This window comes from Sphingomonas benefaciens, from assembly GCF_052907485.1.
Genome location: NZ_JBREIC010000004.1, coordinates 224,403 through 280,911, shown reverse-complemented (window position 1 = coordinate 280,911; position 56,509 = coordinate 224,403). Strand labels below are relative to the sequence as shown.

Annotated in this window: 51 protein-coding genes and 2 pseudogenes (2 of these 53 only partly in view); 24 read left to right on the top strand and 29 right to left on the bottom strand. The window is 68.5% G+C overall.

The window, feature by feature from the left end; all coding sequences use genetic code 11:
* A protein-coding gene (locus tag ACU5AX_RS14730) for a TonB-dependent receptor (RefSeq protein ID WP_446691555.1) crosses the window boundary here: on the bottom strand, positions 1-1,133 show its 5' end (the start). The gene continues 1,726 nt to the left of window position 1, outside the view; 1,133 of the gene's 2,859 nt are visible here — the first part of the coding sequence; the start codon lies at positions 1,131-1,133; the stop codon falls past the left edge of the window.
* 463 nt (positions 1,134-1,596) lie between these two features.
* Between ACU5AX_RS14730 and ACU5AX_RS14725 the strand changes: the two genes are divergently transcribed.
* The 6 genes and pseudogenes from ACU5AX_RS14725 to ACU5AX_RS14700 all read left to right on the top strand — a co-directional run bounded on the left by ACU5AX_RS14725 (position 1,597) and on the right by ACU5AX_RS14700 (position 6,886).
* Positions 1,597-2,751: a glycoside hydrolase 5 family protein gene (locus tag ACU5AX_RS14725; RefSeq protein WP_446691633.1), complete on the top strand. Its 1,155-nt coding sequence runs from the start codon at positions 1,597-1,599 to the stop codon at positions 2,749-2,751.
* A gap of 10 nt (positions 2,752-2,761) precedes the next feature.
* The gene (locus ACU5AX_RS14720; protein WP_446691554.1) at positions 2,762-3,859 is read left to right on the top strand and encodes a sialidase family protein; all 1,098 of its coding nucleotides are present in this window, start codon (positions 2,762-2,764) and stop codon (positions 3,857-3,859) included.
* Positions 3,856-4,896, top strand: coding sequence for an arabinan endo-1,5-alpha-L-arabinosidase (locus tag ACU5AX_RS14715; RefSeq protein WP_446691553.1), 1,041 nt, complete (start codon positions 3,856-3,858; stop codon positions 4,894-4,896). Before ACU5AX_RS14720 ends, ACU5AX_RS14715 begins: the two co-directional genes overlap by 4 nt.
* Positions 4,893-5,906: pseudogene (locus tag ACU5AX_RS14710) on the top strand (glycoside hydrolase family 43 protein); the annotation flags it as partial. The gene ACU5AX_RS14715 and the pseudogene ACU5AX_RS14710, both read left to right, overlap by 4 nt.
* Positions 5,907-6,100: 194 nt before the next feature.
* Positions 6,101-6,313, top strand: a pseudogene (locus tag ACU5AX_RS14705) (hypothetical protein); the annotation flags it as partial.
* A complete protein-coding gene (locus ACU5AX_RS14700; protein ID WP_446691632.1) occupies positions 6,314-6,886 on the top strand; it encodes a glycoside hydrolase family 127 protein in 573 nt (190 codons plus the stop codon).
* Positions 6,887-6,902: 16 nt separating this feature from the next.
* Here ACU5AX_RS14700 and ACU5AX_RS14695 read toward each other — a convergent pair whose 3' ends face one another.
* From ACU5AX_RS14695 to ACU5AX_RS14685, 3 genes are all read right to left on the bottom strand, one after another.
* On the bottom strand, positions 6,903-7,649 hold the full coding sequence (locus tag ACU5AX_RS14695; RefSeq protein WP_446691552.1) for a BPL-N domain-containing protein: 747 nt from the start codon (positions 7,647-7,649) through the stop codon (positions 6,903-6,905).
* A gap of 142 nt (positions 7,650-7,791) precedes the next feature.
* A complete protein-coding gene (locus tag ACU5AX_RS14690; RefSeq protein WP_446691551.1) occupies positions 7,792-9,156 on the bottom strand; it encodes an MFS transporter in 1,365 nt (454 codons plus the stop codon).
* Entirely contained in the window at positions 9,153-9,731 is a 579-nt protein-coding gene (locus ACU5AX_RS14685; RefSeq protein ID WP_446691550.1) for a DNA-3-methyladenine glycosylase I, read from the bottom strand. Before ACU5AX_RS14685 ends, ACU5AX_RS14690 begins: the two co-directional genes overlap by 4 nt.
* A gap of 103 nt (positions 9,732-9,834) precedes the next feature.
* Here ACU5AX_RS14685 and ACU5AX_RS14680 point away from each other — a divergent pair, with 103 nt between their 5' ends.
* Positions 9,835-10,866 (top strand): glycoside hydrolase family 43 protein, encoded by a 1,032-nt coding sequence (locus tag ACU5AX_RS14680; protein ID WP_446691549.1) that lies wholly within the window; start codon positions 9,835-9,837, stop codon positions 10,864-10,866.
* 9 nt (positions 10,867-10,875) lie between these two features.
* Here the strand turns inward: ACU5AX_RS14680 and ACU5AX_RS14675 are convergent, their stop codons facing one another.
* Complete coding sequence (locus ACU5AX_RS14675; RefSeq protein ID WP_446691548.1) at positions 10,876-11,529, bottom strand: FKBP-type peptidyl-prolyl cis-trans isomerase; 654 nt, start codon at positions 11,527-11,529, stop codon at positions 10,876-10,878.
* 16 nt (positions 11,530-11,545) lie between these two features.
* Complete coding sequence (locus tag ACU5AX_RS14670; protein ID WP_446691547.1) at positions 11,546-12,025, bottom strand: YaiI/YqxD family protein; 480 nt, start codon at positions 12,023-12,025, stop codon at positions 11,546-11,548.
* Positions 12,026-12,106: 81 nt separating this feature from the next.
* Between ACU5AX_RS14670 and ACU5AX_RS14665 the strand changes: the two genes are divergently transcribed.
* Together ACU5AX_RS14665 and ACU5AX_RS14660 are read left to right on the top strand one after the other, a co-directional pair.
* Entirely contained in the window at positions 12,107-12,304 is a 198-nt protein-coding gene (locus ACU5AX_RS14665; protein WP_446691546.1) for a hypothetical protein, read from the top strand.
* On the top strand, positions 12,301-12,951 hold the full coding sequence (locus ACU5AX_RS14660; protein WP_446691545.1) for a UPF0149 family protein: 651 nt from the start codon (positions 12,301-12,303) through the stop codon (positions 12,949-12,951). The genes ACU5AX_RS14665 and ACU5AX_RS14660 overlap by 4 nt, the downstream gene beginning before the upstream one ends.
* Positions 12,952-12,967: 16 nt before the next feature.
* On the opposite strand, the gene ACU5AX_RS14655 is transcribed toward ACU5AX_RS14660, so the two are convergent.
* The 3 genes from ACU5AX_RS14655 to ACU5AX_RS14645 form a co-directional block, all read right to left on the bottom strand.
* Positions 12,968-13,672: a RibD family protein gene (locus ACU5AX_RS14655; protein ID WP_446691544.1), complete on the bottom strand. Its 705-nt coding sequence runs from the start codon at positions 13,670-13,672 to the stop codon at positions 12,968-12,970.
* 258 nt (positions 13,673-13,930) lie between these two features.
* Complete coding sequence (locus ACU5AX_RS14650; RefSeq protein ID WP_446691543.1) at positions 13,931-14,239, bottom strand: PilZ domain-containing protein; 309 nt, start codon at positions 14,237-14,239, stop codon at positions 13,931-13,933.
* Positions 14,240-14,246: 7 nt separating this feature from the next.
* Positions 14,247-16,223 carry a FecR domain-containing protein gene (locus tag ACU5AX_RS14645; protein ID WP_446691542.1) on the bottom strand — a complete coding sequence of 659 codons (1,977 nt, stop codon included), beginning with the start codon at positions 16,221-16,223 and terminating at the stop codon, positions 14,247-14,249.
* A 273-nt stretch (positions 16,224-16,496) separates the two neighbouring features.
* Here ACU5AX_RS14645 and ACU5AX_RS14640 point away from each other — a divergent pair, with 273 nt between their 5' ends.
* Both ACU5AX_RS14640 and ACU5AX_RS14635 read left to right on the top strand, forming a co-directional pair.
* Positions 16,497-16,934 (top strand): hypothetical protein, encoded by a 438-nt coding sequence (locus ACU5AX_RS14640; protein WP_446691541.1) that lies wholly within the window; start codon positions 16,497-16,499, stop codon positions 16,932-16,934.
* 1,711 nt (positions 16,935-18,645) lie between these two features.
* Positions 18,646-20,049, top strand: a complete 1,404-nt coding sequence (locus tag ACU5AX_RS14635) for an MATE family efflux transporter (RefSeq protein WP_446691540.1) — start codon at positions 18,646-18,648, stop codon at positions 20,047-20,049.
* Positions 20,050-20,082: 33 nt separating this feature from the next.
* On the opposite strand, the gene ACU5AX_RS14630 is transcribed toward ACU5AX_RS14635, so the two are convergent.
* The 5 genes from ACU5AX_RS14630 to ACU5AX_RS14610 form a co-directional block, all read right to left on the bottom strand.
* The gene (locus ACU5AX_RS14630) at positions 20,083-20,961 is read right to left on the bottom strand and encodes a polysaccharide deacetylase family protein (RefSeq protein WP_446691539.1); all 879 of its coding nucleotides are present in this window, start codon (positions 20,959-20,961) and stop codon (positions 20,083-20,085) included.
* Between the two features lie 47 nt (positions 20,962-21,008).
* Complete coding sequence (gene kynU, locus ACU5AX_RS14625; protein WP_446691538.1) at positions 21,009-22,223, bottom strand: kynureninase; 1,215 nt, start codon at positions 22,221-22,223, stop codon at positions 21,009-21,011.
* Complete coding sequence (locus ACU5AX_RS14620; protein ID WP_446691537.1) at positions 22,220-23,050, bottom strand: alpha/beta hydrolase; 831 nt, start codon at positions 23,048-23,050, stop codon at positions 22,220-22,222. The genes kynU and ACU5AX_RS14620 overlap by 4 nt, the downstream gene beginning before the upstream one ends.
* A 63-nt stretch (positions 23,051-23,113) precedes the next feature.
* Positions 23,114-23,731: a ParB-like protein gene (locus tag ACU5AX_RS14615; RefSeq protein WP_446691536.1), complete on the bottom strand. Its 618-nt coding sequence runs from the start codon at positions 23,729-23,731 to the stop codon at positions 23,114-23,116.
* On the bottom strand, positions 23,724-24,191 hold the full coding sequence (locus ACU5AX_RS14610) for a DUF2721 domain-containing protein (RefSeq protein ID WP_198354662.1): 468 nt from the start codon (positions 24,189-24,191) through the stop codon (positions 23,724-23,726). The genes ACU5AX_RS14615 and ACU5AX_RS14610 overlap by 8 nt, the downstream gene beginning before the upstream one ends.
* Positions 24,192-24,385: 194 nt before the next feature.
* On the opposite strand from ACU5AX_RS14610, the gene ACU5AX_RS14605 reads away from it, so the two are divergent.
* From ACU5AX_RS14605 to ACU5AX_RS14595, 3 genes are all read left to right on the top strand, one after another.
* The gene (locus tag ACU5AX_RS14605) at positions 24,386-24,988 is read left to right on the top strand and encodes an alpha-ketoglutarate-dependent dioxygenase AlkB (RefSeq protein WP_446691535.1); all 603 of its coding nucleotides are present in this window, start codon (positions 24,386-24,388) and stop codon (positions 24,986-24,988) included.
* Complete coding sequence (locus ACU5AX_RS14600) at positions 24,985-25,815, top strand: exonuclease domain-containing protein (protein ID WP_446691534.1); 831 nt, start codon at positions 24,985-24,987, stop codon at positions 25,813-25,815. The genes ACU5AX_RS14605 and ACU5AX_RS14600 overlap by 4 nt, the downstream gene beginning before the upstream one ends.
* Positions 25,816-25,946: 131 nt before the next feature.
* The gene (locus tag ACU5AX_RS14595; RefSeq protein WP_446691533.1) at positions 25,947-26,546 is read left to right on the top strand and encodes a TMEM175 family protein; all 600 of its coding nucleotides are present in this window, start codon (positions 25,947-25,949) and stop codon (positions 26,544-26,546) included.
* 7 nt (positions 26,547-26,553) lie between these two features.
* Here the strand turns inward: ACU5AX_RS14595 and ACU5AX_RS14590 are convergent, their stop codons facing one another.
* Together ACU5AX_RS14590 and ACU5AX_RS14585 are read right to left on the bottom strand one after the other, a co-directional pair.
* Entirely contained in the window at positions 26,554-29,049 is a 2,496-nt protein-coding gene (locus ACU5AX_RS14590) for an ABC transporter permease (RefSeq protein ID WP_446691532.1), read from the bottom strand.
* Positions 29,046-29,720 carry an ABC transporter ATP-binding protein gene (locus tag ACU5AX_RS14585; protein WP_446691531.1) on the bottom strand — a complete coding sequence of 225 codons (675 nt, stop codon included), beginning with the start codon at positions 29,718-29,720 and terminating at the stop codon, positions 29,046-29,048. Before ACU5AX_RS14585 ends, ACU5AX_RS14590 begins: the two co-directional genes overlap by 4 nt.
* Positions 29,721-29,744: 24 nt before the next feature.
* Between ACU5AX_RS14585 and ACU5AX_RS14580 the strand changes: the two genes are divergently transcribed.
* Complete coding sequence (locus ACU5AX_RS14580) at positions 29,745-30,482, top strand: arylesterase (protein ID WP_446691530.1); 738 nt, start codon at positions 29,745-29,747, stop codon at positions 30,480-30,482.
* Here ACU5AX_RS14580 and ACU5AX_RS14575 read toward each other — a convergent pair.
* The 6 genes from ACU5AX_RS14575 to ACU5AX_RS14550 form a co-directional block, all read right to left on the bottom strand.
* The gene (locus ACU5AX_RS14575; protein ID WP_446691529.1) at positions 30,479-33,076 is read right to left on the bottom strand and encodes an ATP-binding protein; all 2,598 of its coding nucleotides are present in this window, start codon (positions 33,074-33,076) and stop codon (positions 30,479-30,481) included. The two genes, ACU5AX_RS14580 and ACU5AX_RS14575, sit on opposite strands and share 4 nt — an antisense overlap.
* Positions 33,077-33,167: 91 nt before the next feature.
* A complete protein-coding gene (locus ACU5AX_RS14570) occupies positions 33,168-33,449 on the bottom strand; it encodes a DUF427 domain-containing protein (RefSeq protein ID WP_446691631.1) in 282 nt (93 codons plus the stop codon).
* A gap of 45 nt (positions 33,450-33,494) precedes the next feature.
* Positions 33,495-34,367, bottom strand: coding sequence for an SDR family oxidoreductase (locus ACU5AX_RS14565; RefSeq protein WP_446691528.1), 873 nt, complete (start codon positions 34,365-34,367; stop codon positions 33,495-33,497).
* A 143-nt stretch (positions 34,368-34,510) separates the two neighbouring features.
* On the bottom strand, positions 34,511-35,059 hold the full coding sequence (locus tag ACU5AX_RS14560) for a fasciclin domain-containing protein (RefSeq protein ID WP_198354669.1): 549 nt from the start codon (positions 35,057-35,059) through the stop codon (positions 34,511-34,513).
* An 81-nt stretch (positions 35,060-35,140) separates the two neighbouring features.
* Positions 35,141-35,824 (bottom strand): anti-sigma factor, encoded by a 684-nt coding sequence (locus ACU5AX_RS14555; protein WP_446691527.1) that lies wholly within the window; start codon positions 35,822-35,824, stop codon positions 35,141-35,143.
* A complete protein-coding gene (locus ACU5AX_RS14550; RefSeq protein WP_446691630.1) occupies positions 35,811-36,389 on the bottom strand; it encodes a sigma-70 family RNA polymerase sigma factor in 579 nt (192 codons plus the stop codon). Before ACU5AX_RS14550 ends, ACU5AX_RS14555 begins: the two co-directional genes overlap by 14 nt.
* 171 nt (positions 36,390-36,560) lie before the next feature.
* Between ACU5AX_RS14550 and ACU5AX_RS14545 the strand changes: the two genes are divergently transcribed.
* From ACU5AX_RS14545 to ACU5AX_RS14530, 4 genes are all read left to right on the top strand, one after another.
* Complete coding sequence (locus tag ACU5AX_RS14545) at positions 36,561-37,517, top strand: ferritin-like domain-containing protein (protein WP_446691526.1); 957 nt, start codon at positions 36,561-36,563, stop codon at positions 37,515-37,517.
* A gap of 28 nt (positions 37,518-37,545) precedes the next feature.
* Positions 37,546-38,529, top strand: a complete 984-nt coding sequence (locus ACU5AX_RS14540) for a ferritin-like domain-containing protein (protein ID WP_446691525.1) — start codon at positions 37,546-37,548, stop codon at positions 38,527-38,529.
* 38 nt (positions 38,530-38,567) lie between these two features.
* Positions 38,568-39,419 (top strand): outer membrane protein, encoded by an 852-nt coding sequence (locus ACU5AX_RS14535; RefSeq protein ID WP_446691524.1) that lies wholly within the window; start codon positions 38,568-38,570, stop codon positions 39,417-39,419.
* Between the two features lie 283 nt (positions 39,420-39,702).
* On the top strand, positions 39,703-41,451 hold the full coding sequence (locus tag ACU5AX_RS14530; RefSeq protein ID WP_446691523.1) for a pectate lyase-like domain-containing protein: 1,749 nt from the start codon (positions 39,703-39,705) through the stop codon (positions 41,449-41,451).
* Between the two features lie 15 nt (positions 41,452-41,466).
* Here ACU5AX_RS14530 and ACU5AX_RS14525 read toward each other — a convergent pair whose 3' ends face one another.
* The 6 genes from ACU5AX_RS14525 to ACU5AX_RS14500 form a co-directional block, all read right to left on the bottom strand.
* Positions 41,467-42,138: a DUF6445 family protein gene (locus tag ACU5AX_RS14525; protein WP_446691522.1), complete on the bottom strand. Its 672-nt coding sequence runs from the start codon at positions 42,136-42,138 to the stop codon at positions 41,467-41,469.
* A complete protein-coding gene (locus ACU5AX_RS14520; protein ID WP_198354675.1) occupies positions 42,135-43,187 on the bottom strand; it encodes a LacI family DNA-binding transcriptional regulator in 1,053 nt (350 codons plus the stop codon). Before ACU5AX_RS14520 ends, ACU5AX_RS14525 begins: the two co-directional genes overlap by 4 nt.
* A complete protein-coding gene (locus ACU5AX_RS14515; protein WP_446691521.1) occupies positions 43,187-44,680 on the bottom strand; it encodes a tryptophan halogenase family protein in 1,494 nt (497 codons plus the stop codon). Before ACU5AX_RS14515 ends, ACU5AX_RS14520 begins: the two co-directional genes overlap by 1 nt.
* Positions 44,677-45,708: a cupin-like domain-containing protein gene (locus ACU5AX_RS14510; protein ID WP_446691520.1), complete on the bottom strand. Its 1,032-nt coding sequence runs from the start codon at positions 45,706-45,708 to the stop codon at positions 44,677-44,679. Before ACU5AX_RS14510 ends, ACU5AX_RS14515 begins: the two co-directional genes overlap by 4 nt.
* Positions 45,701-46,423, bottom strand: coding sequence for a SapC family protein (locus ACU5AX_RS14505; protein ID WP_446691519.1), 723 nt, complete (start codon positions 46,421-46,423; stop codon positions 45,701-45,703). Before ACU5AX_RS14505 ends, ACU5AX_RS14510 begins: the two co-directional genes overlap by 8 nt.
* A gap of 111 nt (positions 46,424-46,534) precedes the next feature.
* Positions 46,535-49,579: a TonB-dependent receptor gene (locus ACU5AX_RS14500; protein WP_446691518.1), complete on the bottom strand. Its 3,045-nt coding sequence runs from the start codon at positions 49,577-49,579 to the stop codon at positions 46,535-46,537.
* 193 nt (positions 49,580-49,772) lie between these two features.
* Between ACU5AX_RS14500 and ACU5AX_RS14495 the strand changes: the two genes are divergently transcribed.
* Together ACU5AX_RS14495 and ACU5AX_RS14490 are read left to right on the top strand one after the other, a co-directional pair.
* The gene (locus tag ACU5AX_RS14495; RefSeq protein WP_446691517.1) at positions 49,773-52,040 is read left to right on the top strand and encodes a beta-glucosidase; all 2,268 of its coding nucleotides are present in this window, start codon (positions 49,773-49,775) and stop codon (positions 52,038-52,040) included.
* Positions 52,041-52,160: 120 nt separating this feature from the next.
* On the top strand, positions 52,161-53,306 hold the full coding sequence (locus ACU5AX_RS14490; protein WP_446691516.1) for an MFS transporter: 1,146 nt from the start codon (positions 52,161-52,163) through the stop codon (positions 53,304-53,306).
* A gap of 21 nt (positions 53,307-53,327) precedes the next feature.
* Here ACU5AX_RS14490 and ACU5AX_RS14485 read toward each other — a convergent pair whose 3' ends face one another.
* Positions 53,328-54,797, bottom strand: coding sequence for an aminotransferase class I/II-fold pyridoxal phosphate-dependent enzyme (locus ACU5AX_RS14485; RefSeq protein WP_446691515.1), 1,470 nt, complete (start codon positions 54,795-54,797; stop codon positions 53,328-53,330).
* Positions 54,798-55,001: 204 nt separating this feature from the next.
* Here ACU5AX_RS14485 and gntA point away from each other — a divergent pair, with 204 nt between their 5' ends.
* The 3 genes in view from gntA to ACU5AX_RS14470 are tightly spaced (at most 42 nt apart) and all read left to right on the top strand, a layout consistent with a single transcriptional unit that may run on beyond the window.
* Positions 55,002-55,700, top strand: a complete 699-nt coding sequence (gntA, locus tag ACU5AX_RS14480; protein ID WP_446691514.1) for a guanitoxin biosynthesis heme-dependent pre-guanitoxin N-hydroxylase GntA — start codon at positions 55,002-55,004, stop codon at positions 55,698-55,700.
* A gap of 5 nt (positions 55,701-55,705) precedes the next feature.
* Positions 55,706-56,320 (top strand): DUF1989 domain-containing protein, encoded by a 615-nt coding sequence (locus ACU5AX_RS14475; protein WP_446691513.1) that lies wholly within the window; start codon positions 55,706-55,708, stop codon positions 56,318-56,320.
* A 42-nt stretch (positions 56,321-56,362) separates the two neighbouring features.
* On the top strand, positions 56,363-56,509 hold the beginning of the coding sequence (locus ACU5AX_RS14470) for a VIT1/CCC1 transporter family protein (RefSeq protein ID WP_446691512.1). Its footprint extends 597 nt past the window's final position; only the first 147 of its 744 coding nucleotides appear in the window; its start codon is at positions 56,363-56,365; the stop codon falls past the right edge of the window.

The following is a 56,509-nucleotide window of genomic DNA, read 5'->3' as shown; positions in this document are numbered from 1 at the left end:
TCGGTCTTGCCGTTGAACGATCCGGTATAGCCGTCCGGGCGCACCGCGCCGGTGACCGTCGCCTGGGCGATCTTGTTGGTGCCGGGGATGGTGGTGATGTTCGACAGCGTGATGCCGCCGAAGTTCGGGATGAACATCCAGCGGTTATAGTCCTTCGACCGGAAGCCCTGGTACAGGCCGTCGAGGTAGATCTCGAGATCCGGCGTCGGCTTCCACTGGAAGGCGGCATTGGCCGACGGGCGGTAGCGCGCGCCATAGCCGAGGAAATTGCCCTGGGCGTCCGGGAAGCGCAGCCCGGCGGTCTGGCCCGGCGCGTTGTTGGCGTCGGTGGTCGCGATCACCACCGACTGTTCGCGCGACGAATCCATGAAGTTGATGCCGACGTACGAGGCGTTGAGCAGCAGGCCCATCTCGCCGATGCCGGTGTTCCAGCGGTCGCTGATCAGCAGGTTGCCGTTGGGCACAATGCGTTCGGATTGCTGCGACAGCACGCCGTTGAGCGAGCCGGACAGCTCGAAGCCGTTGAAGTCGAAGGGCTTGCGACCGCGCACGTTGATCTCGCCGGCGATGCCGCCCTCGATCTGGTTGGCGGTGCCCGACTTGTAGACCTCGAGCGCGGCGACGGTGCCGGCGGGGAAGTCCTGGATCTGGACGTAGCGGCCTTCGGCGGTGAAGATCTGGCGGCCGTTATAGGTGGTGGTGAGATCGGGTAGCCCGCGCACCGTAACGCCGGCCGACTCGCCGCCGCCCCGCGTCACGGCGACGCCGGCAACACGCTGGAGCGCGGACGAGGCAAAGGTGTCCGGCAGCTTGCCGATATCCTGCGCGACGACCGCATCGACGATGCCGTCGGAGGTGCGCTTGATCGCCTGCGCCGATTCAAGACTGCGGCGCAGACCGGTGACGACGACGTCGCCCTCGCCGTCGACTGGTGTCTCCTGCACCGACGAAGCGGCGGCCGGGTTGGCGCTCTGATCGGATGCGACCTCCGGCTTCGGCAGGTCCTGGGCATCGTCCTTGGTTTGCGACGCCGCTTTGGTGGCGGTCGTCCCGCTGTCCTGCGCGGCGGCAGGCACAGTGACCAGCAGCGCGGTGATGGCCACCGACGCGCGCAACAACCCCTTGGTGTTCATATCCCCTCCTTGTCCCGCCATCCGGTTGGTTCCGAAGGTCGGTCAGTGGTCCGTACCGTACCTAATCGTATCTGCCAACGGCTAATTGTCTGATTAGTTTTAGGAAGCGTGTGTCAGACCCTTGTCTTCCCAGCGTCATGCCGCGAAGATGGCGCCGCCCCGCAGAATGGGCACGCGACCGCATCGCGGACGATTGAGGGAGGATCATATGAGGCATCTGCTACGTGCCAGAACCGCGTTTCGTACACCGTCTACGCGTGGCGCGACTGGTGAGGGGACCGCGCGCGCCTTGCAGAAATTGGCTGGCGCGATGGCGCATCTGCTCCGCCAAATCAACGTATCGAGCCGCCAAAAATCATTCGTTATCTTGCCTGACAAGGCGGAGAGGCGGGCAGGCGTCGCCGGCGCGAACCGTGCTGATCAACGACGTGAACGGGTAACGACGAAGTCGCTTTTCCCCCTTCTGATCGCGTGCGCGGCTGTCCTGACAGCCTCGCCCGCCGCCGCGCGTGAGCGGTGGAGCGAGGCGCAGGCCAGCGGCTGGTATGCGCGCCAGCCCTGGCTGGTCGGAGCCAATTACGCGCCTGCCAGTGCGATCAACCAACTCGAGATGTGGCAGGCCGCAACCTGGGATCCGCGCCGCATCGACAGCGAGCTGGCCTTGGCACAGGGCATCGGCATGAACACGATGCGTGTGTTCCTGCACGACCAGCTGTGGGCGCAGGATCCGGAGGGTTTCAAGCGGCGGATCGACGAATTCCTAGCCATCGCGCATCGCCACGGCATCCGCCCGCTGTTCGTGCTGTTCGACAGCTGTTGGGACCCGGATCCCAAGCTGGGGCCGCAACATCCGCCGATCCCCGGCGTGCACAATTCCGGCTGGGTACAGGGTCCAGGCCTGCCCGGTCTGCGCGATCGCGCCGGCTGGCCAAAGTACAAGGCCTATGTCCAGGGGGTGATGGGGGCCTTCAAAGCCGACGACCGCATCCTCGGCTGGGATTTGTGGAACGAGCCCGACAATCCGGCCGATCAGTACAAGGGGCAGGAGGGCAAGGAGCCGCTGGTGCGTGCCATGCTGGCGCAGGTGTTCGACTGGGCACGCGCCGCCGATCCAAGCCAGCCGGTCACGTCCGGCGTGTGGTGGCACGATGACTGGTCGCCCACCGGAGGTAAGCTGACGCCGATGGAGAAGCTGCAGCTCGGCCAGTCCGACGTCATCACCTTCCACGATTACAGCTGGCCAGAAACGTTCGAGCGGCGCGCACGCCAGCTGATCCCCTATGGCCGGCCGGTGATCTGCACCGAATATATGGCGCGCGGCAACGGATCGACCTTCGACACCATCCTGCCGATCGGCAAACGGCTGAACGTCGGCATGATCAACTGGGGGTTCGTCGACGGCAAGACGCAGACGCGGCTGCCGTGGGACAGCTGGAAGAAGCCCTATACGATGGATGAGCCGACGATCTGGTTCCACGAGGTGTTCCGGGCCGATGGCACGCCCTATCGTCAGGCGGAGACCGACCTGATCCGGCGGATGAGCGCCGCGCCGAAGGGGGTGGTGCCCCCGCCGCCGGCCGAGATGCCCGTGGTGCCGGCACGGCGCGTGCGGCGCTGATCGTATGGCGATGTGGCCGGCATCCTGGCTGACGACGGCTGCCGTCACGTTCGGCCTGCCGGTCGCCGCCACCGCGGCGACGCCATCCGCCGACACGGCGAACGGCCCAAGCGTGATCCCCGGCGCGACGCTGTATCCACGCGCGTTCGTTGTGCGGCACAATGCGCGGCTGAAAGGGCAATTGGTGCTGGCGACGCTGGCCGGCATCATCGCCAGCAGCGACGAGGGGCGCAGCTGGACGCCGGTCGGCGCGATCCCCGCGCCGCCGGGAACGACGGAACGCTGCTGCGGCGTCCTGTACGAGTTGCCGCACCGCGTCGGCGATCTCGCGGCGGGCAGCTTCCTCTATGCGGCGACCTACCATCTCGGCCCGCGCACGACGATCCGCGTCTATCGGAGCGAAGACGGAGTGCATTGGCGGCCGCATAGCGAAGTCGCGGCGGGCGGGCCGATCGGCACAGGCGTGTGGGAGCCGCAATTCGACGTCGCACGCGACGGTGCTCTGGTCGTCTTCTGGTCGGACGAGACCGATCCATGCTGCAGCCAGCGGCTGCGTCGCGCGCGCAGCTATGACGGGCTCGACTGGCGCGATGTCGGTGATCTCGTCCGCGGGCATCGGCAGGCGGACCGGCCCGGCATGGCGACGACCGCGCGGCTGGCCGACGGGCGGACCGCGATGACTTATGAGATCTGCGGCCCCGATCGCTGCGCCGTTCATATCCGCTACTCGCGGAACGGCTGGGACTATGGCGACCCCGGCGATCCGGGCTCCCGCATCCAGACCGCTGCTGGAGAGTATCTCGCGCATGCACCGACCGTCGCGGTCAGCGGCGACCGGCTGCTGGTCGTCGGCCAGATGGTCTATCAAGCGGACGGCAGCGTCTCGCCGCTGAACGGCCGGGTCGTGCTGGAACGGCGTGGCACCGGCGGCGCGTGGCGGCCGATCGCGGCGCCGGTACCAGTGCCCGATGCATATGACAATTACTGTCCGAACTATGCCAGCATGCTCATACCCCGCGACGATGGTCGGACGCTGATGATGATCGCCTCCGCCTACGACGCGCAGCATCGGTGCCGGGCCTATTTCGGGAAGGGGGTGCTGCGATGACCGTCGCGCGCCGCATTGCGCATGTCGCCATCGTCATCGGTGGTGGCGTCGCGCTCGCCGCCCTCGCGCAGACGCCGTCGCTGCCACTGACCGGGGACGTCGCGCCGGTGCACGATCCGGTGATCATTCACGCCAACGACGGCTATCACGTCTTTTCCACCGGGATCGGCGCGGAGGGGCAGGGGTTGCTGTCGGCCCGCCATTCCCGCGACCGACTCCACTGGGAGCGGGAACGGCCGCCGTTCACCGCGTTGCCCGCCTGGACGAGCCGGGCGATCCCGGGCGCGAAGAACATGTGGGCGCCGGACATCAGCTATGTCGATGGCCAATACCGCCTCTATTACGCGGTTTCGACCTTCGGCTCGAACCGGTCGGCGATTGGCCTCGCCACCGGCCGCAGCCTCGACCCGGCATCGCCCGATTTCGGCTGGCATGATGAAGGCATGGTGCTGATGTCGACGCCGACGGACGATTACAACGCGATCGATCCGGCCTTCCTCGCCGATGCGAAGGGGCGGCAATGGCTGTCGCTCGGCAGTTTCTGGACCGGGCTGAAGCTGTTCCGGCTCAATCCGCGCACCGGCAAGCTGCTCGATCCCGGCGCCAGGCCGATCGCCATCGCACGCCGGCCGGTCCCGGCCGGCGCGCCGTCGATCGTCGAGGCGCCCTACATCTTCGAACACGACGGCTGGTACTGGCTGATCGCATCCTACGATTATTGCTGCAAGGGCGTGAACAGCACCTATTACAGCGTCATCGGCCGCTCGCGCCGGGTCGAGGGGCCCTATCGCGGCAAGGACGGCAGCGCGATGATGGCCGGCGGCGGCACGATCCTGCTGCGCGCCGACCTGCAGGAGAAACAAAGGTTTCGCGGGCCGGGGCATGTCGGCCACACCCGCGATGCCGACGGCACCGACTATATTGTCTATCACGCCTATGACCGCGACCATGGCGGCGTGCCGACCCTACGGCTGGCGCGGTTGCGCTGGGGGGCGGACGGCTGGCCGGTCGCCAGCAACGAGGGAGAGCCACAATGACCGATACCGGACGCCGCCTGTTCGTGGCCGGCGCGCTGACGCTGCTGGCCGATCCGGGCTTCGCCGCGACGCTGCCGCCCCGCGAGCGCTTTCCCGATCCATTGGTCCGCCAGCGCGCCGACGCCCAGGTCTTCCGTCATAGTGACGGCTGGTATTACATGACCGGCTCCGTTCCCGAATACGACCGGTTGGTGCTGCGCCGCGCGCGGTCGATCGCCGGACTGGCGACAGCCAAGGAGACGGTGCTGTGGCGGCATCCGGCGAGCGGGCCGATGTCGGGGTTCATCTGGGCGCCGGAACTGCACCTGATCGACGGCCAGTGGATCATGTATTTCGCCGCCGGGCCAAGCGGCGGCGGTGCCGACGTCTTCCGCATCCGGACCTTTGCCCTAAGCTGTGACGGCCGCGATCCGATGACCGGCCGCTGGTCCGAGCTCGGCCAGCTGCAGACGCCGTGGGACAGCTTCACGCTGGATTCGACCAGCTTCGTGCATCGTGGCACACGCTATCTCGCCTGGGCGCAGCGCGAACCGGGGATCGACACCAACAGCAACATCTACCTCGCGCCGCTCGCCACCCCGCTGACGCTGGCGGCGCGGCCCGCCCGGCTGACCGTGCCGACGCTGCCGTGGGAGGTGCGCGGCTACAAGGTGGCGGAGGCGCCGGCGCTGCTCGCACATGGCGGCAAGCTGTTCCTGACCTATTCGGCGAGCGCTACGGACTCGCGCTATTGCCTGGGTATGCTGACCGCCGACGCCGCCAGCGACATCATGGACCCGGCGAGCTGGACCAAGTCGCAGCAGCCGGTCTTCCAGACCTCGACCGCCTATCATCGCTACGGACCCGGTCACAACAGCTTCACCGTCGATCATGCGGGGCGCGACGTGCTGATCTACCATGCGCGGGATTACGACAAGATAGTCGGCGATCCGCTATTCGACCCGAACCGTCACACCCGTGCGAAATACTTCCGCTACCGGCCGGATGGCACGCCCGATTTCGGCGTCCCCGGAGAGGTGGTCTGAGGCCGACCATGCGGCGGCGACCGAGTGGGAGGGCAATATGCGATGCAGGTGATGGCGAGTAACCGGCGCGGGTTGCTGGCGGCTGGCGGAGCGCTGGCGATCGCCAGTGCGGCGGGGCGCGGTAGGGCGGCCGATCGCTATCGACCACGCACCAGAGTTTCGAGGCGCCGTGCGGCAGCTACGGCCATTTCAAGGCGGCCCGCTATCTGATCGCCGCGACGGGTGAGAGCCATTGGGGCGATGCGATGGAACGGCTGCTCCACAATGCCGCGCTCGGCGTGCTGCCGCTGAAGCCGAACGGCACCGCTTTGTATTATGGCGATTACAACGACCTTGGGACCAAGACCTATTTCGAATACCAATGCCCGTGCTGTTCGGGAACGATCGGGCAATTGGCGGCCGACTATAACGTCAGCAGCTATTTCCACGACGCGCAGGGCATCTACGTCAATCTCTATCTGCCGTCGGTGGTGCGATGGGACGGCGTGACGCTGACCCAGCAAACCGACTATCCGGTATCGCCGCGCATGCGCATCGCCGTCGCCCTAGTACGACCGCGTCACTTCGCCATCCGCCTGCGCATACCCGGCTGGGCGACGAGCGGGACGACAATGCTGATCAACGGACATCCGGCCGGGGTCTCCGTCCAGCCAGGCCGGTTCGCCGCCATCGACCGGATTTGGTCGAGCGGCGATACCGTCGAGCTCACCTTCGCCATGCCGCTGCGGCTGGAGGCGGTGGATGCGCAGACGCCCGATCGGGTGGCGCTGATGCGTGGGCCGCTGGCGCTGTTCCAGAGCGGCGAGCAATTGGTACCGTTCCGCCGGACCGAGCTGACCGGCGCACGGCAGGTCGGCGACACGGCGGCATGGACGGTCGCGACCGACAGCGGGCCGAAGGCATTCCTGCCCTTCGCCGCCGTGCCGCCCGCCACTCCGACGCGCCTGTATCAGGCGGTCGTCTAGGGGACGCCGCCGGCCGCTAGAGCGCGAACTGGTCGAGTAACGTTTTGATCGGCGCGCCGGCCGGTAACATCGTGCGGGGCAGGTCGGCGTCGGCGAACCAGGAGGCATCGGCTTCCGGATGCGGGCCGCTGAGCACGACGCTGCCGGAGCCGGCGCGATAATGCGCGGCCGCGACATCGCCGTTGCGATAGGCGGCGAGCTGGCGAAAGCCGCGGCCATCGGCATGCGCCGGAAAGAAGGGCCCATCCTGATAATAGAGCGTCTGCACCTGGCCGCCCCAGCGGACCGGCACCGCCGTATCGTCTTCATCGGCGGCGGATGAGCCGGGGCGACGCACCTCGCTGTCGAGCTGATCGTCGATCAGGCCGATATTGCTGCGGTCGGCGAGATAGGCGCCCATGCACAGCCCCAGGTAATTGCCGCCGTCCATCACGAAACGGCGGATCGCCTGCACCCGCTGCGGCCCCAGCTGAGCCAGGGCAGCCGCGATGTCCTGGCCGCCGCCTGGCTGGACGTAGATCCTGAAGCGCCGCAAGCTGGCGTCGCTGATGTCCTGACGTTCGTTCGGGCCGACGAAGGTCACGCGGTAGCGTGGACTGACCCGGGTGATCGCGCGCGCCAGCGCCTCCGGGCAGTCGTCGCAGGCAGCAGGGCCGCGGTAGATCGCGACCGGCACGATCGCGTCGTCCGCGCGGATCGCCGACGCGGAAGAAGTTGCGCTGACAAACGCCGTCAGCGCCGCAAGGGCGATCACAGACTTCATGGTTCCTGCTCGCTCGATGGTCGAACATCGAATGGCGGACGCAGCGTGTCGCGTCCGGGGGTGGAAGTCGCGACGGCGCGGATCGTTCCGTCCGGCCGGGTTCAGCGTCGCGGCGGACCAACCCCGGCTGGGCGCCGCCTCGTCAGCGCTCGAGCGTCAGGAAGGCGGTCACGCCCGCCGCGACCGCACAGCCGGCGGCAGCCAGCGCAGCGAGGTGGAAGGCGCCAGTGATCGCGGCGGCGGGCACCGCGATCACCGCGCCGGCCAGCGCCGTCGCGATCAGGCCGCCGGTCCGAGCGATCGCGCTGTTGAAGCCGGAGGCGGTGCCGGTGTGGCGCGCGCCGACCGCGGACAGCACTGCTGTCGTCAACGGCGCGACGGCCCCCGCCATGCCGAGCGCGACGACCGCCATGCCGGGCAGCACGCCCGTCCAATAGCTCGCCTGCGGATCGGCGCGGGCGAGCAGCGCGAAGCCGGCGCCGACGACGACCGGGCCGATCGACAGCGGCCAGCGCGGCCCGATGCGCTCGCTGAGCCGACCGACCAGGCGCGACACCGTGCCGATCACGATCGAGAAGGGCAGCAGCGCCAGCCCCGCCTGGGTCGGGCTATAGCCGCCGGCGACGATCAGCAGATAGGGCAGCAGCACCAGCAGCCCGCCAAGCGCGCCGTAGAGCAGCAGCGTCAGCAGGGTCAGTCCGACGAACGGGCGTGAGGCGAACAGCGCGACCGGCATCATCGCCCGGTCGCCGCGCCGCAACTCGTGCCAGACGAACAGGCCGAGCAGCAGCAATCCCCCGGCCAGTCCGGTCCAGATCGCCGGCGAGGCGGCGTGGCGGCTCGACCACAGCGTCAGCGCCCAGGTCAGCCCGCCGAGGGCGGCGGTGGCGAGGATCGCACCGGGCCAATCGAGCGGCTGCGCCTCCGTCTCGCTTTCGCGGACAAAAGCGATGGCGACGACGACCGCCGCCGCAGCGACCGGCAAATTGACGTAGAAGATCGCACGCCAGCCGAGCGTGTTGACCAGCCAGCCGCCGAGCGGCGGGCCGACCGCGCTGGCGATCGCGCCGGCCGCCGCCCAGGTGCCGACCGCGCGACCCCGTGCCTCGCCGGTGAAGCTGCTACCGAGGATGCCGAGGCTGTTCGGCATCAGGATCGCCGCGCCGATGCCCTGCAGCGCGCGCGAGGCGAGCAGCACGGTCAGGTCGGGGGCGAGCGCGCAGCCGATCGAGGCGACGGCGAACAGCAGGATGCCGACGATCAGCATCCGCCGCCGGCCGACATGGTCGCCCGCCGCGCCGCCGATCAGCAGCAGGGCGGACAGCGGCAGCAGATAGGCGTTGATCACCCAGGGCAGATGGCCCGCCCCGCCGCCGAGCTCGCGGCCGATCGTGGGCAAAGCGACATTGGTCACCGACCCGTCGATGAAGGCGAGGCTGGATGCCAGCATCGTCGCGGCGATGGTGCCGGCGGGATGCGCGACCGCGCGCCGATCGTCCGCGCTCATGCCGCGGCGTGCCGGCGGAAGCAGCTTGCCTCGTGATCGTCGACCAGCCCGCAGGCCTGCATCCAGGCGTAGACGATGACCGGGCCGACGAATTTGAAGCCGCGGCCCTTCAGCGCGGCGGACAGCGCCTCCGATTCCGGCGAGCGGGTGCGCTGGCCATGGCCGTCGCCGACCTGCGGTGCGCCGCCGACGAAGCTCCAGACGAAGGCCGCAAAGTCCTCGCCGCCCGCCTGCATGGCGCGATAGGCGCGGGCATTGCCGATCGTCGCCTCGATCTTGGCGCGGGAGCGGACGATGCCGGGATCGGCGAGCAGTCGGACGACGTCGTCCTGGTCGAAGCGGGCGACCCGGTCGGGCTGAAAGTTCGCAAAGGTCGCGCGAAAGGCGTCCCGCTTGCGCAGGATGGTGATCCAGGCGAGCCCGGCCTGGAAGCCGTCGAGCATCAGCTTTTCCCACAAGGCGCGGCTGTCATATTCGGGCACGCCCCATTCGCGATCGTGATAGGCGGCGAGCAGGGGATCGCCCTGCGCCCAGCGGCAGCGGTGGACGGGCGCGGCGGGAGAGGGGCTGACCATGGCGGGGGGATGCCCGGCTTCGGCCGGTCTGTCGATGGCCGCCCGGTCGCGGCGCCAGGGGGGCTTGGTTGCGGTGCCGGCAAAGTCTTGGCAGATCAAGCACATGACCTTGGACCGCCCGGCAAAGCGCCTCTTCGCCGCGTTAACCACGTTGCTCGTCGGCGCCGCCGGCCCCGCCGCCGTGCCGCACAATCCGATCGTGCCCGGCTGGTATGCCGATCCCGAGATCCGGCGCTTTGGCGGACAATATTGGATCTACCCGACAACGTCGGAGGCACCGGCGGATGCGCCCGCGCCGCGGCTGAACGCGGCGCAGCGGCGAATGCGCGCCGCGCCGAACATCCGCCCCGCCTTCCTGACCCAGACCTATCTGGACGCCTTTTCCTCGCCCGATCTGGTCCATTGGGCGCGGCATCCGCGCATCCTCGACACGACCGGGGTCGATTGGGCCGCCTATGCGATCTGGGCACCGTCGGCGATCCGCGCCAACGGGCGCTATTACCTGTTCTTCGGCGCCAACGACGTCCACGAGGGCGAGATCGGCGGGATCGGCGTCGCGGTCGCCGACCGGCCGCAGGGGCCGTTCCGCGACCTGATCGGCAAGCCGCTGATCGGCGGCATCCACCATGGCGCGCAGCCGATCGACCAGTTCGCCTTTCGCGACGACGACGGCCAGCTCTACCTCTATTACGGCGGCTGGGGGCATCTCAACGTCGTGCGGCTCGCCCCCGACCTGAAAAGCCTGCGCCCGTTCGCCGACGGCACGACCTATCGCGAGATCACGCCGCCCGGCTATGTCGAGGGCTCGTTCGTCATCAAGCGGCGCGGCATCTATTATCTGATGTGGTCGGAAGGCGGCTGGACCGGCCCGGACTATCGCGTCGCTTATGCCACCGGGCGCAGCGCGCTCGGCCCCTTCACCGTGCGCGGCACGATCTTGGCGCAGGACGACCGGGTCGCGCGCGGGGCGGGGCACCATTCGGTGATCCGCGAACCGGGCAGCGACCGCTGGTGGATCGCCTATCACCGCCGGCCGCTGAGCGAAACCAAGGGCGACCACCGCGTGCTGGCGGTCGACCGGCTCTATTTCAACGCGGACGGCACGATCCGGCCGGTGGTGATGACCGGCCGGTGACGGAGAGAATCAGGGTTTCGGCGTGGCGGGCGCCGGCGTCGCCGACGCGGCGGGCGCGGCATCGGGGGATGCGGCCTTGCGCATCGCGTCGATCTCCGCCGCGGTCTTGAAGTCGAGCAGCTCAACCTGGAAAACGAGGTCGGAATTGGCGGGGATCGGGCCCGAGACGCGGGCGCCATAGCCGAGCGCGGCGGGGATGCAGAGCCGGATCACGCCGCCGCGGCCGACCATCTGCAACCCCTGCGAGAAGCCGGGGATGACATCGGCGACCGGCATCGGCGTCTGGGTGTTCTGGTCGAACACCGCGCCGGTCGCGGCGAGATAGCCGATATAGTTGACCAGCACCGTCGCGTCGGCGGCCGGCTTCGCCCCGGTCGCCGGGCGCAGCATCGTATAGCCGAGGCCGGTCGCGGTCCGCGCCGTGCAGCTGCGCTGCGCCGCCGGCACGATCGGCTGCAGCGGCAGCGGGATGATCGTCGTGTCGGCCGGCGCCGGGGCGGCGGTGCGCGCCGGGGTGGCGGTGCGGATCGCCGCACGGGCGCGTGGCGCCTTGACCTGCGCCGGGGCGGCGGTCAGCGGCAGGGCGGCGAGGATCAGGGCGAGCGGGGCGGGGGCGATATGGCGCATCGCCGCGCCGTAATCGGCCTTGGCGGGCGAGATCAAGCGCCGTCGGCGCCGGTCAGCGTGGCGCCTGGCGGATCACCCGGGTCAGCGCAGCGTCAAGCGCCGACAGGAAGCGCGAGCGATCCTCCTTGCCGAACGGCGGCGGTCCGCCGATGCGGTCGCCGCCGGCGCGCAGATCGGCCATGATCGCGCGCACCGCGATGGCATTGCCGATCGAGCTGGTGGTGAAGGGGCGGCCGTTCGGCGCGACCACCGTCGCCCCCGCCTTTAGGCAACGGTCGGCCAGCAATATGTCGGCGGTGATCACCACCGACGCAGGGCCGGCGCGTTCCGCGATCCAGTCGTCGGCGGCGTCGAAGCCGTCGTCGACGGTGATCCGGCTGATCAGCGGATGCGCCGGCACGCGCAGGAAGGCGTTGCTGACGACCGTCACCGGCACCTCCAGCCGGTAGGCGACGCGATAGATCTCGTCCTTGACGGGGCAGGCGTCGGCATCGACGAGGATCCGGACAGGGGCAGGAGATGGCACGGTCACGCATGCCGCTGTGCCATATTTGCGCGTGCCGGCCTAATCTGCGGCGCTGTCAAAGCCGGGCGATCCTGCTAGCGAGGGGCGATGCTGACATTACGCACCAGACGCCGGGCAGCGGCAACGGCCCGCGCGCTCGACCGGCTCGCCGCGATCGAGGCGTCGGTGATCGCGCTGGCCGATGAGGATCTGCTCGACCTGGCCGACATCCTCGCGGCCGGCGCGCCGACCCCGCTGCGCGACATCACGGCGGCGGAGATGCGCCGCCGCAACATCAGCCTGTGAGGGCGCTGCCGTCGCGCTTCCGCCGGCTGGACGGCGCGCTCGCCGACCTGCCGGTCGAGGAGCCGATGCTGCTGACCGAACTCGACGGCTTCCTGACCGGCCTGTCGGTGCTGCCGGCGGCGATACCGGCGATGGAATGGATGGCGGTGATCTGGGGGCCGGAGACCGACGGCATCCCGGCATTCGACGACCCGCTCGACGTGCAATGGTTCGCCGGCGCGGTGGCGGCGCGGCGCGACGAGATCGTCCGCGACCTCGCACGCGGGCGGTTGCAGCCGATCATCGACGTCGACGAGCGCGACGGCGAGCCGCTGTGGGATGATTGGATCCATGGCTTCGCCGAGGCGATCGCACTGCGCCCGGAGCTGTGGGAGACGATGGCCGACCAGCCGCGCACGGCGACGGCGGTGGCCGGGCTGGAGACGCTGATCGCGGTGGCGCGCGAGGAGAGCGAGCTGGACAGCGTCGCGATCAACGCGCTGCAGGAGCATGCCGTCGCCGAATTGAAGGCGGCGGTGCAGGTGCTCCATGCCGCCCTGCCGCAGGCTGCCGCCCAATCCGCGACGGCCGCCCCGGCGGCGAAGGTCGGCCGCAACGATCCCTGCCCGTGCGGTTCGGGCCGGAAACACAAACGCTGCTGCGGCTGAGCGGCGCGGGCGAGCCTCAGCCCGGCTTGCGCACCGCGTAATGCAGGTGGACGGCGCCGCCGGCGAGCCGCTCGCAATCGACCAGCGACAGCGCCGCCTTGCCTTTCAGTCCGTCGCCGGCCGCGACGATCCGTTCGGCGTCGTCGCCGCCGTCGAGGGCGGGCGCGATGACGACGTGGAATTCGTCGACCAGCCCGGCGGCGAAGAAGGTGCCGTTGATACCCGCGCCGCCTTCGAGCAGCAGCGTCGCGATGCCGAGTTCGCGGCGCAACGTGCCCAGCGCGTCGGCGAGGTCGATGTCGTCGCCGTCCGCCACGAGGTAGGAGACGCCGTTGGCGGCGAGTTCGGCAAGATGGGCGTCGTCGACCCCCTGGCCGAGCAATACGACGACATGGTCGCCGCCGACGTCGCCCTTGGCGAAATGCAGCTTGCCGCTGCGGTCGATCGCGATCGCGAAGGGGCGGGCATCTCGCGCCTGGAACAGCGACGGGCGCGGCGGGCGGGCGTCCGCGCGCGCCGGCCGGGGATCGCCCTTCGCCATCTCGGCCATGGTCACGCGCCCGACGATCCAGGCGTCCGCGTCGAGCCGGTCATGGAGCTGTTCGTAGGCGGCGGTCCAATCCTCGACCGTGCCGTCCGGACTGTCGGTGTAGCGGCTGGGGTGCAGGCCGCCGTCGAGCGACGCGGTCATCAGACCGATGATGCGAGGACGGTCGGACATGGCGGTGCGCTCCTGCGGCTGGGGGATCGCGCGTCAACGCCGACCGGCCGTGCCGGGGTCCGCCGCACCGTCCCCGGTCGGATAGGTTAGTTACGACCGCCGCCATATGGTGGCGTTTCGGCTTCAGATGCAGCTGACCTCTGAAACGTCCGCTTTTGGGCGGAAGCGGACGAGTACAAAGCGGTTCCGAATAGGGGAGCGCGCCCTTTTCAATAGAAGCATCGCCAGGCGGCCGCGAAGGGACCCGCCTCAGTATGGTCAGGCCTCAAAGATTCGGTGCAGCTGATCCGCCGTAAGCGGCGGTTCAAAGCGAAGGCCGGAATGCACACCATGCGACCAAATTACCAAGGCCCTGTATGGATCGTCAGAAAGGTATAGGTCTGCCGGTTGGCCGACCTGCGGTGCTATCGCCGTATGAATGCGTGCGCCGTGGGCAGACACATTCAGCACGTGCGCGCGGTGCGAGACACCATCGACAATCAATTGCGCCGGGCTAAAGACCTTGTTCCGCCGTACCTCACGTTGATCAGCGGCAGCGTTGCGGGAGGATTGTGCGGCGCCACGCATGACAGGCTTACAGCTTCAGCTTCTTGAGGATGTCGTCGGAAGCCTTGGTGACGTCCTTGACTGCCTTTGCTGCGGCATCTGCTGCGGCCTTAGCTATATCCTCTGCCGCCTTTTGGGCTGCCTTAGCGGCATCCTCCTGCTGCTTTGCAGCATCAGCGGCTGCCTTAGCGGCATCTTTGGCCGCATCCTTGGCTGCCTTTTCGGCATCCGCGGCTGCTTTGTCTTTTGCAAGCTTGTCCGCATCGGCAGCGGCCTTTGCCGCGTCATTCGCCGCCTTTTGGGCATCCGCGTCTGATGCCGCCTTGGCTGCATCCTTTGCAGCTTTGTCGGCTGCAGCTTGGGCAGCCTGATCGGCGGCACGATTTGCGGCCGCGGCAGCATCTTGCGCGGCTTTGGCAGCCTGCGCGGCCGCAGCCCGCGAAGCGTCATCTGCCGCTGCCTTGGCTGCATCCTGAGCGGCTTTGGCGGCGCGTGCTGCATCAGCGTCGGCAGCCGCCTGTGCTGCGCTTTTGGCCAAGGCATCGGCCTGTGCTTGCGCTGCCGATGCAGCTGCGGCCGCAGCGTCCTTTGCAGCCTTGTCACTATCGCTAGCTGCGGCTGCCGTGGCGGCATCCTTCGCGGCCTTGTCCGCAGCAGCCTGTGCCGCCTCAGCAGCAGCGCGCGTGGCAGCGGCAGCAGCGTCACGTTCCATCTGCGCCGCTTGGGCCGCAGCCGCTTTAGCGGCGTTGTCCGCGGCGGCTTGCGCTGATGCCTTGGCTGCGTCCTCGGCAGCTTTGGCGGCGCGGGCGGCCTCTGCCTGAGCCTGAGCCTGCATGGCAGCTTTGGCAGCAGCGTCAGCTTCGGCCTTTGCCGCGGCGGCCGCGGCGTCAGCGGCAGCCCTCGCCGCTGCATCGGCCTGCGCAGCGGCGGCGGCTTTTGCAGCGTCACTGCGAGCCTTGTCGGCCGCTGCCTCATTGGCGGCGTCAGCCGCGCGCTGAGCCGCGGCGGCGGCATCAAGGTTGGATTGCTCGGCGGCTCGCTTCGCTTCGGCTGCCGCGGCTGCAGTTTCGGCCTGCTTGGCTGCTGCGGCAGTTGCCTCCTGCTCCTTTGCGGCAGCAATCGCCGTTGCTTGGGCAACCTCAACAGCCTTCGTCGTCGTGACAGTCGCCTCCGTCGCGATCTTGGTTGCGGTTGCGACCTCTGCAAGCTCTGCGTTTCGACCAAGCTCGCCCGAAACTAGACCCCCCGTCGTCTTGCTCAGGGAAACTGGTGCTTCAAAGATCGCGGTGGTAACGCCGACTGATGTGACCGGCGACGCCGCAGATCCAACCGCGGGAGCGACGGACGGGACGCCTTGCTCTTTGGTTGACGCCTCAGTCCCCGGGGGCGCGGTAATCACCGGTCCCGCGGTGCTGCCGGTCGCGGGCTTTGCCGGAGATTCGATCGTTCGCCGGGAATTGGCGGACTGGATCTGCATCTGGAAAACATTGGCCGATCCGACCTGCGCCACCATACCGGGGCGCAGGAGATCGTGTGCGCCGCCATCGCCTGTCGCGACGTCAACTGCACCCTCCAGTACCTGCACCGAAGACCCTTGCGGGCTGACGCCAACAGAGAACGTTGTGCCCTTCACGACCGCGGCCAGATAAGGTGTTTTCACCTCGAAATGCGGTGTCAGCTTCTTCTTGATCATGAAGACGACGTTGCCGAAGTCCTGCACCACCTGAGTCAGGCCGCTCGCCTGTACCTCGACCGGCAAGCGCAGCTGTGAAGCGGGGGCGACCATCATAAATTCGCTGCCGCGGACCAGCACCGCGCGCGCGCCCGACCCCGTGGTGACGACATCGCCAGCAGCGACGGCGGTTCCGCGCGCCGCCACCTTGGTGATGCCGGCATGGGCGATACGGACCGGGCCGCTCGCCTCACTGATCGTCCAGCCCCGCTCTCCAGCCAGTGCCATGGTCGAGCAACCGGCGGCTAGCAACGCTAGCGTGCGCTTCAGCATTCAAGCCCCTTTTCAGTTCGCGTTCCCTATCGCGAACCAAAACCCCTTGCCTGCTAACAACTTAGAAGCTGGTTCACCTGCATGGTTAACCGAAAGCTTCGAGTGTCTTTTGAACGGGTATCAAGCGCACTAACCGGCATAGCACATACACGGGCGCGGCAGGGAATCGCTGCAGTGGGGATGTCCCATTTGGGGGGGTAACGGTCAGTCCGCTTTTGAAGCAAATTGAGGGGTTCGCGCTGCTTACGTTGGTGAGGGTAGCAGGAGAAATACATGTTGTTGTTGGCCGCAGTTATCATCGTTCCAGCGTCGCAAAACATGACTTCTCCGCAGCCAAGGCCAGCAGCAAAGGGGCGTTATGACAGCGTCTCGGTGGCTCGTCTCATTCCGATGAAAGCGGATGATGTCAAAAAACTGGCGAACGGATGCCTGGACGAGGGGACATATCCCGCCGACGCCGGTCCACTGTGCTTCTACCTGGACGGGCGCGCCACCAGGTATGGTGGATGGGGGAACGCCAATGGTAGATATGAAGTCCTTTCAAACAAAATCGTAATCACTTATCACAAGTACGTAACTAGAAATGGCGAAAAGCCCTACTCGTTATCATTTTACCATGATCGTAGAGGGCGGACATACTACCGTTACGATCGAGACGATCTTCCATATACGGCTTTCCATTTAAAAACAGGCAGATCGTCAAACAATTAGCGACGCGGGGAATTGGGATGTTTTAAGCGAACGTATGAATCTCGTGAGACCTTCGATAAGCCTCTGAACGGGCGACAACTTTTACGAGATCGATGGCGACGCCGGAACGGCGAGAGATGGGCGTCAGCTGCTGTTTCGGTGTTGGGACCCCGTGTTACAGCTGTGTCGCCAGCGTAACGGAATCGGTAGACTCATTGCCATAGAGGTCCCGACGGGTGCGGGGTTCGATCCCCTGCCGCGGGCATTTCCCATGAGCAGGACGTACCATGGAGTTCGAGAACCACGACTTCACTACCTTGGTCAAAAGGACGCGAGAAAGGTTTGGCATCAGCATAGACGGGGCTCACGATCTCATCTTCGCCGATCGCGAGATGAGACGGCTTGTCGCTTGGCGGATCAATCACGACCCCGAATGTCGGAAGCAGGCACTTTGGGATATCCGCCGTAAGGGGGATGGTTCGCGGTTCGTCATCTCGGGCGATCGCATCAAATTTCGCGACACAATCTCTGGGCTATAGCGTCCGCAATCCGGCGGAAGGGGAATGGCCGCTTCTGGGGGTTAGCAGACAAGCATCTCTTCGCTGCCTAACGAGCTAAGATCGCGATCGCGGGTGCGAGAAGAGCGTACACAGCCACGATTACTCTTGTGCTGTTCGCATACCCCCGGCGTGCCAAGAACCAGCCGAACAAAAGCGGCATGGTCAAAAGGCCCAGCATCAACGGCCCACTTATCGGACGGTTTGGAGGAGGACCGCGACGATCGTCGACTTGGCTCGTTCCGTCAGGCATGACTTCTTCTATATATCACGCGGCAATGTCCGCAATTGGGCGAAAGCGGAACGTCCGCTTTTAGCTGGAAGGGGCGCGCGAACGTGATACCAATTGGCAGTGGTAGAAAGTGCGTTCTTCTCACGAAAACCCTACCGGAGACGGACATGGGTGCGTCAGGTGCTACCCTTCTGGGCGATGAGGCTCGTGCCCAAAGGCTCCAACTGCGAAGCCGCCGGTGGGCAACACGAATGGTATAACCACGACGGCAGGCGGGCGGCCTGTTACCACTGTGACATCGTTGCGGATGAATCGCTCTGAAGCATTGATGTCTACAGTTGGGCGGAAGCGGAACGTTTGCTTCTGGGGGAAAGCGGACGTTGACCCGCGCCGATACGTGCGACAGCATCAAACAGTGAAAACCATCGTTGCTGTCGACGTTGCGCTGCTCTTGGTGTCGTCAGCCGCCGACGCGGTTCGTCCGCAAGTAACGCCTCGGGAACTCGCCACGGCGATTAATAAGGCGGACGCTCAACTCGTACCGTACCGAACTTCAGCGGTTCGAGCGAGTGACGTTCGAGCGGTCCGCTGCATTGCGCCGGACGAGGAGCCGACTGAGCTTCGGTGTGAGTGGCGGCACCACAGCAAGCGCCTATGGATCAAACGAACGACTTGGCTCGTGATCGACGTAAACGGCTGGCGAGTTATGGATGCCTGATGTCCGCCTTTGAGCGAAAACAGCTACTCCACTTTGCCCAAGAAGCCGCGTGAGAAAGATCAGACATTTACCCTTAGGCGCGGCAGGCCGTCGTGGGCGAGAATCCTCCCGTTGGACGCCGCACACCCGCAAGCGTCAGCTTCGCGATGCTCGGTCGGCCAGCGACGGTGCCGGCGCGGCATGAAGACGGTCGGCGGGGCGGCGCTTTGCTGTATGGGACGGGCCATGGAAGTCCCCGCCACCCCGTCGCTGGTCGCCCCGCCGCCGTCGTCCGCCGCTGCCGAGGGGCGGGCGCTGCTCGCGCTGGCCGGGCCATTGGTCGGCGCCAATCTGTTGCAGATGGCGATCGCCGCGGTCGACGTGGTTTTCGTCGCGCGGCTGGGCGCGGTCGACCTCGCCGCGGCGACGCTCGCCGCCTTTCTGTTCAACCTGCTGAGCTATGCGCTGATCGGCCTGACCAGCGCGGCGGCGCCGCTTATCGCGGCGGAGCGCGGGCGCAAGGCGCATGCGGTGCGGACGGTGCGCCGCAGCGTCCGCATGGCGCTGTGGGTCGGCATCGCCGGGTCGGTGCCGGTGATGCTGCTGCTGTGGCAGGGCGAGGCACTGCTGCGCCTGGCGGGGCAGGATGCCGAGGTGGCGCGGCGTGCCGGCGGTTTCCTGATGGTGCTGCTCGCCGCGGTGCCGCTCGCCGTCGCGGCCGGGGTGATGCGGACGGCGGCGGCGGCGCTGGGCCGGCCGGGCTGGGCGTTCCTCGCCACCGGACTGGCGTTGGTCGTCGACATCGTCGGCAATTGGATGCTGATCTTCGGCCATGGGCCTGCGCCGGCGCTCGGCCTGGTCGGCTCGGCGATCGCCAATCTGGTCAGCTTCGCGGTGATGGCGCTGGCCTATGTCGTGATCCTGCTGCGCGACCCGCGGCTGCGCCGCTATCACCTGTTCGGGCGGTGGTGGACGATCGACTGGGCGAGGGCAGGCGACATCGGCCGGATCGGCGCGCCGATCATGGCGACCTGGATGCTGGAGGGCGGGCTGTTCGGCGGTGCGGCGCTGCTGATGGGGCTGATCGGCGTCACCGACGTCGCCGCGCATGCCATCGCGCTCAACATCGCCGCCTTCGCCTTTCAGCTGCCGTTCGGCATCGCCCAGGCGGCGACGATCCGCGTCGGCCTGGCCTATGGCGCGGGCGACCGGCGGTGGATCGCGCGGGCGGGCAACGTCGCGCTGGCGCTGGGCATCGGCGTCATGGCGGTGACCGCGGCGACGATCTGGATCGCGCCACGTGCCCTGATCGGCATCTACCTCGACACGGAGGCGCCGGCCAATGCCGCGGTGGTGACGCTGGCGATCCGCTTCCTGGCGGTGGCCGCGGTATTCCAGCTCGCCGACGGGGCGCAGGCGGTAGCGGCCGGCGTGCTGCGCGGGCTGCAGGACACGCGCGTGCCGATGCTGATCGCCGCCTTCGGCTATTGGGTGATCGGCTTCGGCAGTTCGGTGGCGCTCGGCTTCGCGACGCCGCTGGCCGGCACCGGCGTGTGGTGGGGACTGGCGGCGGGACTGCTGGTCGTCGCGCTGCTGCTGACGATGCGCTGGCGGGCGCGGGCGCGGATCGGCCTGTTGCCGTCGCGCTGAGCATGTGTCGTCGAGCGTTTCGCCGCGATCGGCTCAGACGGCGAGCTGGTGCGCCTCGACATGATCGGCGATGGCGCCGGCGGTGGTCCACCAGATGCGCGGATCGCCGGCCTCGCGCAGCTCGGTCAGCACGCGGGCGAGCGCCGGCATGCGATGCGCCTGTCCCATGATATAGGGATGGAGCGCGATGCCGAGGACGAGCGGCCGGCGGTCGCATTCGGACAGCAGCTGCTCGACCGCGGCGCGGATCATACCGGCGAAGGTCTCGGCCTCCTGATGGCGGCCGATGATCGCCGGTATGTCGTTGATCTCCTGCGAATAGGGTATCGACAACAGGCCGCCGTGGCGGGTCGACAGCCGCGTCGGCTGATCGTCGTGCGCCCAGTCGAGCACATAGCGATAGCCGTGCTTGGCGAGCAGGTCGGGCGTGCCGTGCGTTTCGGAGATCCACGGGCCGAGCCAGCCGGTCGGGGTGACGCCGAGCGCCGCCAGCCGCGTGGTGACGTCGGCGATCAGATGATCCTCGCGCCGGTGCGACAACTGGCCCTGCGCGACGGCGTTGCTGGCGCCGTGGGCGGCGATCTCGTCGCCACGGTCGCGGCACGCCTCCGCCAGCCCGGGGCAGGCGTCGAGGACATCGGCGTTGATCAGCGCGGTGGTGGGCAGCGACAGCCGGTCGAACAGGTCGAAGAAGCGCCAGGCGCCGACCCGATTGCCATAGTCGCGCCAGGCATAGTTCATCACGTCCGGCTCGGTCTGCGCCGGCGCCAGCTGCGCGCCGAGGCCGCTGCCGAACTGGAAGATTTCGTAATTGACGCCGAGATAGATGGCGAGCCGCCGCCCCTCCGGCCAATCGTAGACGGGGCGATCGACGATCGGACGATAGGCGTAGCGGTCGTGACTGTGGCTCATCCGCCACCCAACGCGCGAGGCGGCGTCGGGAGCCGCCGGCGCCGCGCTCAGGTTACGGCTAGTCGGGTGGCGTAGGCGGGATCGCGCCATGCCGCATCGGCGATCACCGTGCGCAGCAGCTCGCCCGCCCGCCAGACGTCTTCATGGGAGAGGTAGAGTGGCGTGAGGCCGAGGCGCAGCACGTCGGGCGCGCGGAAATCGCCGATCACCCCGCGCGCGATCAGCGCCTGGGTCACCGCATAGGCTTGCGGGTGGCGAAAGCTGATGTGGCTGCCGCGCGCCGCCGGATCGGCGGGGGTGATACAGGGGAGGCCGGCGGCGGCGCCGGCGTCTGCCAGGATGGTGAACAGCGCGGCACTTTTCCTGGCGAGCGCCGCCTGGTCGACGTCCGCCCAGATCGCCAGCGCCGCCTCCAGGCTCGCCATCGCCAGGATCGACGGCGTGCCGACCAGCCAGCGGCGCATCCCCGCGGCGGGGCGATAGCTGTCCTCGAAGGCGAAGGGTTCGGCATGGCCCATCCAGCCGCTGACCGGATTGGCCAGTGCCGCCTGCCAGCGTTCGGCGACGTAGAGGAAGGCGGGGGCACCGGGGCCGCCGTTGAGATATTTGTAGGTGCAGCCGACCGCCAGATCGACCCCGGCCGCGGCGACGTCGATCGGCACCGCGCCGACGCTATGGCTGAAATCCCACAGGACCAGCGCGCCGGCGGCATGGGCGCGGGCGGTCCAATCGGCGAGGTCGAAGCGCTCGGCGGTCTTGTAGTGGACATGGGTCAGCAGCAGCAGCGCGGTGTCGTCGTCGAGCGCATCCGCCAACGCGTCGCGCGCCACCACCTTCAGCCGCGCCCCGGGGACGCAGCCGACCGCGCCCTCCGCAATGTGCAGGTCGGTGGGGAAATTGCCCGCCTCGCTGACCACGGTGCGGCGCGCGGGATCGCGGCGCAGCGCGGCGACGATCGCCTTGAACAAATGGGTCGAGGTGGTGTCGCCGACGATCACCTCGTGCGGACCGGCGCCGATCAGCGGCGCGATCGCCGCCCCGAGCCGCTGCGGCGCGTCGATCCAGCCCTCGTTCCAGCTGCGGATCAGCCGCTCGCCCCATCGCCGCTGCAGCGTGTCGTCCGACGCCGGCAGCACCGCGCGCGGCAGGGGCCCGAGCGAGTTGCCGTCGAGATAGATCACGCCCTCCGGCAGCGCAAAGGCGTTGCGGTGGCGGGCGAGGGGATCGGCGCGGTCAAGCGCGCGCGCGTCGTCGCGGGTCATAACGGTCCTTGCAGGGCGTCGAGGATGGCGGTGCGGGCGACGGCCCAGGCGGGGGTGCCGGGGGTGATCAGCGCGACATGGCCGGTGTCGGGCACCGTCAGCAGTTCCGCCGCGTCGCCGGCTGCCCGCGCCCGTTCGCAATAGTCGGTGGCGAAGCGATAGGGGACGATCGCATCCTCGCGCCCGTTGACCAACGTCTGCGCGACGCCGAGCGGCAGCAGCGGCGGTATCGACGTGTCGGCGAAGCGATCCGGACGATCACCGACCAGATCGGCGATGACGGACGTGCCGCAGCCATTGTCGGGACTGGCCGCCACCGCCGCCAGGTCGGGAAGGCCGCCGAGGCAGACGACATGGTCCAATCGCAGCGGGTCCGGCCGGTAGAGCGCACTGGACCGTGGCAGTCGCGGGCGCGCCGCCAACCAGAGGGCGAGGTGGCCGCCGGCGGAATGGCCGATTGCGACGACGCGGCGCAGGTCGAGGTCGTACGCCGCTGCCGCGGTACGCAGCAGGTCGGCCGCCGCGGCGACGTCTAGGAAGGTGCCGGGATGGCCACCGCCGGCGCGGTCGACGCCGCGATAGTCGACGTTCCACACCGCGACACCCTGCAGGCGCAGGTCCGCGGCGATCCAGTCCATCAGCCGCCGATCGGCGATGCTGGTCTGCCAGCAGCCGCCATGGACCATGACGACGACGGGGTGCGGCCCCGGGCCGGCGGGCCGCCACAGATCGACGCATTGCAGGCCGTCGGGGCCATAGGCGATCGTCGCGTCGCACGCCTGTTGCGGGCGGCCGGTCAGATCGGGCCAGGTCAGGGTGGCGGTCATCGCTGCCGGGCTAGCGCAGCCGGCGACCTGGCGCCACTCGTCATCATCGCGCCGACAACGCCGTCACAGGCCGGCGGGATTGGCGCCGCACCAGCCGGGCAGGCAGCGCGCCTCGTCCGATCGGGCGATACGCAACGCGCGGTCCACCGCGGCATCCCAATCCTTCCGCACATCGACGGGATCGATGCGTCGGCGCAGATGGTCGGCCCAGAGAAATTCGGCGAACGGGCGATTGGTCTTGGCGCAGCCACCCGCCCGGATCAGCGCACCGGCGAGCGACCGATAGGGATCGTCCGCGAGATCTGAGAGATGTTTGGGGATTGCGCGGAGCCGCCGGCGCTTGCCCGCCGCGTCATAGGGATGGCACCAGGCGCTGTTGTCGAGGAAGGTCCAGAATTCCTGCTTCGGCAAATGCGACAGATCCGCCAGCACGTAGACGGCGGCGTGCTTCGCGCCCTCGTCCAGCAGGGCGCGGGCGAAATGGTGGTGATCGGTGATGTAGCGACGGCCCTTGGGTCCGATCACTGCGGGCAGGACGTGGCGGCGCAGCAGGATCGCACGGTCATGCTTGTCGGCGTCGCGCCAGCGTCGTCGCTTCGCCGCCACCTCATGCAGCCCCACGGTCATCTGAGTCGGGCGTAGGTCGGCAACGGCGACACCGATCGGAATGTCCTTAGACACGGGGCGTCTCCTGATGCTGGGTTGGGCATTCACTCGTCGGCTGCGCATCGTCGATGTGTGCGCGTACGGCGCGTCCCGACAGCAATACCTCCGCCGCGAAGCAGGTGAGGGCGACGATCGCCGCCACCAGGGCCGCGCCGAACAGGCCGAACAGGACGCTGGCCGTGGCCGCGTCGCGCAGCACGCCGAAGAAGATCGTCGCCGCCGCGCCGCAGGTCAGCGCACCGGCGACTGCGGCGGCGAGCACCGCCGCGTCGAGGAACTGCGAGCGCAGCCGCAGCCGGGCGAGTTCGGCGCTGTCGGCGGACTCGGCATTGCGCTTCATCTGGTGGACGCGGTCGACGACGCGGGCGAGCCGCGACGAGAAGACGTTGAGCAACGATCCCACCGCGGTGAGCAGGAAGACGGGGGTCAGCGCCAGCTGGATGACATGCGCGGCATTGTCCAGCGATCCCGCCACTAGCGCGGGTCCCGACGTCGGAGCGAATGGGGGAGGGGCAATAACGTCGGATAACAGGCCATATCGGCCCAACCATCGGGCGGGCGGCGGCGTTGCGTGACAAATGCGTCAGGTCGGCGACCGCACATAAGCGCCGCCGCCGCATCGACGTATGCCCTGCGCAACCCTAGATAGGGCATCGATGATGACCAGGGATGGCGACGGTGCCCGCTAGGGGTGCGCACGAGGCCGGTGCGACGATCGCCGATCTGTTCGATGTGCCGTTGTTGCCCGGCCTCCACACGGCGGATGCGCTGATCGACGCCGACGAGGAGCGGATGCTGATCGCGCGGATCGACGCCACCGACCTGACGCCGTTCCGCTTCCAAGGCTGGACGGGCAAGCGGCTGACCAGCGCGTTCGGCTGGAGCTACGATTTCGCGATCGGCCGGCCGGTCGAGGCGCCGCCGATCCCCGACTGGCTGCACCCGTTCCGCGAGCGCGCCGCGGTGTTCGCCGGGCTCGACCCGGCGGCGCTGATCCAGGCGTTGCTGATCCGCTACGATCCCGGTGCCGGCATCGGCTGGCATCGCGATCGTCCGATCTACGACGACGTCGTCGGCCTGTCGCTGGGCGCGCCGGCGGCGATGCGCTTGCGGCGGCGGCGCGGCACCGGCTTCGACCGGGTGTCGGTGCCGCTGGCACCGCGCGGCGCCTATCGTCTCGGCGGCGACGCGCGGCATCTGTGGGAACATAGTATCGCGCCGCTGACCCGGCCGCGCTGGTCGATCACCTTCCGCAGCCTGGCGGCGGCATGACGGACGCGCCCGATTTCGTCGTCGTCGATGTCGAGACCGCCTGCTCGCGGGTCAGCAGCATCTGCCAGATCGGCATCGTCGGCTTCAAGGACGGCGCGGAGCTGTTCGCCTATGAGACATTGGTCGACCCGCGCGACGATTTCTCGCCGTTCAACGTCCGCATCCACGGCATCACCGACGACCACGTCCGGGGCGCGCCGACCTTTGCCGACATCCATCAGCTGGTCGACGGGCATCTCGCCGGGCGGATCACCGTCACCCATTCGATGTTCGACAAGGGGGCGCTCGGCGCCGCCTGCACGATCCACCAGCTGACGGCGATCGAGACGCGCTGGCTGGACAGCGTGCGCGTCGCGAAGCGGGCGTGGCCGCATCTGCCCAGCCATCGGCTGAACGCGCTGACCGCCTTCCTCGGCGTGCCGCACCGCCATCACGACGCGTTGAGCGACGCCCGCGCCGCCGGCATGGTGATCGTCCGCGCGATCGAGCAGACCGGCGTCGACTTGGCCGGCTGGCTGTCGCCGCCGCCCCGACACGCGGCCAAGGCACCGGTGCCTGCCCCGGCTGGCCCGCTGAAGGGCGAGCGGGCGGTGGTGCTCGGCGGCGCGCGCGACGGCCCGCTGGCGCAACGGCTGGCGGCGGCGGGGGCACGGGTGATGACCTCGGTCGGCGCGACGACGACGCTGCTGGTGATCGGCGACGACCAGCCGTTCGGCCGCTTCGTCACCGCCCACGCCGACTATCGACGCGCCACGGCGCTGCGCGACGGCGGCGCCGCGATCGCGATCCTCACCGAAGAGCAACTGCGGCGGCGATTGGACGGCTGACGTTGGCGGTCAGATCGCACCGCCCGCCGAGGATCTGGTCGAGATCGTCCACGCCTATCTGATCTGAGGCCGATGGCGGCCGGACGCAGGATCGGCGATGATCGGCAGGGCGTAGCGGGGAGAGACGGGACATGGAATCGGATCGGCTGAAGGCCCTGACCGACGGCGTCGTCGCGGTGATCATCACGATCATGGTGCTGGAACTGCACCCGCCGGAGGCGACGACGCCGGCGGCGCTGGTCAGGGTGGCGCCGGTATTCCTCAGCTATGTGCTGAGCTTCCTCTATGTCGCGATCTACTGGAACAACCATCACCATTTCTTCGCGCTGACGCCGCGGGTCGACGGGGCGGTGATGTGGGCGAATTCCCACCTGCTGTTCTGGCTGTCGCTGATCCCCTTCACCACCGCCTGGGTCGGTGAACACGGGCTGCGGCCGTGGCCGCTCGCCGCCTATGGCATCGTGCTGCTGTGCTGCGCGCTCGCCTGGTATCTGTTGCAGGCGGTGATCGTGCGGGCGCAGGGCGCCGCCTCACCGCTGCGCCAGGCGATCGGCCGCGACTGGAAGGGCAAGCTGTCGCCGCTCCTCTATGCGATCGGCATTGTCCTGTCGTTTCCGGAACCGGCGGTGGCGGCGCTGATCTACGCCGCGGTCGCGCTGCTGTGGCTGGTGCCCGACGGGCGCGTACGGCGGCTGCTCCATGCGCGGCACGGCGCCGCCGGCGCGGCCTGATCGCGCGCTAGAGCGCCCGCAGCGCCGTCGCCGGACGCGCGCGCAGCACCGGCAACGTCGCGGCGAGGCCGATCGCGATCGTCCCCGCGGCGCCCGCCAGCAGTGTCGCCAGCACCACCGACCAATCGGGCATCCAGACGAAATCGAAGACGCGGGTGACGACGAACCAGCCGGCGCTCGCGCCGAGCAGCAGCGCTACCAGGCCGACAATTACCGCGAGCACCGCATATTCGATCGCCTGCATCGCCAGCACCTGGCGCCGGGTGGCGCCGAGCACCTTCAGCATCACCGCGTCATAGGTGCGGGCCGCGCGCGCCGCCGCGATCGCGCCAAGCAGCACCGCAATGCCGGCCAGCACCGCGATGCCGGCGGCCACGGTGATTGCGGTCGCCATCTGACCGACGACGTCGCGCACCTGTTGCAGCACGCCGCCGACCTCGACCACCGAGGTGGAGGGGAAGCGCGGCAGCAGCGCGCGCGTCACGGCGGAGGCGCGGGCGGCGGGCATGTCGATCGTCGCGGCGAGGTTGTGGGGCACGTCGGCCAGTGCGCCGGGCGAGAAGACCATGATGAAGTTAAAGCCGAGCGTATCCCAGGCGATGCGCCGGAACGAGGCGATGCGCGCGGTGCGTTCGAGGCCGAGCACCGACACCGTCACCGGATCGCCGATCCTGAGATGCAGCGTCTCCGCAAGCTTCTCGTCGATCGACACCAGGCTTTGCCGGCCCTCCGCCGCGCTCCACCAACGGCCGGCGGTCAATGTGCTGCCGGCGGGCAGGGTGGCGGCGAAGGTGAGGCCGCGTTCGCCGCGGAGCGCCCATGCTCCCTCCGGAATGGTCGCCAGATCGGCGACGCGCGTGGTGCCGTAGCCAGTGATCGTTCCGCGCATCAGCGGCACCGTCGCGATGCGGGCGCCCGGCGCGACGGCTGCCACGACGCGGCGGAACTCGCCTTCGCGTTCGGGCGGCACGTCGAGCGCGAACAATGCGGGCGCGCGGGCGGGGATGGTCTGGCGGATATTGCCGTCGATGCTGGTGCGGACGCTGGCGAGCAGCACGAACAGGGTGAGGCCGAGGCCGAGCGCGACGACCAGCGACACCGTCCGCGATCCCGGCCGGTGCAACGCGGCGAGCGCCAGCCGGGCGAGCGGCGAGCGCGGCGGCGGCAGGCGCGCCGCGATCGCGCGGATCGCCACACCGATCGCGACCAGTACCGCCAGCGTCGCTGCGGTCGCGCCGAGGAAGCCGGCTGCGAAGGCGGGGCGGCTGCTGGTCGCCAGCGCCAGCGCGACGACGGGCAGGGCGGCGGCGATGGCCCAGACCGATCCCCGCCAGCCGCCGCCCGCCCGTGCGTCGAACGTGCCGCGCAACAGCGCCGCCGCCGGCACGCGCCCGGCGGCGATCAGGGGTCGCGCGCAGAAGGCGAGGGCGATCAGCAGGCCATAAGCCGCCGACAGCGCCAGTGCGGCGGGCGCGATCGTCAGGCCGGGCGCGACCGGCAGCACCGCGCCGACCGCGATCCCGACCAGCGGCACCGCGACGATCCCCGCAGCGAGGCCAAGCAGGATGCCGACGCCGGCGACGGCGAGGATCTGCAGCAGATAGACGCGCGCGACCAGGCCGGAGGTCGCACCCAGCACCTTGAGCATCGCGATCGTGCCGCGCCGCGCCTCCAGGTAGGAGCTGACGCCGTTGCCGACACCGATGCCGGCGATGACCAAAGCGGCGAGCCCGACCAGGGTCAAGAACTCGGCCATGCGCGCGATGAAGCGGCTGGCGCCCGGTGAGGCGCGGTCGCGGGTGCGCGTTTCCCAGCCGGCGGTGGCGTAGCGGCGGGCGAAGCCGGCGGCGACCCGCGCCGGGTCGCGCGTGGTGGCGATGCGGTATTTGGCGGCGAACAGGCTGCCCGGCTGGATGAGGCCGGTACGATCGAGCCCGGCGCGGGAGACGATCGCGACCGGGCCAAGGGTGAAGCCCTCGCCGAGCCGGTCGGGCTCGTCGGCGATGATCCCGCCGATGCGGAAGCCGGCACTACCGAAGCGGAGCATGCCACCGCGCCCGACCGACAGGCGCTCGGCGAGCGCGCGACCGATCCACACCTGATCCGGGGCGGGCTGTCGCACCGTTTGGCCGTCGCTCAGCGTCAGGTGGCCGTACAGCGGATAGGCGCCGTCCACCGCTTTCAGTTGCACCGGCACGGTCGCCCCGCCGGTGGTAACCGCCATGGATTGCATCCGCACGGTCTCGGACACCCGCCCGGCGCCAGCCATGGCGGCGCGTTCCGCTGGGTCGGCAAGCCGTTGCGATACGGCCAGCTCGACGTCGCCGCCGAGCAGGATCCGGCCGCGTGCCGCCAGCGCGTCGCCGATCGCATCGCCCAGGCTGCCGATCGCGGCGAGTGCGCCGACTCCCAGGAACAGGCAGAGCAGCAGCAGCCGCAGGCCGCGGAAGCGCTCGGACAGTTCGCGCCGGGCGAGCCGCCAGGCCAGCGCCCAGCCGCTCACGCGGCAATCCGGCCGTCGGCGAGTTCGACCACCCGGTCGCAGCGCGCGGCGAGCGCGGGGTCGTGGGTGATGATGACCAAAGTCGCCCCGGTCGCGGCGCGGCGATCGAACAGCAGGTCCATGACCCGGCCGCCGGTCGTCGCGTCGAGGTTGCCGGTCGGTTCGTCGGCGAACACGATGCGCGGTCGCGGTCCGAGCGCGCGGGCGATGGCGACGCGCTGCTGCTCGCCGCCCGACAGTTGCGCGGGATAATGGTCGAGCCGGTGGCCGAGGCCGACCGCGGTCAATTCCGCCTCGGCACGGGCAAAGGCGTCGGCGACGCCGGCCAGCTCCATCGGCACCGCGACATTCTCGCGCGCGGTCATCGTCGGCAGCAGGTGGAAGGCCTGGAGGACGATGCCGATCCGGCCGCGCCGCGCGATCGCCAGCCCGTCCTCGTCGAGCGTGCCGAAATCGGTGCCGGCGACCTCGACCCGTCCCGACGATGCGCGCTCCAGCCCGGCTAGCACCGCCATCAGCGACGACTTGCCCGATCCCGAGGCGCCGAGCAGCGCCAGGCTTTCGCCGTCCGCGACGGACAGGTCGATGCCTTTCAGGATCTCGACCGGCGTCGCGCCGCCGAGCGTCAGCCTTACATCCGCGGCGCGGATGACCATATCGCCTGCGACCATGATTGCGGGGAATCCATCAGAGCTATGACCAGGACGCCATATGTGGCGGGTGCCGCGCTTCTCCAAGCGGCGTGGCTGCTCGCCGCCTGCGATCGCCAGCCCGATGCGGTGCCGGCGCCCGCCGACACGGCCGCGCCGGTGCCGACGCCGATCCCGCGCGTGGCGGTGCACGGGCCGAAGCGGACGATCCTGGCGTTCGGCGACAGCCTGTACGCCGGTTACGGCCTGCGCCGCGGCGAGAGCCTGCCCGACGCGGTGCAGGCGCGGCTGCGCGGCCAGGGCATCGACGCGACGATCGTCAATGCCGGCGTCTCGGGCGACACCACCGGCGACGGGCGGCGGCGGCTCGTCTATACGCTCGACCGGCTGAAGCCCGCGCCGGACCTGGTGATGCTCGGTCTCGGCGGCAACGACGTGCTGCGCCAGGTCGACCCCGCGGAGACCCGCGCCAACCTGAGCGCGATGCTCGACGAGCTGGCGCGCCGGCATATCCCGGTGATCCTGACGGGGATGATGGCGCCGCCCAACCTCGGCCCGGATTTCGCGGCGCGCTTCAACGCGATCTGGCCGGAGGCGGCACGCGCGCACGACGCGGTGCTCGACCCGTTCATCCTGCAGGACGTGCTGGGCAACCGCCAGCTGATGCTGCCCGACGGCGTCCATCCCAATGCCAAGGGCGTGGCGCGCATCGCTGACCGGATCGCGCCGCTGGTGACGAAGCGGCTGGCCGCGTTGCCGGCGGCGGACGCCGCCGCGCGCTAACCGGTCGGCTGCAGCCGCAGGTCGAGCGCGGCGAGGCTGGCGGCCAGTTCGTCGTTGCGGAACGGCTTGCTGAGCCGCGCCATGCCGGGATCGATGCCGTGCATTTCGGCATAGCCGGAGACGATCAGCGTCTTTAGCCCCGGCTGCCGCGCGATCAGTTCGCGCACGAGCTGCGCGCCGCTGATCCCGGGCATCAGATGGTCGGTGATCAAGATGTCCGGCACCAGCCCGGCCTGCACCAGGTCCAGCGCCGCCGCCGCCGACTCCGCCTCGACCACGGTATAGCCGAGGTCGCTCAGCATATGGGCGGTGCTGAGGCGAACGAGCTCCTCGTCGTCGACCAGCAGCACCACGCCCGCACCGGCACGATGCGGCTGCGGCGGATCGGCCAGGGGCGTTGCGATGATCATGTCGCTGGGCGGCAGCCACAAAGCGACGCGCGTGCCGGCGCCCGCGACGCTGTCGATGGTCAGCCCGCCACCCAGCTGCGCGGCGAGGCCGTGGACCATCGACAGGCCGAGGCCGGTGCCCTTGCCGACGCCCTTGGTCGAGAAGAAGGGCTCGATCGCGCGCTGGCGCGTCGCATCGTCCATGCCGACCCCGGTGTCGGCGACCTCCAGGCAGACATAGTCGCCGGCGGGCAGCGCATGCGTCGCGCCGGCGCCGACGGCGCAGCGCCGCACGGCAATGGACAGCGTGCCGCCCGCGGGCATCGCGTCGCGTGCGTTCACCGCCAGGTTGAGCAGCGCCATTTCCACTTGGTTGGCATCGGCGCGGGCCGGCGGCACGTCGTCGCCGGCGTCGATCCGTACCGCGATCGTCGGCCCGAGCGTCGATCCGATCAGATCGGCCATGCCATCGACCAGTTGCGACAGATCGACGGCGGTCGGCTGCAGCGGCTGGCGACGCGCGAAGGCGAGCAGCCGCTGCACCAGTGTCTTGGCGCGTTCCGCGGATTGCAGCGCACCGTCGATCAGCCGCCGCTCGCGCGCGGTGCCGATGCCCTTGCGCATCAGCATGTCGAGCGAGCCGATGATCGGCGTCAGCAGATTGTTGAAATCGTGCGCGACGCCGCCGGTCAGGCTGCCCATCGCCTCGACCTTCTGGCTCTGCCGCAAGGCCTCCTGCGCGACCTCCAGCTCGGCGCGGGCCGCCAGTTCGGCGGACATGTCCTTCGCCTGGTGGAAGGCGCCGATGACGCGGCCGCTGTCGTCCCGCAGCGGCGTATAGGACATTTCCCAGGCCGGCGTGCCCAAGCCGGCGCGACCGAATGCCTCGGTCACCGTAAAGCTCTCGCCGGTCAGCGCGCGCTCCATCAGCGCCCGCATCGTCGCGCGCTGCCCCCCTTCGAACTGATCGGGAAAGACATCGCCGATGTTGGTCTCGAAGCCGTTGACCCGGCGGAATTCGCTCTGATGCGCGGCGTTGAAGGCGACCAGCCGGCAGTCGGTGTCGAAGGCGCAGATCGGCGACGTCGTCGCATCGACGATCGCATGGTAGCGGCGCAGCTGCGCCGTCCGATCGATCACCTGCTGCTCGAGCGACCCCTTGAGGTCGTGCAACGCCTGCTCGGCGCGTGTCCGCTCGACCGCCGCCTTGACCCGCTCGCCGACCTCCTGGACGAGATCCTCCTCGCCGCTGGTCCACACCCGCGCGGTGGCGTTCTGCACCGCGAGCAGGCCGACCCATTCGTCTTCCTGGAACAGCACGACGTCGATGAAGGCGCCGACCTCGCGCGTCTGCAGGCCGATGCGCGCGCCCTCGCTCAGCCGGTCGTCGCCGGCGACGTCGCGGACGACGACCGGCGCGCCATCGCGATAGGCGGCGAGCAGATCGGGGCCGAAGCTTTCCAGCGAATGGCGGCCGACGATCGACGACACGCCGCGGGCATGATCGCGCTCGACGGTCATCCAGCCGCGGCTGGTGATCTCCGCATAGAAGACGCGGCTGGCCGCCATCTCCTCGCCGAGCCGCGCCGCCGCGAGCGCCATGATCGCGGTCGGCGTATCGAGCGTGCGCAGATCGTCGCCGAGCTTGAGCAGAAAGGTGGAGCGCCGTGCCGCGACGACCCGGTCCGTCGCGTCGACCGCGACGCACAATACGCCGGCCGGCCGGCCCATGTCATCGACCAAGGCGGAGAAATCGAGGTCGAACCAGGCTGGTTCGGCCCGGTCATCGCGTGCCAGAATACGCTGCTGGTCGCGGTAGCGCAGCGCGCCGCCGGCACGACATACGGCCAGCACGCGATCGTCGAAGCCGGTCTCGTCCGCAGTTCCGTCGCCCAGCCAGCTGCCGAGCAGATGCGGATGCCGCCCACCGGCAAGCGGCACATAGGCGTCGTTGTAGAGCAGCACGCCGGCATCGCCCCAGCGCAATGCCATCGGCAGCGGCGAGCGGATCAGCGTCGCCAGGATCGTCCGCAACGCCGCCGGCCAGGCATCGATCGGCCCCAGCGGAGTCGCCGACCAGTCGTGCCGGGCGATCAACAGGCCGCAGACGCTGGCCGCGTCGAGGAAGCCCGGCGTTTCCGGCAACAGCACGACCGACGGTCCGCCAATCGACGGGTCGCCAAGCGGGGGAAGGGCAGCGGCCATCACCGGTCCCTACCGCAAACCGGCCGAGCCGTTAAGTCGGATTGCGGACCGATCCCGGACCGGGAGGCGGCCGGGCCGCATTGCCGTTTCGTCACCCGATCTTGACGCCTTTCCAGAAGGCGATGCGACCACGGATCGATTCCGCGTCCGGCTTGGGATCGGGATAGTACCAGGCGGCATCGCGGTTCTCCGCGTCGCCGACGGCGAGGCTGTAGTAATGGGAGATGCCCTTCCATGGGCAGACGCTGGTCGTGTCGCTCGGCTTCAATAGCGACGCATCGACGGCATCCGCAGGGAAATAATGGTTTCCCTCGACCACCACCGTATCGTCGCTGCGCGCGATCAGCGTGTCGTTCCACCAGGCTTCGATCATCATGCACCTCGTTGCGGGCCTGCCGCGTGTCAATTGGGGTCGGCGTCACGAGATCGGCACGCCGCCGGTAACCGCGATGACATTGCCCGACATATAGCTGCCTTCCGCCGAGGCGAGCAGGACATAGGCGGGGGCGAGTTCCGCCGGCTGGCCGGCGCGACCGAGCGGTGTGTCCTGGCCGAGCGTTTCCAGCTCATGCGGTGTCTTGGCGATCGGCTGGATCGGCGTCCAGATCGGCCCCGGCGCGACCGCGTTGACGCGGATGCCGTCGCCCGACAGCAGGTTCGACAGGCCGACCGTCAGGCTGGAGATCGCGCCCTTGGTCGCGGCATAGACGATCATGGTCTTGCCCGCGACCTTGGCCTGTTCGCTGGTCGTGTTCACGATCGCCGCGCCCGGCTTCATGTGCGCCGCCGCGGCCTTGGCAAGGCGGATCATCGCGAAGACGTTGGCGGCGAAGGCGCCCTGCATCTCGTCGTCGTCGATGCTGTCGATGCCCTGATTGATCGTCTGCGCCGCGGCATTGTTGACCAATATGTCGATACCGCCGAGCTCACTGACGGTGCGCTCGACCAGCTGCACGCAATGATCGCGATCGCGAATGTCGCCGGGCAGCAGCAGACAGCGACGCCCTGCCTTCTCGACCCATTGCCGCGTCTCGTCCGCATCGCGCTGCTCGTCGGCGAGGTAGGAGATGGCGACATCCGCGCCTTCGCGGGCATAAGCAATCGCCACCGCGCGGCCGATGCCCGAATCCCCGCCGGTGATCAGCGCGACCTTGTCGGTCAGCAGGCCCTTGCCGACATAGCTCTCCTCGCCATGATCCGGCTTGATCCTCATGTCCGCGACCAGGCCGGGGCGGGGCTGCTGCGGCTCGCCGGAGAAGCTGGTCGGCTGGCTGGTACGCGGGTCGGTCATGGCGGTTCCTGTCGATCGAACGGGTGCCGAACGGCCCGCGACCGGGAACGTGCCATGCCGTCGTCGAAAAGCCGTATCCCAGCCGACGGTCGGGGCGACGCCGACCTGGCCGCGTCGCCCCTAGCCGCGTCGCCTTTAGCCGCTCAGGGCATCATAACGGTGTCGATGACGTGGATCACGCCGTTCGACTGCATCACGTCGGCGATGGTGACGCGGCCGGTATCGCCCTTGCCGTCCATGATCGCCCAGCCGCTGCCCGACTTGCGGAACATCAGGGGCTCACCCTGCACGGTGGTGTAGGTCGCCGTGCCGCCATTCGCCTTCGCTTTGGCGGCGATGTCCTTGGCGGTGATGCGGCCGGGGACGACATGGTAGGTCAGCACCGAGGTGAGCTGCGCCTTGTTCTCCGGCTTCAACAGCGTGTCGACCGTGCCCGCGGGCAGCTTGGCGAAAGCGGCATTGGTCGGCGCGAAGACGGTGAACGGACCAGGGCCGGACAGCGTGTCGACCAGGCCCGCCGCCTGGACCGCGGCGACGAGCGTCGTATGGTCCTTGGACTGGGAGGCATTCTGAACGATCGTCTTGGTCGAATACATGGCGGCACCGCCGACCATCGGATTGCTCTTCGCCATCACTCCGCCGGCGCTGAGCAGCAGCGCGGCCGCGAACACCGGGCGCAGATACCGATTCATCCTGTCTCTCCTTACGCCGGAATGGCGCTGGCGACAGGTACGGCCGCACCGGCACTACGGATGCATCGCCGCCCGATTTGGTCAGATCAGGCTGAGCTGTCCCGTCGCGACGACCGGTCCGGTCGGCAACGGGCCAGGCGAGCCGCCGATCGGCTCGATCGACACCGCCAGCGTCGTCGTCTGGTCGATCGTCACGCCGCGAACGACGATCTGCGTGCGGCCGTCACGATGCAGCAGGCCCAGCGCGCGGGGCACGCCGTCGCGGCCGATCGCCCAGAGTTCGGCATCCCGATCCGTCGGCACCGCCATCCGGCCGATCGTGCGCACCTGACCCGCAGCCCGGTCGTAGACCGCCGCGATCGACGTCGCCTCGCCCGGCGCAAGCGTGGCGACGAGCGGCGCGTCGGGCCGCGGCGCCGGGCGGGGGGGCAATGCCGCCGGACGGGTCAGCAGCGTGACGAGCAGCGCCGCGGCAATCGCCGACATGCCGCCGCCGAACCACCGCCAACGGCGCAGCGTGCGAACGACGTCGCGATCCTGCGCCGAGTCCAGCGCCGCGAGGATCCGCTCCTCCACCTGGGGCGGGGGTGCGACCTCCGGCACCTCGGCGAACAGGGTGGCGAAATGGGCGCGCCAGCGCGCGACGTCGCGGGCGAAGACGGGATCGGCGAGCAACCGGCGGTTGGCCGCTGCCCGTTCCTCGCCTTCCAGCACCCCCAACGCCAGTTCGGCGGCGGTCATGTCCGGATCGTCAGGCGTCGTCATCGAGACAGTCTCGGAGACGCCCCAAGCCGCGGCGAATCCAGCTTTTCACCGTGCCGAGCGGGACGGCGCCCCGGTCGGCGAGTTCGGCATAGGTCAGGCCGCCGAAGAAGGCGGCGCGAATCGCCTGCCGCTGCGAATCCTGCAGCTGGTCGAGGCACAAATGCAGGCGGCGGTCGGATTCCTCGACCAGCATCTGGTCGCAGGCCGATGGCGAGGGTTCGGGCAGCGACGCGATGTCGTCTACGCCGGTGGTATCACGGACGGGATTAGCGCGTCGCCAGTCAATCGCGCGGTTGCGGGCGATCGTCGCCAGCCAGGTGATGGGGCTGGCCCGACCGGGTTCGAAGCCGCTCGCGCGCTTCCAGACCGAGACATATACGTCCTGCAAAACATCCTCTGCTGCAGTGCGATCACCACAGATACGGAGGCAGATGCCAAAAAGCTTCGCCGCTGTCAGCCGATATACGCGAACGAAGGCAGCACGGTCCTGCTCGCCCGTCGCCACCAAGGCTTCGACCAGCGCGTGGCGCGCGTCGTCGGTGCTCTCGGGCGCGCCATTCTCCATGGCCAAGCGCTAACTAAAGTTAATGGTGCGGGCAAGCACCTGTCGCGCGGGAAAAGTTTTTTCACATTCGTGCATCCGCCGCATCCGCCGCTCCGTAGCTCGCGTGGGCGAAGTCTCGAGCTTCGCTGGCGGGACCGGGATGGCCTCGCCGTAGCAAAGGGAGACAGCCGGATGACCCAGAGCGAACAACTGGTGGAGGCGCTGGATGCGCGCGTGACCCGCCGCAACGAACGACGCGAGCTGTTCCGCATGGTGCTGGGTGCGGCCGCGGTCGGTGGTGCCTTCGCTTATGCCGACGCCGCTTCTGCCCAGACCGCGCCGAGCGATGCCGACGTGCTCAATTTCGCGCTCAATCTCGAATATCTCGAGGCGAATTTCTATTCCTTCGCCGCCTTCGGCACCGCCATCAACAGCTCGCTGACCAGCGGCACCGGCACGCTGGGCAGCGCGACCGGCGGACGGGCGGTGGCGTTCCAGGACCCGCTCGTCGCGCAATATGCCAAGGAGATTGCGCAGGACGAGATCGCGCACGTCGCATTTCTGCGTAGCGCGCTCGGCTCGGCCGCGGTGGCGCAGCCGGCGATCGACGTCGGCACGTCGGCGACCGGCGCCTTCAGCTCCGCCGCGCGCGCGGCGGGTCTGGTCGGCACCAACCAGTCGTTCGATCCCTATGCCAGCGACAACAACTTCCTGCTCGCCTCGTTCATCTTCGAGGACGTCGGCGTCACCGCCTACAAGGGTGCGTCGCCGCTGATCACCAACAAGACGTTCCTGGAAGCCGCCGCGGGCATCCTGGCGGCGGAAGCGTATCACGCGGCGATCGTCCGCACCGTGCTCTATCAAAAGGGCATTGCGACGCCGTCGCTGCGCACCAGCGCGGACGCCATCTCGAACGCCCGCGACAGCCTCGACGGCAGCAGCGACGACGATCAGGGCATCTCGCCGGTCACCATCAGCAGCGGCACCGCGTCGAACATCGTGCCGGTCGACAGCAACGGCCTCGCCTACAGCCGGTCGACGGGGGCGGTGCTCAACATCGTCTACCTGACCAAGGCGGCGGTCACCATGGGTGGCTTCTTCCCCGCCGGAGTCAACGGCTCCATCCGCACCAGCACGGCCCAGGCCTGATCCGGCCCGCATCCCAGGGAGACAGACGATGCACGACAATCAGGTCCTGACCGAAGTCCTCGCCGCGGCCGAACAGCGCCGCCACCACCGCCGCGCGTTCCTGCGCACCGCCGGCGCCGCCGCCGCGACCGCCGGTGTCGCCGGGCTGCTCGCGAGCTGCAAGGACGACAACAACAACGCCTATCAGCCGACGCCATTCCCGACTCCCACGCCGACCGTGTCCGACGCCGACGTGCTCAACTTCGCGCTCAACCTCGAATATCTCGAGGCGCAATTCTATTCGTTCGCCGCCACGGGAGCGGGCCTGCCGAACTCGCAGCTCAGCGGCACTGGAACGCAGGGGACCGTCACCGGCGGAAAGTTGGTCGCGTTCAGCGACCAGACGGTCGCGCAATACGCCCGGGAGATCGCGGCCGACGAAGCAGCGCACGTCGCCTTCCTGCGAAGCGCGCTCGGCTCGTCGGCGGTGGCGATGCCGTCGATCAACATCGACGGCGGCGCGTCGGGCGCCTTTACCGCCGCGGCACGCGCCGCCGGCGTGGTCGGCAGCACGGGGACATTCGATCCCTACGCCTCCGATGAAAATTTCCTGCTCGGCGCCTTCATCTTCGAGGACGTCGGCGTCACCGCCTACAAGGGCTCAATCGCCTCGATCAACAACAAGACCTATGTCGAGGCGGCGGCCGGTATCCATGCGGCGGAAGCCTATCACGCCGGCCTGGTCCGCACGCTGCTGTACGCCAAGGGTCTGCAGACGCCGACATTGCGCACCGCCGCCGGGCAAATCTCGGACGCGCGCGACAGCCTGGATGGATCGACCGACCTCGACCAGGGGATCGTAGGCGATAGCACGACGTCGAACATCGTGCCGACGGACAGCAACGGCATCTGCTTCAGCCGGACGCCAGGCCAGGTGCTCAACATCGTCTATCTCACCGCATCGTCGACGACGAGCGGCGGCTTCTTTCCGTCGGGCGTCAACGGTACCGTGCGACAGAGCTCGGGCGTCTGAGCGGTTCTTCTTCGTTGCTGTCTACAGGGAGTTACGACATGCACACCAAGTTCCTCGGCCTGATCCCGGCCGCAGTCCTGGCGGCGATGGCGGCATCGCCCGCCGCCGCGCAGGACATGAGCGCCGACCCGGAGCCGTACAACGGCGTCTATATCGGCGCGGCGGGCGGTTATGATGTCCAGCCCAATCCGGTGGGGGCGCGGCTGCTGTTCGACCGCAACCTCGACGGTCGCTTCGGTGACACCGTGGTCACCGCCGGCAACACCAACGCCTTTGCACCGGGCTTCTGCAACGGTGCGGCACGCGGTGCGACGCCGGCAGCCGGCGGCTGCCGCAACGACAAGGACGGTTGGGCCTATTACGGGCGGATCGGTGCCGACACCCAGCGCGGCCACGTCGTGGTCGGCTTCGTCGGCGAATTCGGCAAGTCGGAGATCACAGACAGCACCAGCGGCTATTCGAGCACACCGGCCAGCTACGTGCTGACCCGCGATGTCGATTACGAGGCGTCGATCCGCGGGCGCGCCGGCCTCGCCTTCGGCACGACGCTATTCTACGGCACGACCGGTGCCGGCTATGCCAAGATCAACCATAGCTTCACGACCACCAACACCGCCAACGCCTTCGCGCTTTCGGGCGACGACACCAAGTTCGGCTTCCTGGCCGGTGGCGGTATCGAACAGCAGATCGGCCGCCATTTCTCGATCGGCCTCGAATATATGTACCACCGCTACAACGATAACGACTTCCGCGTCCGCGTGACCCAGGGGTCGGCGGCAGCCACCAACCCCTTCGTGCTCACTCCCAATACGGCTGGCACGGACATCATCCGGTCTGACAACATCTTCCGCTGGCACAGCATGCGCGCGACGGCGGCGTTCCGCTTCTAATTGTCTACCGATGCGGCCGCGTCGTGTCTTTCCGCGAATGGGAAGATGCGACGCGGTCGATCGACAACGATCGTCGCGGACGCGTCGCTGATCCCCCGCATCGGGATCGGCAGTGCATACGGCACCATGCGGTGCCGGGCCGAGAGCCTGCGAGCTCCTAAAGTGTCTCGTGCCCCAGCGCCTTGGCCGCAGCGCCTGCTTCGCGCGCTCAGTTATTCATACGAAACAGTTGCCTAACCTGTCACGCCGCGCGATGCGCTGGTCAAAAGCAGGAGAGGGTAGGATGCAGCCAGTGACGCGCCGCGACATGGTCGCCGGCATGGCGGCGATCGGGATCGGCGCGATCGGCAAGCCCGCGCTGGCGATGACCGCCAACGATCCGGACCTTGGGCCGAACGTCCTGATCGTCGATCCCGGCGCGCCGGACGCGCCGGCGACGATCGCCCGCTGGTTCGGCGAGCAGGAGCGCGCGCATTTCACCGACCAGCGCTGCGCGATCCTGCTGAAGCCGGGACGCCATCGCCTCGACATCAACGTCGGTTTCTTCACACAGGTCGCCGGGCTGGGCGTCACGCCTGGCGACGTGACCGTGACCGGTCACGTCCATGCCGAGGCGGATTGGGCGAACGGCATGGCGCTGGTCAATTTCTGGCGCGGCGCGGAAAATCTGACGGTGCGACCGCCCGACGGCGCCGATCGCTGGGCAGTGTCGCAGGCCGCGCCCTATCGCCGCATCCATCTCGCCGGCGATCTGGCATTGGATGACGGCGGTTGGTCGAGCGGCGGCTTCATGGCGGACTGTCGCGTCGACGGCACGATCCGGTCCGGCACCCAGCAGCAATGGTTCACCCGCAACAGCCGTATCGGCGGCTGGCAGGGGGCGAATTGGAACATGATGTTCATGGGTGTGGCCGGCGCGCCGGCGACGAGCTTCCCCAAGCCGCCCTATACGACGCTGCCGTCCGTGCCGGTGATCCGGGAGAAGCCGTTCCTGTGCGTCGGTCCGGACGGCGCGTGGAGCCTCTTCGTCCCGGCGCTGCGCCATGATGCGGTGGGAGTGTCGTGGGACCGGGCACCCGCCGGCCGGAACGTGCCGCTGCGCGACGTGCTGATCGCCGATCCGGCGACCCCGGTGGCGGCGATCAACCGCGCGCTTGCCGCGGGGCGCCATCTGCTGCTGACGCCGGGCGTCTACCGCCTGCGCGAGCCGCTGCGGGTGACCTGGGCCGATACGGTGGTGCTCGGCCTCGGGCTGGCGACGCTGCTGGTCGAGGGCGGCACCGCGGCGCTGACCGTCGCCGACGTGCCGGGGGTGACGATCGCCGGCCTATTGATTGATGCTGGGGCACAGAATTCGCCCGTGCTGGTGCAGATCGGGCCGCGCGGCGCAGACGGCGATCACCGCGACCATCCGACCTTGCTCGCCGACCTCTTCTTTCGTGTCGGCGGTGCCGCGGTCGGCAATGCCGGCACCTGCCTGGAGATCAACAGCCACCATGTCATCGGCGACCATCTGTGGATCTGGCGCGCCGATCATGGCGATCGCGACAACGGGCGCGTCCACGTCGGCTGGGACGAGAGCCGGGCGACGCACGGCCTGGTCGTCAATGGCGATCACGTTACCTGCTACGGGCTGTTCGTCGAGCATTTCCAGGGCTGGCAGACGCTGTGGAACGGCGAGGACGGGCGGACCTTCTTCTACCAGAACGAACTGCCCTACGATCCGCCGAGCCAGCGCGCCTGGCGCGCGGATTCCCCGCGCGGGTGGGCGGCGTACAAGGTCGCCGATCACGTCCGCCGGCACGAGGCGGTGGGAATGGGCGTCTACGCCAACTTCACCGCCGATCCGTCGATCGTCCTCGCCAGCGCGGTCGAAGTACCCGACACGCCTGGCGTGCGCGTGTCCGATGTGACGACCATTTCCCTTGGCGGCGGAAAAGGGACGATCGCGCATCCGGTCAACGGGGCAGGGGCAGCCGCAAGGCCGGGCAGCATCCGCCAGACGCTGGTCCGCTACGGCGGGGGGGCATAGGCCCGGCGGGCGCGGTCAGCCGATCGACAGGAAGGCGGTGACGGTCAGGCGCCCGATGGCGGGATCGGATGACAGGATCGCATCTGGCGCGATCGCGCCGCTGTGCAGGAGCTGGCTGCGGTAGAGGATGGCGCGGTTGTAGCGTGCCTCCGCCATGCCGATCCGCTCGAACAACGGCGTGTCGCCGAGGATGTAGCCCTCCGGCGGGGCGGCGGCGACTTCCCCCTGCAACCGATCGAAGAATGCAGGGGCGCGAGCGTCGTCGATCGTCTCGAAGCCGGTGGCGCGATGGCGGAAGAAGGCGGTGCCGTCGCGATGCGCGGGGGAGAGATAATGGACCATCGCCACCCGATCCCGGCCATAGGCGTCGACGTGCGGCACGCGCTGGCGGACGTCGAGGGCATCAGGCCGGGCGGTGACGATCGAGAAGCTGGCATCGATCACGCCGATCTGGCGGTGCGGTCCGAAGCGGCGGCCGAGCGCCTGCGCGATGACCGGGAAATGATCGCGGAAGTAGCTCTCGGGCAACGGCGCGCGCACGCCGGGGTAAAAGTGGCCGGCGGCTTCGAACGTGGCGGCCGCGGCGGCCTGCCGCAGGTCGTCGGGATCGGCGGCGAAGTCGTCGATCACGACCAGTGGCTCGCCTTCCTGCCCCAGCCGCTGCGCGAGGATGGTCGGGCGGGTCACGCCGGTGATCGGGGGGCGCCGGTCGAAGCGCGAACCGCGAGCGTCGCCGGCACGATGATCGGTTCGGCGACATCGCCCGACTGATCGCCGATCACCTGCTCCACTGCGCGCGCGGTGACCTCGGCGATCGGCTGGACGATCGCGGTCAACGGCGGGTGGACGAAGCGGACGATCGGCGTGTCGTCGAAGCAGAGGATCGACAGGTCGCCCGGCACGTCGAGCCCGCGCTCGCGTGCCAGCTCCAGCGTCGCCAGCGTCATCTGGTCGCTGCAGGCGATGATCGCGGTCGGCGGCACCGCGCTGCCGAGCAAGGCCGCCGCCGCTGCCCGACCCGATGCGAAACCGAAGTCGCCGGCGGCGAGCAGGCCGTCGGTCGGTAACCCGGCGTCCACCATCGTCGTCCGCCAGCCATCGGTGCGCCAGCCGCTCAGCTCATATTCGTCGGGACCGGCGATGAAGCCAATGCGGCGATGGCCGAGCGCGATCAGATGCTCGGTGGCGATGCGCGCTGCGCCCGCTTCATCCATCGCGACGGCGAAGCCGGGGCCGGCGTTGCGCGATCCGATCCGCGCGAAGGCGATGCGATGTTCCTCGAGCAGGCGCGTGATCAGCGGGTTCTCGGAATGCGGCGGGGTCAGGATGACGCCGTCGGGCTGGATCGCGGCGATCGCGGCGAGCAGTTCGCGCTCGATATGGTCGCTGTGTGTGTCGACCAATTCGACGATCATGCGATAGCCGTGTTCGGCACAGGTCAGCATGCCGCCGAGCAGCATCTGGTCGACCCAGTCGGTGCCCTGGCGGTCGCGCCAGCCGGCGATGGTTCGCTCGCGGTCGTTGAGCGCGACGATCAGATAGGACCGCGAGCCCGCCATCCGCTGCGCCGCGATCGACGGGACATAGCCGAGGCGTGCGATCGAGTCCTGCACCCGCGCCATCATCTCGGGCCGGACGTTCGGCTCCTTGTTGATGACGCGGCTGACCGTCTGCAACGACACGCCAGCGTCCGCCGCGACGTGGCGGATGGTCACCGCTTGTCGACGCCGCGCCATCAGGCGGGCGGCGCGCCGCAATAGCGCGCGACATAGTCGCCGTGCGCGGGCAGGCCGCGTACCGTCGATGTGACACCCTGGCGCAGGCCGGACAGGAAACGGGCCAGTTCCTCGTCGGGCAGCTTGGCGGCGATCGGGTGTCGCGCGGCCGGGGTGATACCCTGGCCGAGCATCACCTGGATCCAGCTGTTCTCCGCGAACAGTTCGTCGTTGCGGCGGAAGACGCGGCCGGTCTCGCGGAACAGGCCGATCTTCTGCGCCAGGCTGGCGGGAATCTCCATCGCCGCACACTGCCGCCAGAACGGCGAGTCTCGCCGCTCGGTGACCTTGTAGTGAAGGATCAGGAAGTCGCGGATCTGATCCATGTCGGTCAGTTGCTGGTCGTTGAATTCGGCGACGTCATGCGGCGAGATCGGCCCGGCCGCCGGCAGCAGCCGGATCAGGCGCAGGATCGCGCGCTGGATCAGGTGGATGCTGGTCGATTCCAACGGCTCCATGAAGCCGCCTGCCAGGCCGATGGCGACGCAATTGCGATGCCACTGTTTGCGCCGCGCCCCGGTGACGAAGCGCAGCATGTTGGGCTCGGTCAGCACCTTGCCCTCGACATTGCCGAGCAGTCGGTCGAGTGCCGCATCGCGCGACAGGTAGCGGCTGCAATAGACGATGCCGTTGCCGACGCGATGCTGCAGCGGGATTCGCCATTGCCAGCCGGCATCGTGCGCCATGGCGCGGGTATAGGGAACCGGCGGCCGCACGCTCTCGGTCTGCACCGCGATCGCGCTGTCGCACGGCAGCCAGTGCGTCCAGTCGTCATAACCGACGTGCAGCGCCTGCTCGATCAGCAGCGCGCGGAAGCCGGTGCAGTCGAGGAATAGGTCGCCCTCGACCCGTTGCCCGTCCTCCAGCACCAGCGCGGCGATGTCGCCACTCTCGCCATCGAGGTCGACGCGAGCGATCTTGCCTTCGATGCGGCGCGCCCCGTCGCCCTCTGCCATGCGGCGGAGGAAGCGGCCGTAGAGGGTAGAGTCGAGCTGATAGGCGTAGCTCATCCGGTCGTCGGGCAGATGGGCGAATTTGTTCTCGCGCGCCGCGATCAGCTCCAGGCAGTAATCGTCATAGGATTGGTCGTGACCACGCGCGCGTCCCTCCAGCCAGAAATGCTGGAAGCCGGCCGCCCAATGGTCTTTGCCGGTCAGGCCGAAGGCATGGAAGTAGCTGTGGTTCGGACCTTTCCAGCCGTCGAACTGGATGCCCAGCTTGAACGTCGCCTGGGTCGCCGCCATGAATTCGGTTTCATTGATCCCCAGCAGCCGGTTGAAGGTGATCAGCGGCGGGATCGTCGATTCGCCGACGCCGACCGTGCCGATCGCGTCGGATTCGACCAAGGTGACGGTAGCAGTGCGGCCGAGCGTCCGGGTCAGCGCCGCGGCGGTCATCCAGCCGGCGGTGCCGCCGCCGGCGACAATGATGCGACGCGGTGTCACGGTGGTCATCGGCTGAGCGCCCGCAACAGATAGCCGCGCAGCCGGCTCGCCAATTCGGGCGTCATCGGGTCGAGCACGCCGCGGCCGCCTTCGGGCACATGGGCGGTGACCTGATCGTCGTTTTGGAAGACGTAATAATCGAACATGTCCCGCCAATGCGCCTTCTGATCGGGAGGGAGGTCGCGGATCGCCATCAGCGCGTGATTGAGCGCCTCCTGCGGCTGACCGAGCCAGCGCGGCGTCTCGCGCCACCAGTAATTGACCAGCACGTTGAAGTCCTCCAGCCCTTCGACGTGGTGCCACCACAGCGCCGGGATGTAGAGCGCGTCGCCGGGCGCCATCTCTACCGTCTGGCCATGCGCCATCGCCTCGGCAAAGCGCGGGTGGCGTTCGAGGTCCGGTGCGTGGAAGTCGACCATGCTGATCGCCCGGCCCGCCGGCGTGTTGTCGACCGGGCCGAGGTAGAGGTTGCGGAACTGTTCGCGCGGGAACAGCGTGAAACGGCGCCGGCCGGCGGCGACCACGGCGAGGTTGTTGGGCACGTCGTTGTGCGCGGCGATGCGCGTGCGCGTGCCGATCCAGATGCTGGCCAGCGGTTCGCGATCAGCAAGGTCGATGTGGTTGGCGGCGTGCAGGCCGTCGAAGAACTGGTGCACGTCGATCGAGGCGAGATAGACGGTCGGCGCCTGCGGCTGCCCGGCGAAGGCCGCCATCCGCGCGAAGATTTCCGGGAGCTTCGCGTCGAAGGTGCGGAAGTTCATCGCCATCGCATCGTCGTAGAACAGCCGGCCGCCGCTGCCCGGCTGGCCAACCGAGACGGTGAACGGCCGGTCGCGGTGGTGGCGCAGCAGATAGTCGCGCGCGGCGTCGGCGGACTGCAGGCCAGCCTTCACCAGCGGCCAATCCGCGGCGAGGCCGCGGATCACGAACGGCGTTTCCGCGCCACGCAACCGGGCGTCGAGCGCGGCAGCGTCGGCGACCTGCTCCTCCGGCACCCGGGCCAAGCCCGCGAGCGGACCCGGATCGGCCTCAGCCACGCGCCAGCCGCCGGTTCCGACGCGCGACGAGATCGCCGAGATGAGCGAGCGATGCGATCGCCATATAGATCGGCAGCAAATGCTCGTTGGCATTGAGCTCTGCCAGTGCCGCGCCGTCGAGTTCCGCGAGGCGGTCCTCGTCGATGATGTGGAAGCCGACCAAGCGGTTGGTCGAACCGTCGTCCAGCGTGACTTCCAGCGTGAAGGGTTCGAGCAGATCGTGGCGTTGCAGCGCCGCGAAGAAATCGGCCGAACCGCGATATCCCTCGTCGAGCGCGCCGAGCTGTTCGGCGATACGCTCCAGATAGGGCGTCGGCTGGCCCATTTCGTCGAACACGCGGATGCCGGCGTCACCGGCGGCGATGCGTGGCGAGGCGAGGTCGACATGGACCTGCTTGGCATCGTCGTCATCGGGACCACCACCGATCAGGAACGGCTGGATGTCCATCGCCAGCGGCCGGTAGCGTGCGTCCCAGCGCCCGCCGTCCAAGTAAAGGTTCTCGCCATTCTCGAAGCCGAACATGGCGAGCGCAGTGAAGCGGTCGCGGGTATCGTTGAGGCGGAAGAGGATCGGATATTCGCTCTGCACCGCGCGGAATTCGCTCGGCACGGTGATGCAGCACATCTGCGCATCGCCAAGGGCGGCGTCACGCTCGGTCAGAATGCGCAGGTCGCGATGCGCCTCGGCGGTCAGGATCGCGTGCTGGCTGGTCATCGATAGTCTCGTCAATGGGCACCCGCGAAGGGCATGACTGCAAGGCCTGCCGTTCCCGGGAAGAAAAAGCCAGCCTTCTCTGACGAGAAGGCTGGCAGGCCGTCGGGGGACTTAGAAGGTGAGGCGCACGCCGGCCGAATAGCGGGCATCCTGCTTGTTGACGAAGTTGACGTTCCGGTCCGAACGCAGGTGGCCGCTGCGATCCTCGCCCAAGATGTTGATGCCCTCGACGAACACGGTCACCAGCGGCGTGATCGCATAGCTCGCGCTGCCGTCGAGCTGGCCGTACGTGTTGACGTAATAGGGGTTCGTGCCCGAGCCGGACAGATATCCCTTGCGCCAATTGTAGGCCGCGCGAGCGTTGATGCCATATTTGTCGAAGAACAAGACGGCGTTGGCGCTATCCGACAAACCGGTGATCGCGAACTGAGGGACGCTCGACGGCAACAGGTTGTTGTAGTCGCGATTGCCATTGACGATCGTGTAGTTGAGGATCGTGCCGAAGCCCGTGTTCCAGAAGTTGTGCTGGATCGCGAATTCGAAGCCGTTGACCGATGCCGTCTGATCGCTGTTGAACGGCGTCGTGATGACGAAATTGACCAGCGGATCGCCGGGTCCGGCTAGCAGCACGCCGTTCTTGCCGACATAGGCCGGGAAGTTGGTCTGATAGTAATTCTGGATGAAGGCGAAGGTGCCATCATAACCCGGCGCGTTGACGGCCGCCTGATAGCGCGGACCGTTGGTAGTCACGCCGTTGAACGTCGTGGTCGGCGAGGCGATGCCCGGAATGGTCGTGTTGATCTGGGTCGAGCCGATGTAGTTCGACACGTCCTTATGGAAGTAGCCGACGGAGATGTAGTCTTCCTTGCCGTAATACCATTCGGCCGACAGGTCGATGTTCTTGGACTTGTACGGGATCAGATTGGGGTTGCCGACCGATCCGGTGCCGCCACCGACGCGGAACAGCGTGTCGAGGCGACGGCCGCCCTGCAGGCTGCCGTAGTCGGCGCGGGTGATGGTGTGGCTGTACGACGCGCGCAACTTGACGTTCTCGATCGGCGTGATGTCGACGTCCACCGACGGCAACCAATTGTGGTAGCTGCCCTTGAACGTGGTGAAGCCGCTGCCCTGATACAGCACGTTGAATTCGTTCTGCGAATTCTGCTGGCCGCCGACCGGCGTCGGCACCAATGCGCTGGCCGAGACGTCCGTGTTCTCGTAACGGACGCCGGCGATGAAGTGACCGGGCCCGGCGAGTAGGTCGAACTTGCCGTTGAACTGGAAATACGGCGCGATCGTCTTTTCGCGGATGCGCGAGTCGGTCGTGTAGGGCAGCAGACACTGCAGGTTGCCGCCGCAGGTGCCATAGGCCTTGTCGGTCAGCGCAAGCGCGGTCGGCAGGTCGTAGGTGAAGAACGACTTGATGATGTTCGGGTCGTTCGATCCGCTGATGCCGGAGAAGGCGTCCGGGATGCTGGTCAGGTGGAAGATGTTGTCGGGCAGCAGCGCCGCCGCCGCCGCGCGCTGGGCCGGCGTGCTGCCGCCGGCGCCGCCCCAGGTGTCGTTCTGGAGCACGCTGTAGGCCGAGCGCACCTTGTTGTCGGTATATTCGAAGCCCCAGTCCAGGCTGTCCATGAAGCCCTGGTTGTGGTCGTAGTGGCCGCGAATCTGGACCTGGTTGATCTCGTCGCGGAAATAGGAATTGCGGAACGCATTGCCGGTCGGGACGATGTTCGCCGGGTTGAGTGCGTCGATGCCGGGATACATGGTGTACGACAGGACCGGCAGATCGTGATCGAAATTGATCGACTGGCTCTGGATGCCGAACACCGCCGCGCCGAACGAGTTGCTGTTGCCGTATGGGCTGTCGGGCTTCGACTCCGCGGTGGAGTGATGCGCGTCGAGCGTCATCGTCACGCCACCCGGCGCGTTCCAGGTCAGATTGCCGCCGAGCGACTTGTTCTCGCTGCGCGACGCCGTCTGCGACACGGAATAGGCAAGGTCCTTCGCCTCTGCCGCCGTGAACCGCTCGGTATAGAAGACCGGGCCGGCGACCGGACCGTTGGTCCAGGCGCTGACGGTGTCGTTATGGTTGTACCAAATGCCGACGCTGTTGTCGCGGGTGGAGATGGTGTTGCGGGAATAGGTGTAGTCAATCGTCGCGGTGAGGCTGTCGATCGGGCGGAATTGGAGCACGGCCTGGCCGTTGATGCGCTCGCGGCGACCATTGACGACGTCATAGCCGCCGTTCTGCGGCACCTGGTAGACGTCGGTCGCCTTGGGCCGGTTGGTGATGTTGGCGTAGCGCGGATCGCCCGGCTGGGCGAGCGAACCCCAATTATTCTCGTTGCCGAGATAGCCGTCGCGCCAGCCGATGTTGGCCGAATTGGCGCTGAAGTTGCGGCGCTGATAGGCACCGGTGACAAGGATGCCGATGCGGTCGTCGGCGAAGGTGTCGGAGAAGATGCCCGACACTTCCGGCGTGATGTCCTTGTGCCCGTTCTGCGACGTGTCGATCACGCCGCGGGCGGAGATCGAGCCGCGCAGGCCCACCTTGTCGAAGGGGCGGGGGGTGCGGATGTTGATCACCGAACCGATGCCGCCCGACGGCACGGTGGCGCGCCCGGACTTGTAGACTTCGAGCGAGGCGACGCCTTCCGACGCCAGATTGGCGAAGTCGAAGGAGCGCGACGACGGCGCGCTGTTGCCGTCGCCGATCGTCGACGTCGGCATCTGCCGGCCGTTGAGCGTGACGAGATTGTATTCCGGGCCGAAGCCGCGGACGGTGACGAACTGGCCTTCACCGCTCGAATTGCGGTCGATCGACACGCCGGTGATGCGCTGCAGCGATTCGGCGAGGTTGGTGTCCGGGAACTTGCCCATGTCCTCCGCGCTGATCGCGTCGACGATGCCCTGCGCGTTGCGCTTCAGGTCGATCGATTCGCGCAAGGAAGCCCGGATGCCGGTGACGACGATGTCGCCATCGCCCTGGCCGACGTCGCCGCTGGCCGACGGGACCGGATCGGTCTGCGCGGGGCCCGGCTGGCCCATCGTGGCGGCGGCGTCCTGCGCCGCAGCGGCGGCCGGCATGATAAAGGCGGCGGTGGAAACGCCGATGGCAAAACGCGAAAGCAGGCGAGCACGAACGCTACGCATGGATATCCTCCCCAATGACGAACGACGCGGTTGGACCGCGCTTCTTGAGAACGTTCACTTGTGCCAAGTCGCGAAGCCTGTCAAGCGAGCCTAAGCATTGAAAAGCAGCGGTTGTGAACGTTCACCCGATATGCTTGTCTATTTGCGAAGGATCGTGGCCCGAAGGACACACACAGGGCCAAGGGGAGGACCTATGACGACGACTCACATCGCCCGTTGGGCATCGCTGGCAGCGCTGGCGATCGCGATCGGCGGCACCGCCACCGCCCGGCCGCCACAGGCGAATCGCGCCGCGCCGGCGGCCAAGGGCAGCGACGCGCGCGCCCGCGCCGATGCCCTGGTCGCGCGGATGACACTGGATGAGAAGATCGCGCTGCTGCACGGCCTGTTCCCGCCGATGGCGGCGGGCAAGACCAGCAACGAGCTGATCCCGTCCGCCGGCCATATCGACGGCCTCGCCCGTCCCGGCATTCCGCTGGTGCGCGAAAGCGACGCGTCGCTCGGCGTCGCCAATCAGGTCGAGCAGCGCAAGGGCGATGTCGCCACCGCCCTGCCGTCGAGCCTGGCGACCGCGGCCAGCTTCGATCCCGGAATCGCGCGCGCCGGCGGCACGATGATCGGCGCAGAGGCGCGCGACAAGCGTTTCAACGTGCTGCTTGCCGGCGGCGTTAATCTGACCCGCGATCCGTGGAACGGCCGCAATTTCGAATATCTCGGCGAGGATCCGCTGCTCGCCGGCACCTTGGCCGGCGCGCATATCGCGGGCGTCCAGTCGAACCGCATCGTCTCCACCGTCAAGCATTTCGCGCTGAACAGCCAGGAGACGGGGCGCATGGTCGTCGACGCCCGGATCGGCGAGGCCGACCTGCGGATGAGCGACCTGCTCGCCTTCGAGATTGCGATCGAGACCGGCCGGCCCGGCTCGGTGATGTGCGCCTACAACAAGGTCAACGGCGACTGGGCGTGCGAGAACAAGCATCTGCTCACCGACGTGCTGAAGCGCGACTGGGGCTATCGCGGCTGGGTGATGAGCGACTGGGGCGCGGTCCATTCCACCGCCAAGGCCGCCAATGCCGGCCTCGACCAGCAATCGGGGCAGGAACTCGACAAGGCGCTGTACTTCGCCGAGCCGCTGAAGGCCGCGGTGGAAAAGGGCCAGGTGCCGATGGCGCGGATCGACGACATGGCGGCGCGGTACCTGACCGGGCTGATCGAGACCGGCGCGTTCAACGACGCGGTGCCGGCCAAGGCGGCGACCCCCGACTATGCCGCGCATGCCGAGGTCGCGCAGCGTGCCGCGGAGGCGGGCATCGTCCTGCTCAAGAACGACGGCGAACTGCTGCCGATCGCGCGGACGGCGAAGCGGATCGTGGTGATCGGCGGCAATGCCGATGTCGGCGTGCTGTCCGGCGGCGGGTCGAGCCAGGTCCGCTCGGTCGGCGGCGCGCCGGTCGAGATCCCGCTCGCCACCGGCGGATCGGCGTCCTTCGCGCGCATCACCTATCATGCCTCGTCGCCGCTGCTCGCGCTGCGCAAGGCGCTGCCCGGCGTGCGGGTCGACTGGGTCGACGGGCGCAGCCTCAACGCCACGGTCGAGGCGGCGAAGAATGCCGACCTCGCCATCGTCTTCGCAACACAATGGACGACCGAGGCGGACGATGTGCCGAACCTCAACCTGCCCAACCAGCAGGACGCGCTGATCGCGGCGATCGCCGCGGCGCAGCCGCATACGGTGGCGGTGATGGAGACGGGCGGGCCGGTGCTGATGCCGTGGCTGGCCAAGGTGCCGGCGGTGGTTCAGGCCTGGTATCCCGGCCAGCGCGGCGGCGAGGCGATCGCCGCGATCCTGACCGGGCGGGTCAATCCGTCGGGCCGCCTGCCGATCACCTTCCCCGCCGACGCCTCGCAGCCGCCGCGTCCGCATCCGGTCGGGCTCGATCGGCTGAGCGGGCTGGAGGCGGCGGCCGCCGCAAATCCGGCGGCGGCATCGACCTATGTGTTGCAGAGCTTCCCCGTCGATTACGTCGAGGGCGCCGACGTCGGTTATCGCTGGTATGAGAAGAAGGGGCTGAAGCCGCTGTTTCCCTTCGGCCACGGCCTGTCCTACACGCATTTCGCCTATCGGAACCCGGTGGTGCGCGGCGGCCGGACGCTCAGCGTGACCTTCGACGTCACCAACACCGGCGATCGCGACGGCATCGACGTGCCGCAAATGTATGTCGGCCGTGAGGGCGGCGGCGCCCCGATGCGGCTCGGCGCCTTCACCCGTGTCGCGCTGAAGCGTGGCGAGACGCGGCGGATCACGCTGACCGCGGAACCGCGGATCGTCGCCGATTACGACACCAGGCTGCCCGGCTGGCGGATCGCGGCCGGCAGCTATCGTGTCGCGCTGGGACAGGATGCCGCCGACCGGACGATGATGGCGAGCGCGACGCTGACCGCGCAGACCTTCAAGCCCTGATCCGCCGCCGTACCGGCGAGCCCTGCGCCCGCGGGCGTTGCCGGGAATGGCAAAGCGGGGCAGGGGTGGGTGATGAGCAACGTTCGCTATCCACCTCGGTCACCGCGTTTTCTTGGCGCGGTGGCACTGGCCGACGCCGGCGGGGTGATCGCCTATCTGCCGCTGCTGACCTTGCTGCTGCCGATCAAGGTCGAGCGGCTGACCGGGGACGCGCGGATCGGCGTGTTCACCGCCACCGTCGTCGCCGGCGCCATCGCCGCCAGCCTGGCGAACGTCACCTTCGGCTGGCTGAGCGACCGGTCGTTCGCGCGCGGCCACGGCCGGCGCCGATGGATGGTCGCCGGGGTGATCGTCACCGCCGCGAGCTATGTCGGGATCGCCTTTGCCACCTCGCCGGTGGCGCTGGTCGCGGCGATCGCCGCCTTCCAGATCGCGGTCAACGTCCTGCTGGCGCCGATGATGGCGGCGATCGCCGAAGAGGTGCCGGATTCGCAGAAGGGCATCGTCGGCGGCCTGTTCGCCTTCGGCGGGCCGCTCGCTTCCGCCTTCTCCGCCCTGCTGCTCGGTCAGGTGTTCCTGTCGGAGGACATGCGGTTCGCCATCCTGCCGGTGGCGGTGGGGCTGTGCATCGCGCCGTTGCTGCTCTCACCGGCTCGCGTTTCGGTCGACCTCGACGCACCGCCCGGCGACGGGCCGCCGCCGCGCCGCGAACTGGTCGTCGCCGGGGTGGCGCGGCTGCTGGTGCAGATCGCGGCGGTCGTCACCCAGGCTTATCTGCTCTATTACTTCGAAAGCATCGTGCCGGCCTCCGGCCGCGCCGGGCTGCCGACGCGGATCGGCCATCTGCTGACGATCGCCCTGATCATCCCGCTGCCGGTGGCCCTGATCCTAGGACGGGTGTCGGACGTGACGCGGCGGCGCAAACCCGCGATCCTCGCCGCGGCCGCCACGGCCGCCGCCGGCTTGCTCGCCATGGCGCTGGCGCGCGACTGGACCGCCGGGGCGATCGCCTTCGTCGTCTACATGCTGGGTTCGGCGGTGTTCGTCGCGCTCAATGCTGGTATCGCCATGCAGCTGCTGCCCGATCCGCGCCGGCGCGGACGTGACCTCGGCCTGCTCAACCTGGCCAATACCGTGCCCTCGCTGCTCGGTCCGCCGCTCGCCTGGCTGTTCGCGACGCCGCAGGATTTCGGCGGCGTGATGGTGGCGCTGGCGGTGCTGGTCGCCGGCGGCGGGCTGACGATGATGCTGGTCGACGGACGCTAGGCCCTTCGCTCTTTCCCCAGATCAGCCCGGCGCGGCGACGACGCGGAGCCGACGCTGGTTCGGATCGATGGGGTCGAGGAAGAAGGCGCCGGCATCACGGTTGGCGATCAGCCAGGCGACGTGCGCCGGTTCGATCAGCTGTCCCGGGACGAGCCGCGGCACACCGGGCGGGGCAGGCGCGATCATCTCCGCGGCGATGTGTCCCGCAGCGGCCTCGATCGGCACGCTTTCGGCGGGACCGAACAGCGCGGCGGCGGGATCGTGGCGCATCGTCACCGATAGCGTGTCGATGCGCGGCAGGGACGACGGCAGGGGCGGCAAGCCACTGGTACCGGCGGCGATCTGTTGCGCCGCGTCGCGCAGCGCCTTGACCAGGGCGCGAACGTCGCGCGCCGGCGTGCCGGGGGCGAGCACCGCGAGCAGGTGACGCGCATCCGACAGGCCGACGCTGACCCGATGGTGTTGAACCAGCCAATCGTCGAGTGCATAGCCGCTGACGGTCCAGCCGGACACATCGATCAGCACCTTGGTCGGGTCGAGTTGGCTGTCGGCAGGCAGATCGCCCTCGCCGAAGACGCGCAGGCCGTCGATCGCCGCCAGCTGTCCGCGCAGCGCAAGCGCACGGTCGATCACGCTCTGCCACAGCGTCTCGCCGTGCAGAGCATGGTCGCGGCGCACCGCGTCGAGGCTGGCGAGGATCGGTACCGACGGACTGGTGGTCTGGAACAGCTCATAGGCCATCCACAGCCGCTGCAGATCGACGTGGCCGGTCTTGGCGAGGATCGCCGATCCTTGGGTCAGCGCGCCCATCGTCTTATGGATGCTGTACACGGCGATGTCGGCGCCCTTGGTCAGCGGATCGTGCGGCAGCGCTTCGCAGAAGGCGAAGGCGCCACCCCAGGCGGCGTCGCAGATCAGCGGGATGCCGCGCGCGTGGCACAGGTCGGCGAGCGCGGCGATGTCGCTGGTGACGCCATAATAGGTCGGCGAGACGACGACGAAGGCCTTGGCCTGTGGATGCGCATCGAGCGCGTCGGCGAGCGCGGCCGGCGTGACGCCATGCTCCACGTCCCAATGCGGATCGACCAGCACGGGGACGATCGCCGCATCCAGGCCCGCGGCCAGCGCATGGGCGCGCTCGGCCTTATGGACGTTGGCGGCGAACAGCACCGTGTCGCCGGGGCCGGCGACCGCGGCAAGTGCAGTGTGCAGGCTCTGGGTCGAGCCGCCAGTGACGAAGCGGCAGAAGTCCGCCTGCCAGGCCTCCGCCGCGATCTCGTGCGCGCGTTGCAGGACGTGGGCGCCCTCGGTTCGGTCATCGAGGCCCTTGGGCGTGATGACGTCGGCCGCGAACAGGCGCGCGCCGAGCAGCGCCTTCGCCTCCTTCGGTACCGCCTGGCCCTGATGATGGCCGGGTGCGCCGAAGCCGTGGATTGGGCGGCGCTCAAGCGCTTTGAGGGCGTCGAGCAGGGGGGCCTGATGCTGGTCCATCGCGAGCGATCCTTGTCGATAACCGGTCGCCGGGCGGCGGGCGGGGATCGCAGGTGGAGGGTCGCGTCGATCCGTCGCGCCCAACGTCCCGATCCGGGAAAGGGACTCCTATGTTTTTAACTTACCCGGCAAAATCAGGTTGATGCGGATCAACTTGGGCTGGAAACGCAGGAACGCCCATACTGCGCGGCTCGTTCGCTCGTCATGCTGTCATCCAAACCTTTATTCAGCTGGAGCGACCCCAGCGAGGCGGATGCGGGCCGCCTGTTGTCCGCCCATATCGCCGATCATGGTTTCCCCTGCGTCGGCGCCAAGGCGGCGTTGGCCAAGGGCACGCTCGACGTGCTCGGCGCGCGCGACATCGAAAGCGCCTGGGACGATCTGCGCATCCACGATCGGCTGCGCTGCTTCGCGGCGCGCTATCGCGCGGAGCCGACGCTGTTCCGCAGCCTTGCCGTGGTCTTCGCCGGCCCAGACGAACTGAGCGAGGAGGCGTTCGAGCGGGCGATCTGGCAACGCATCCAGTCGCTGTCGGACAAGGACGTGTGGCTGGGACAGACCTGGGACGAGCGGGTCAGCGCCGATCCCGACAGCCCGCATTTCTCGCTGTCGTTCGGTGGCGAGGCGTTCTTCGTCGTCGGCCTGCATCCGCGTGCCAGCCGGCCGGCGCGGCGTTTCGCGCGGCCGGCGATGATCTTCAACCTGCACGACCAGTTCGAGACGCTGCGCGCGCAGGGGCGGTACGAAACGATGCGCGAGAAGATCATGGTGCGCGACGAGATGCTCGCCGGCTCGCGCAACCCGATGCTGTCCCGGCATGGCGAGGCGAGCGAGGCGCGCCAATACAGCGGCCGGGCGGTGGACAGCGGCTGGCAATGCCCGTTTCGGTATTCGGGGCAATGACTCGCATGGCGGATGAGCCGGCGGTGGTCGAGATAGCGGAACGGAGCGGCGCGGGTTTCCGGCTGGGCAAGGGGCAGTCGCTGACCGTGATCGACCCGCGCGGCTGCCAGGTCGCCGATCTGCTCGCTTTCAACGCCGACGATCTCGGCGAGGTGATCTCGTCGGGGCGCACGCTGGACTATGCCGAGACGATCCGGTTGACCACCGGCCACTCGCTCTATTCGAACCGGTCGAACGTGATGCTCGACATCGTCGCCGACACGGTCGGGATGCACGACTTCCTGCTGACGCCGTGTTCCTATGCGACCTTCGATCATTTCTATCCCGAGCTGCCGCGCCACCGCGGCTGTTTCGGCAATCTGGCCGCGGCGCTGGCGCCGTTCGGAGTGGTGCCGGACCAGATCCCCGTCGCGTTCAATTGCTTCATGAACGTGCCGATCGACGGCGCGACGGGCACGCTGTCGGTGCTGCCGCCGATCAGCCGGGCGGGCGACCACATCCGCTTCGTGGCGCGGATGGACCTGATCGTCGGCCTGACCGCCTGTTCCGCGCCCGCCTCCAACGGCGGGTCGTTCAAGCCGATCCACTATCGCATCGACGACGTGCCGCCGGCCGATTGAACCTATCGCGCGCGCGGCGGTTCGGTGGCAACGGAGATCGGCATGAGCAGCGACGCGACGACCATCCTGACCAGCGAGGCCGGCGCGGCGGCGGCCGGGCCGGGCGAGCATCACCTGATCCACCGGACCGGCTGGCTGCGCGCCGCGGTGCTCGGCGCCAATGACGGGATCATCTCCGTCTCCAGCCTG

Coding starts and splice junctions, on each gene's coding strand:
- ACU5AX_RS14500 (WP_446691518.1), bottom strand. CDS start 49,579: ATGCGTAGCGTTCGTGCTCGCCTGCTTTCGCGTTTTGCCATCGGCGTT.
- ACU5AX_RS14555 (WP_446691527.1), bottom strand. CDS start 35,824: ATGACGACGCCTGACGATCCGGACATGACCGCCGCCGAACTGGCGTTG.
- ACU5AX_RS14545 (WP_446691526.1), top strand. CDS start 36,561: ATGACCCAGAGCGAACAACTGGTGGAGGCGCTGGATGCGCGCGTGACC.
- ACU5AX_RS14680 (WP_446691549.1), top strand. CDS start 9,835: ATGACCTTGGACCGCCCGGCAAAGCGCCTCTTCGCCGCGTTAACCACG.
- ACU5AX_RS14530 (WP_446691523.1), top strand. CDS start 39,703: ATGCAGCCAGTGACGCGCCGCGACATGGTCGCCGGCATGGCGGCGATC.
- ACU5AX_RS14520 (WP_198354675.1), bottom strand. CDS start 43,187: ATGGCGCGGCGTCGACAAGCGGTGACCATCCGCCACGTCGCGGCGGAC.
- ACU5AX_RS14550 (WP_446691630.1), bottom strand. CDS start 36,389: ATGGAGAATGGCGCGCCCGAGAGCACCGACGACGCGCGCCACGCGCTG.
- ACU5AX_RS14645 (WP_446691542.1), bottom strand. CDS start 16,223: ATGCTGAAGCGCACGCTAGCGTTGCTAGCCGCCGGTTGCTCGACCATG.
- ACU5AX_RS14505 (WP_446691519.1), bottom strand. CDS start 46,423: ATGACCAGCCAGCACGCGATCCTGACCGCCGAGGCGCATCGCGACCTG.
- kynU (WP_446691538.1), bottom strand. CDS start 22,223: ATGACCCGCGACGACGCGCGCGCGCTTGACCGCGCCGATCCCCTCGCC.
- ACU5AX_RS14715 (WP_446691553.1), top strand. CDS start 3,856: ATGACCGTCGCGCGCCGCATTGCGCATGTCGCCATCGTCATCGGTGGT.
- ACU5AX_RS14665 (WP_446691546.1), top strand. CDS start 12,107: ATGCTGACATTACGCACCAGACGCCGGGCAGCGGCAACGGCCCGCGCG.
- ACU5AX_RS14570 (WP_446691631.1), bottom strand. CDS start 33,449: ATGATCGAAGCCTGGTGGAACGACACGCTGATCGCGCGCAGCGACGAT.
- ACU5AX_RS14720 (WP_446691554.1), top strand. CDS start 2,762: ATGTGGCCGGCATCCTGGCTGACGACGGCTGCCGTCACGTTCGGCCTG.
- ACU5AX_RS14595 (WP_446691533.1), top strand. CDS start 25,947: ATGGAATCGGATCGGCTGAAGGCCCTGACCGACGGCGTCGTCGCGGTG.
- ACU5AX_RS14585 (WP_446691531.1), bottom strand. CDS start 29,720: ATGGTCGCAGGCGATATGGTCATCCGCGCCGCGGATGTAAGGCTGACG.
- ACU5AX_RS14580 (WP_446691530.1), top strand. CDS start 29,745: ATGACCAGGACGCCATATGTGGCGGGTGCCGCGCTTCTCCAAGCGGCG.
- ACU5AX_RS14640 (WP_446691541.1), top strand. CDS start 16,497: ATGTTGTTGTTGGCCGCAGTTATCATCGTTCCAGCGTCGCAAAACATG.
- ACU5AX_RS14605 (WP_446691535.1), top strand. CDS start 24,386: ATGGCGACGGTGCCCGCTAGGGGTGCGCACGAGGCCGGTGCGACGATC.
- ACU5AX_RS14535 (WP_446691524.1), top strand. CDS start 38,568: ATGCACACCAAGTTCCTCGGCCTGATCCCGGCCGCAGTCCTGGCGGCG.
- ACU5AX_RS14575 (WP_446691529.1), bottom strand. CDS start 33,076: ATGGCCGCTGCCCTTCCCCCGCTTGGCGACCCGTCGATTGGCGGACCG.
- ACU5AX_RS14630 (WP_446691539.1), bottom strand. CDS start 20,961: ATGAGCCACAGTCACGACCGCTACGCCTATCGTCCGATCGTCGATCGC.
- ACU5AX_RS14690 (WP_446691551.1), bottom strand. CDS start 9,156: ATGAGCGCGGACGATCGGCGCGCGGTCGCGCATCCCGCCGGCACCATC.
- ACU5AX_RS14495 (WP_446691517.1), top strand. CDS start 49,773: ATGACGACGACTCACATCGCCCGTTGGGCATCGCTGGCAGCGCTGGCG.
- ACU5AX_RS14650 (WP_446691543.1), bottom strand. CDS start 14,239: ATGCGTGGCGCCGCACAATCCTCCCGCAACGCTGCCGCTGATCAACGT.
- ACU5AX_RS14600 (WP_446691534.1), top strand. CDS start 24,985: ATGACGGACGCGCCCGATTTCGTCGTCGTCGATGTCGAGACCGCCTGC.
- ACU5AX_RS14635 (WP_446691540.1), top strand. CDS start 18,646: ATGGAAGTCCCCGCCACCCCGTCGCTGGTCGCCCCGCCGCCGTCGTCC.
- ACU5AX_RS14540 (WP_446691525.1), top strand. CDS start 37,546: ATGCACGACAATCAGGTCCTGACCGAAGTCCTCGCCGCGGCCGAACAG.
- ACU5AX_RS14515 (WP_446691521.1), bottom strand. CDS start 44,680: ATGACCACCGTGACACCGCGTCGCATCATTGTCGCCGGCGGCGGCACC.
- gntA (WP_446691514.1), top strand. CDS start 55,002: ATGCTGTCATCCAAACCTTTATTCAGCTGGAGCGACCCCAGCGAGGCG.
- ACU5AX_RS14620 (WP_446691537.1), bottom strand. CDS start 23,050: ATGACCGCCACCCTGACCTGGCCCGATCTGACCGGCCGCCCGCAACAG.
- ACU5AX_RS14485 (WP_446691515.1), bottom strand. CDS start 54,797: ATGGACCAGCATCAGGCCCCCCTGCTCGACGCCCTCAAAGCGCTTGAG.
- ACU5AX_RS14695 (WP_446691552.1), bottom strand. CDS start 7,649: ATGAAGTCTGTGATCGCCCTTGCGGCGCTGACGGCGTTTGTCAGCGCA.
- ACU5AX_RS14475 (WP_446691513.1), top strand. CDS start 55,706: ATGGCGGATGAGCCGGCGGTGGTCGAGATAGCGGAACGGAGCGGCGCG.
- ACU5AX_RS14565 (WP_446691528.1), bottom strand. CDS start 34,367: ATGACCGACCCGCGTACCAGCCAGCCGACCAGCTTCTCCGGCGAGCCG.
- ACU5AX_RS14685 (WP_446691550.1), bottom strand. CDS start 9,731: ATGGTCAGCCCCTCTCCCGCCGCGCCCGTCCACCGCTGCCGCTGGGCG.
- ACU5AX_RS14655 (WP_446691544.1), bottom strand. CDS start 13,672: ATGTCCGACCGTCCTCGCATCATCGGTCTGATGACCGCGTCGCTCGAC.
- ACU5AX_RS14560 (WP_198354669.1), bottom strand. CDS start 35,059: ATGAATCGGTATCTGCGCCCGGTGTTCGCGGCCGCGCTGCTGCTCAGC.